Raw genomic sequence first — 57272 nt, 5'->3', positions numbered from 1 at the left:
ATCGGACTCGGAATCTTCCTCATCGTCGTCGGCGCCATCCTCGCTTTCGCCGTGCGCGACAGCATCGAGGCGGTCGACCTGACGATGGTCGGCTACATCTGCCTCGCCGCCGGCGTCGTCGCGCTCATCGCGGCGATCATCATGAACGCCCAGCGCAACCGCACCTCGCACCACGAGGTCGTCGAGCGTCGCGACACGACCACGCCCGTCACGGTCGTCGAGAACCGCGAGACGTACCCGCCGGCCGGTCAGTGACGAAGCGGGTGGCGGACGGACGGTGACATGACCTACGGCGACGGCGGGCCAGCCCCTTTCCACGCGATGGACGAGTATGTCGCGCTCCCGCGGCTGAGCGGGCTGACGCTGTCCCCGGACGGCACCCGGCTCGTCACCACCGTCACCACCCTCGACGCGGCCGGCACCGGCTACGGCACGGCGCTGTGGGAGGTCGACCCGCACGGGCACCGTCCCGCCCAGCGGCTGACCCGCAGCGCCGCCGGCGAGCAGAACCCGGCCTTCACCGTCGACGGCGACCTCATCTTCGCCTCCGCCCGCCCTGACCCCCAGTCGGGGGAGGTGCAGGACCCGCCTCGCGCGCTGTGGCTGCTGCCTGCCGGCGGCGGCGAGGCGCGCGTGGTCGCCTCCCGCGGCGCGGGGATCAGTGCACCGCACGCAGCGGCCGGCGCACCAGTGGTGCTGCTGCGCTCGGACGTCCTGCCGTCCGCGACCGACCCCGCCCACGACGACGAGCTGCGCGCGGCGCGCGCGTCGACCAAGGTCTCCGCCATCCTGCACACCGGCTTCCCGGTACGGCACTGGGACCACGACCTGGGCCCCGCCGCGCCCCACCTGTTCCTGGGCGAGCTGCCCGGAGTCGGCGGCGCACCGCTGCACGGGGAGATCCCCGGCGTCGCGGCGACCCCCGAGGAGGTGGACCCCGCGATCACCCTGCGTGACCTCACGCCGGGGGCGGGCACCGCCCTGCGGGAGCAGTCAGCCGTCCTCTCCTTCGACGGAACCACCGCCGTGACCACCTGGATGGTCGCCGAGGCGCGGGGGAGCTACCGGGTCGTCCTGGCGGCGATCGACACCGCGAGCGGGGACACCCGGGTGCTCGTCGACGACGGCGAGTCGAGCTACGGCTGCCCCCAGATCTCCCCGGACGGCGCCTGGGTCGCGTACATCCGAGAGAGCCGCAGCTCCGCTGAGGTGGCGCCGACGGTGACCCTCGGCGTCGTCGACCTCCTCGGGGGTGCGGCCCGCCCGCTGGCCAGCACGTGGGACCGCTGGCCCACCTCGGTCACCTGGCTGCCGGACTCCGACGGGCTGCTGGTGACCGCCAACGACGACGGGCGCGGCCCGATCTTCCATCTCGCCCTCGACGCGGCCGCCACCGGCGCCGAGGTGACCCGCGTGACCAGCGACGACGCCGTCTTCACCGACCTCCAGGTCTCCCCGGACGGTGCGTCCGTCTACGCGCTGCGGAGCAGCTACCTCGAACCTCCGGTGCCGGTCGTTGTCGACCTGGCGACCGCGCTGGGGACCGGCAGCCCCGTCCCCGCCACAGCGCTGGCCGGCCCGACGACGTCGCCCACCCTGCCTGGGGTGCTCACCGAGGTGGAGACCACGGCGCCCGACGGCGCACGGGTCCGAGCCTTCCTCGCCCTGCCGCACGACGCCGGCCCCGAGGCTCCTGCCCCGCTGCTGCTCCTCATCCACGGTGGACCGCTGAACTCCTGGAACGCCTGGAGCTGGCGGTGGAACCCGTGGCTGCTCGTCGCTCAGGGCTACGCCGTGCTGCTGCCGGACCCGGCGCTGTCGACCGGGTACGGGCAGGCGTTCATCGAGCGCGGCTGGGGCGCGTGGGGGCAGACTCCCTATACCGACCTCATGGCCATCACCGACGCGGCCGAAGCCCTGCCGGAGATCGACGCGACCCGCACGGCCGCCCTCGGCGGATCCTTCGGCGGGTACATGGCCAACTGGGTGGCCGGGCACACGGACCGCTTCCAGGCGATCGTCAGCCATGCCGGCCTGTGGTCGCTCGAGCACTTCGGTCCCACGACCGACACTGCCACGCTCTGGGACCGCGAGATGACCCCGGAGATGGCCGCGGCCAGCTCGCCGAACGCCTTCGTGGCGAACATCGTCACGCCGATGCTCGTCATCCACGGTGACAAGGACTACCGCGTGCCGATCGGGGAGGGCATGAGCCTGTGGTCCGACCTGCTCGCCAAGTCCGGCCTGCCGGCCGACGCCCGCGGGGAGACCGTGCACCGCTTCCTCTACTTCCCCGACGAGAACCACTGGGTGCTCAAGCCCCAGAACGTCATCGTCTGGAACGAGGTCATCCAGGCCTTCCTCGCCGAGCACGTCCTGGGCGAGACCCGCCCCCTCCCCACCACCCTCGGCTAACACCCACCCACCCGCCCACCCCCCCACGCACCCGCTGGGTGTACGAAAATGCGCGTGTCGCACCGGTGTGTCGCGCACAAAATCGTGCACTCAGCGGAGGGGGTGCGGGGCGGGGGTGGGTGGGATGTTTGACTGGGGGCGTGAGTACTCCGAACCGCCTGCCCCGTGTCCGTGCCAGTGAGCTCGTCGGGCGGGGGTGGCTCAACACCGGCGGCAAGGACGTGACGCTCGCCGACCTGCGCGGCTCGATCGTCGTCCTGGACTTCTGGACCTTCTGCTGCGTCAACTGCCTGCACGTCCTGGACGAGCTGCGCGAGCTTGAGGAGGCCCACCGCGACGAGCTGGTCATCATCGGCGTGCACTCCCCGAAGTTCGTCCACGAGGCCGACCCGGTCGCGCTCGCGGCCGCCGTCGACCGCTACGAGGTGCACCACCCCGTCCTGGACGACCCGGACCTGGTGACGTGGTCCGCCTACGCCGCCCGCGCCTGGCCCACCCTCGTCGTCATCGACCCCGAGGGCTACGTCGTGGCGCAGATGGCGGGGGAGGGGCATGCCCGCAACCTCGAGATCCTCGTCCGCGACCTCGCCGCGGAGCACCGCGCCAAGGGCACGCTGCGTCCCGCCGCCCAGGGCGAGGGGCCCTACGTGCCGCCCACGCCGTCGTCGGGCACGCTGCGGTTCCCAGCCAAGGCGATCACCTTGCCGAGCGGCAACCTCCTCGTGGCCGACGCGGGCCACCACTCCCTCGCCGAGCTCCTGCCCGACGGCGAGGCCCTCGTGCGGCGCATCGGCTCCGGTGAGCGCGGGCTCGTCGACGGCGGGCCCGACGACGCCCGGTTCAGCGAGCCGAACGGCCTGTGCCTGGTGCCCGAGGCCGAGCGGGAGACCTACGGCTTCGATGTGCTCGTGGCCGACACCGTCAACCATGCCCTGCGCGGGGTGCGCTTGGCTGACGGGCACGTGACCACCTACGCCGGGACCGGCGCGCAGTTCATGGTCGGCGGCGCGGAGAACGTCGTCAGCGCGGACGGCTGGGCGCCGTTCTCCCCGGAGGTCACCTACGACCCGGACGGGGTCAAGCTGTCCTCGCCGTGGGATGTCGAGTGGGTGCCTGGCCTCGGGTTCGTCGTCGCGATGGCGGGCCATCACACGCTGTGGGCGGTCGACGACGGGAAGCTCGGGCTGCTCGCCGGGACCATGAACGAGGGTCTTCAGGACGGGCCAGCCGCTGGGGCCTGGTTCGCGCAGCCCTCCGGCCTGGCGCTGGGCGGCGACGGCCGGTTGTGGGTCGCGGACTCTGAGACGTCCGCGCTGCGCTGGCTGGACGGGCCGGTCTCCGGGATCTCATCCCTGGGCGACGGCCTCGAGGTGCACACCGCCGTCGGCCAGGGTCTGTTCGACTTCGGCCACCGCGACGGCGCGGCCGGCCAGGCGCTGCTGCAGCACCCGCTCGGCGTCGTCGTGCTGCCAGACGGTTCCGTCGTCGTCGCCGACACGTACAACGGGGCGCTGCGCCGGTACGATCCGGCCACCGACGAGGTGACCACGCTGGCGACGGGGCTCGCCGAGCCGAGCGACGTCGTCGTGCAGGTCGAGGGGGACCGGGTGCTGCTGCTCGTGGTCGAGTCGGCCGCCCACCGCCTCACCCGGGTGGCGCTGCCGGCCACCCTCGCCGGCCAGGTGCTCGACGCCGGTGCGCACCGCACGCGACGTCCGGTCACCGAGGTGGGCCCCGGCGAGCTGGCGCTCGACGTCGTGTTCACCCCGGCCGCGGGGCAGAAGTACGACGACCGCTTCGGTCCTTCGACCCGCCTGCAGGTATCTGCCACCCCGCCGGAGCTGCTGCTCGAGGGCGCGGGGGACGCCGGGCCGCTCGAGCGCCGGCTGGTGCTCAACCCCGCGGTCAGCGAGGGCGTGCTGCACGTCACCGCGCAGGCTGCGAGCTGCGACGCGGACCCGGCGATCGAGTACCCGGCGTGCCACCTGGCCCAGCAAGACTGGGGTGTCCCGGTCCGCGTGGTCACCGGCGGACCGGCGAGCCTGACGCTCCCGCTGCACGGCTGAGGACGACGCCCGCACAGTCCGGGGTCGCCGGGCGTGATGAGAGGATCGAGCCATGACCACCTCCCTCGCGCTCGTCGACCTCGACGGGACCCTCACCGACTCCGCTCCCGGCATCGTCGCCTCGATCACCTCCGCCTTCGACGCACTGGGCATCGCGCGCCCGAGCGCCGAGGACCTGCGCCTGGTGGTCGGTCCGCCGATCCAAGAGAGCGCCGTGAGCAACGGGGTGCCCCCCGAGCGGGTCGAGGAGTTCGTGGCGGCCTACCGGGTGGCCTTCACCGGCGGCGGGATGCTCGACAACTCCGTGTACCCGGGCATCCGCGAGGCGCTGACCGCGCTGCGCGAGGCCGGTGTCCGGCTCGTCGTGGCGACGTCCAAGCCCGAGGTCTTCGCCCGTCAGATCCTCGAGCACTTCGAGCTCGACGGCTTCTTCGAGGCGATCTGCGGGGCGAGTCTGGACGGCACCCGCACCACCAAGGCCGACGTGATCGCCCACGCGCTCAAGACCGCGGCGACTGGCGAGGGCCTGCCGCCGATGTCGGAGACGGTCATGGTCGGCGACCGTGAGCACGACATCCTCGGGGCGCGCGCCCACGGCATCGACACCATCGCGGTGACCTGGGGCTACGCCGCCCCCGGCGAGCACGACGCAGCCGCCCCCCGCGCCGTGGTCTCCACCCCCGCCGAGCTGGTCACGGCCCTGCTCGGCTGACGCTACCTCCCGCCCCGCCCGCCTCCGCCCCTCCCGTTCCTCCCCGCCCCGCCTCCCGCCCCGCCGTCTCCCGCTCGCGCGCCCCGCGAGGTCGTCTATCAGGTGCGAGGTCGTCTGTTCAGATAGACGACCTCGCACCTGATAGACGACCTCGGTGGGACCATCGACTTCCGGAGCCGGGACGGCTTGGCTGCGTCAGTCAGCCAGCCAGTCAGCCAGCCGGTCGGTCTGGTCGGACGGGTCGGGACCCGGCTGGTCAGCGCAGGGCGGCGCGGAAGTCGGCGCGGTGGCGGGTGATGTAGTCGGCGGCCGGGCCCCAGTGGTCGGCGTGGCCGTCGGCGTGCAGCGTCGCCCACGGCTGCGTGCCGGTGCGGGCGCCGTCGACCAGGAGGTCGTACATGGCTCGGGTGTGGTCCGCGGTGAGCTGGACGAACCGGGGGCGCTGGTGGGCGCTCACCCCGTAGCCGTCGACCAGGGCCCGCAGGCGGGGGCCGTCGACGGCGGGGTCGCCACCGGCGTGCAGCGGGACGAACCCGTGCGCGGCGTAGGCCAGGTCCCACAGCCGTGAGCCCGGACCGGCACCGTCCCAGTCGATGATCACCCAGCGGTCGCCGTCGCGCACGAGGTTCCACGGGGCGATGTCGTGGTGGCAGACGAGGTCGTCGCGGTCCGCGGGGATCCCCACGTCCCACACCGCCCCGGGCGGCGGGACGAAGGACGTGGTCGCGTCGTGCAGGTCGCGCACCATCGCGCCGACCCGGGTGAGCTCGGTGCGGGTCATCGCCGGCATGGCGTTGGCCATGGTGCCGGGGATGTACTCGAGGACGTGCCGGTTCTGGGCGTCGATGCCGAAGGATCGGGGCGCTGCGTCGAAGCCCACGTCAGCGAGGTGGACAAGGAGCGCGTGGACGGCGGGCGTGGCGACGGTGGCGGGCTTGCGGACGGTGGCGCCGAGCAGGGGATCATGGACGAGAACCACGCTGGCAGCGACATTGCCCCCGGTCAGGGTCTCTTCAAAGAGGGACATAGGTGCCAGTCTGCACCACCGGACCGCGTCCTCCTAGCCGCCCGACGCCGCCCAGCGCGCCACCCGAGTACCCGGCTCGTCCCCTCCGCCGCTCGGCCTGCGTCGGTGTCCACGCCAGGGGGTTGACCTTGACGCAACGTCAACCTTTACGGTGAGTCTCATGACCGACCGCGACTGGTCCATCCAGCAGATCGCCCGTGCCACCGGCACGACGAGCCGCACGCTGCGCCACTACGACGACATCGGGCTGCTGCCACCGAGCCGGATCGGCAGCAACGGCTACCGCTACTACGACGCCGGGGCGCTCGTGCGCCTGCAACGGGTGCTCATGCTGCGTGACCTGGGCCTGAGCCTCGCTGCCATTGCCGACGCGCTCGCCTCTGACGAGGACGAGGTGCGAGCCCTGGGTGCGCACCTGCGGTGGCTGGAGTCGGAGAGGGCGCGGCTCGAGGACCAGGCCGCATCGGTCCGCAGCACGATCACGTCCCTGGAGAACGGAGAAGAGCTCATGATGACGAACATGTTCGACGGTTTTGACCGCGGCCGCTATCAGGGCGAGGTCGCCGAGCGGTGGGGCGAGCAGGCCTACCGGTCCGGCGACTCCTGGTGGTCCGCGCTCACCGCGTCGGAGAGGGCCGCCTTCCTCGACGAGCAGCGGGCCATCGCGCAGGGTTTCGCGGATGCGAAGGCCGCAGGCCAGGCGCCCGACGACGAGGCGCCGCAGGACCTCGCCCGCCGCCAGCACGCCTGGTTGAGCGTGTCGGTACGCGGCACGGGCCAACCGGAGGTGACCGCGGAGTACTTCACCGGGCTCGGCCAGATGTACGTCGAGGACGCGCGGTTCACTGCGGCGTACGACTGGGCGGGGGAGGGCACGGCCGTGTTCGTCCGCGACGCGATGGTGGTCTACGCCGAGAGGAACCTGTGACAGCACGTGTGACCCGGTGACCTCAGCGCGCCAGGTCGCAGGCGCTCAGCAGTGGATGGCGCCCAGGTCCGCGAAGAGAGCCTGGTTGAGGCGGAAGGCCCCCTGGGCCTCGGCGATCGCCAGGGCCATCTCGTCCTCGGTGAAGACCAGGGCGTCCAGGCGTTCGCGGTAGACGTCCTTGAACGGCTTGGCCTTGGGAATCTCGGCGAAGGTGTAGAACGCCAGCCCCTGCGGACCCACGCCGTAGTGACGCTCGAGCATCCGCTTGATGATCTGGCCTCCGGACAGGTCGCCGAGGTAGCGGGTGTAGGCGTGCGCGGCGTAGCGCGGCAGAGAGGTGGAGCAGGCCTCGAGGGCAGCGACGTACTGGACGGTCGCGGGCAGCGGAGAGATCTGCGCGCGCCAGTCCGGGCCGATGAGGAAGGCGAGGTCCTCGGCGATGGAGGCCGTGCGCTGGAGCTCGTCGAAGAGCAGCGACTCGCCCTGCGGCAGGGCGCGCACCGCGTCGTTGAGGGCTTCCAGCGCCTGGTAGACGAAGTACTGCTGGCTGGCCAGGGAGACGTAGGCGGCCGTGTCGAGCTCGCCGCCCATGAGCTTGCTGATGTAGCCGGAGTGCTCGGCGTCCTCGTGCTCGGAGCGGGTGCCCTCCCGCAGTCGCAGGGACAGGGTGGGCTGTTCCGTGGCGAGTGAGGTCACCGTGGGCTCCTTCGTCGAGGGTCGACGGGCTCCGGCGGGAGATGACACGGTGTCATGACGACCTGTCAGAAACGGTACCGCATCTATTTAGGGTCGCCTACATACCCGTCCCACAATGTCGCTCTGCGAGACGGAGGGCGGGAAGTCTGCGCGTTCTCCGGGCACGGCGCGAGGTTCCGCAGCGCCGAGATCGTCAGCTGCGGACGAGCTCCGCGCCCACGGCGCGCAGCACGAAGGCCTCGGTCGCCGCGATCGCGGCGTCGCGTGCGGGCTGCTCCTCGGGGAGCTGGCGCCCGGACAGGCAGGCGTTGACCAGGGCCACCGAGGTGGGGATGTCCTGGTCGGGGAACTCCCCGCGCGCGATGCCGGCAGCGAGGATCTCCCGCAGGATCTCCTCCACGACGACGGCGTGCTCGCGCAGCCGCTGCTGGGTCCCGCGGGAGAGCACCGTGCGCAGGTCCGGCCCGGGGGCGAGGTGGAAGACGCGCTTGAGCCGCGCTTGCGCCTGCACATAGGTGCGCAGCTGCTGGAGCGGGTCCTCGACTCCTTCGAGGGACCGCTTGAGGGTCTCGACGTACCGCTCGGTCTCGAAGGTGATGAAGCCCATGAGCAGGGCTTCTTTGTCGGAGAAGTGGTTGTAGACCGCCGTTCGACCCACCCCGGCTGCCGCGGCGATGTCAGCGAAGGAGATGGCATCGAAGCCGCGCTCGGCCATGAGCGTCGACAGTGCGGTGAAGAGTCGTTGGCGAGTCTGTTCGCGGTGCTCGTGGAGTGAACCACCAATGATCTTCGGCATTCTGACAGCATGCCACACCGTGTCAGAATGCGCATCGAAGGGTGACCTTCCTTGACCTCGCGCGGTCATCGTGACAGTGATGCGCGGCGCGTGCTTTTTTCGTCCTGGAAACGTCCCCGTATCAATCCCTGCGTAGCGTCAGGAAGATGACAGCACCCTCAGGTGTGACCCGTTCGGGCAGTGTGGCGAGTCATCTCCTCGCCGTGCCGGCGAGCGCCTCCGTCCAGGCGCTCGCTCTGGCCTGGTACCCGCAGGCCCGGTGGACCCGCGAACCGGTCACCGCCGCAGCCGCCACTGCCGGCCTGAGCCAGCCGCGGGGTGCGCGGTTCCGGGGGATGTCCGCGGTGGCCGACGCGCAGCCGGGCGAGCTCGAGCTCGAGCCCGGCGTCGTGCTGACCGGTCCGCACCCGCTGGAGGCGGAGCGGTGCCACGCCCTCGGGCTCACCGCCGCGAAGGTCGACGGCTACGAGGTGAGGGTGGACGGCGACCCTGTTGACCGTGGTGTGCGCCTGCGCCGATGGCTGGTCGCCGCTGCCCGCCATGCGCGCGGTGCGGTCCTGGAGGAGGGGTCCGTGGCGCCGTTGACCCTGGACCACCGGCGCTCGGTCAACCGGCACCTGTACAGCGCCCACGCGCTGTCTCCCGAGGTTGCGCTGGCCCTCGTGCGCACCGTCCTGGTGCAGGCCACCCTGGAGACCGTGGGCTCGGCGGCGCCCGGCCCGCAGGACTACGAGATCGTCACCCACACGCCCTACGACGGCTCGGTCGTGGTGCGCTGCGAGCACGCCGATCGGCTCCCTCCCGCACTGGGGACCGTCCCGTGGCGCGACAGCGGCCCGTTCCGCTACACGGTGCGCTGGCTGTCCGGGGACGCCTACCCCGCCGACTCCGAGGACGCGAGCAACCTCCACCACATCGCCCGCCGCCGGATGGCCCCCGTGGTGGTCGCCGTCGTCGCGGTGATGCGCACCTCGATCGCGGGGACCGTCCTCGATGATGACGGTTTCATCTGCCAGGACCCGGGGCAGGGGACGGGGTGAGGAACCAGCGCGCCGTGTCCGGTTTCTCCGTACTGTGCCGTTAGGCTGAGGCCATGCCGCGTACCACCGCCGTCCGGGACTGGGATGGCTGGAACGCGCCGCCGCCTGGCCGGTGCGCTCAGTGCGGGGTTGACGCCTCACTCACACCTGCGGGTGAGCTGGGGCCCGCCATCCTCGCGCTGCTGCCCCGGTGGGCGTCGGTTCTCATGCGTCCCGGAGTCGCCAGCGCGCCCGGCCCGCTGACCTGGTCGGTGCTCGACCATGCGGTCCATGTCCGCGACCTGGTCGAAGCTGTCGCCGCGCGGCTGGTGGGGGTGCCGCACGAGGATCCTCCAGTGCTCGGCGGCCTCTGCGATGGGGGCAGCCAGGCCGGTCAGGTGCACGACCCGCTCCAGGTAGCCGTCGACATCGAGGACGCCGGCCGCGCGGTCGCCGCCCGGCTGGGGGCTCTCGCTGCTCCTGACAGGCCGCGCACAGCGGGGCCGACTGAGGGGGCCGGGCCCTGCGCCGTGGCCCTGGCACGCCATCTCGTCCACGACGTCATCCACCACCTCCATGACGTGAACGCCTGGCAGACTCCCGGTGACGACGGGGTGGATCGGGGCCGCACGACGCCGAGTTATCCACAGAATCTGTCCACAGGGCTGTGAGTTTGTGGAGAAGTGCAGTGCACAGGCTGTGGACAACGCTGTGGGTATCCACAGAGACTCCCACGTACGAACGCCTGTTCGTGCCTCTTTGCACCTTTTCGGTCATCAGATCATGACGACTATCCACACGGCCGTCGGTCTGTGAGCCTCCGCGCCGTCCGGTCTGCCAGCACTGACGCCCGGTGCGCGGCACCGGGTGTGCCGGACGGCTAGCCTCGACAGATGAGCAACCTGGAGACTGCCCCGGACGAGAAGGTCTGCTCCGCGGGTGAGGCCAGCGGCATCCCGCGACGTCTGGAGATCCTGGAGCCTCGCGAGGTCCCGCTGGGCGGGCCGCGCGCCATGACGGTGCGCCGCACCCTGCCGCAACGTCAGCGCAGCATGGTCGGCGCCTGGTGCTTCCTCGACCACTATGGGCCCGACGACGTCTCGGCCGGCCCCGGCATGCAGGTCCCGCCCCACCCGCACACCGGTCTGCAGACGGTGAGCTGGCTCTTTGCCGGGGAGGTGCTGCACCGCGACTCCGTGGGCTCGGTCAGCACCGTGCGCCCCGGCGAGCTCAACCTCATGACCGCCGGGCGCGGGATCTCCCACTCCGAGCAGTCACCGGACCCGGTGTACTCCCGGCCCCCGGTCCTGCACGGTGTGCAGCTGTGGACCGCGCTGCCGTCCACCGCCGTGGGGACCGCGCCGACCTTCGAGCACCACGCCGACCTGCCGGCGCTCGAGGCGCCCGGAGCCCTCGCCCGCGTGTTCCTGGGGCAGCTGCCCGCCCAGCATCACCTCGGCGTGCTGAGCGCCCTGCGCTCGCCCGCGACGACCTTCACGCCGCTGGTCGGAGCCCAGATCGACCTGGCACCCGGCGCCGCGCTCACTCTCGTCCTCGACCCGACCTTCGAGCACGCAGTCCTCGTGGACACCCCCGGCGTCATCGACGTCGACGGCGACCCGGTCGGCTGGTCGGAGCTCGGCTTCATCGCAGCCGGCGCGCTGGAGACGACGGTACGGGCGGCACCGGACGCACCTGCCCGGCTCATCCTCATCGGCGGTGAGCCCTTCGCCGAAGAGATCGTCATGTGGTGGAACTTCGTGGGCCGCAGCCACGAGGACGTGGTGCAGGCTCGTGCTGACTGGGCGCGCCAGCTCGCCGGCCCCGGGGCGGCGGCGGGGGAGCCCGCAGCCCGCTTCGGGACCGTCACCGGCTACGACGGTCCTGCGCTGCCCGCCCCGCAGCTGCCTGGTGTGCGCCTGGCGCCCCGGCGCAACCGGGCCTGACCTCCCCGCGCGTCAGGCTGCGGTGACGTCCTCGCGCCGCACCCACGTGATGAGGAACCGGCGGTCGAAGGTCGGGCTGCAGCGCAGGCAGGACGCCTCGTGGCGGGGCAGGCGGAAGCGATCGATCTCGTGCCCGCCGCTGCACAACCCGATCCACGGCGCAGGCACCCGAGGCTCTTCTCGCCCGGCGAGGCGCCGTCCCGAGCACCCGATGCTGACAGCCAGCGAGCGCCAGCGCGGACCGTGCCCGGCGCGTGGCCCGGCAAGGGCGTGCGCGATCTCGTGCAGCAGGGTGTCGGTGACCATCGCCTCGTCGTAGAGGGCCATGAGGTGGCGCGAGACGGTGATCTTGCGGGCCGTGTAGTGGCAGGCGCCAGCGCGGCGTCGGGCATGGTCGAGGTCCAGGTCCCAGGCCTGCAGCCCGTGCTGGTCCATGAGCTGGCGGCCCAGCGTCCTCACCTCGACGAGGTCCATGCGCGTCTCCTCCGCCCGGCCGCCGTCCCTCGGGGCCTCGAGAGGACCCTATGCGCTCGCGATGGCGTCGTCACAGCCGCTGAGGGCGGTCTGTGGATTCCGCGTGGCTGGCACGCACCCCCCGGCACGGGCCAGCCACTGTCGGTGCGAGACGCTCACAGGCTGACGGTGAACGTCCCGGTCTTGGACTCGCCAGGCTCGAGCACGAACACCCCGGTGCCGGGCACCCCCTGCTCGGCGAGGGCGAAGCCGCCGTTGGCGTTGGTCACCGGCTCCACGGCGAAGTACGCCCGCTGCACCGGGACGTAGACCACCCAGTGGGAGTAGACGTCGTCGGCGGTGATGCGGACCTCGACGTCGGAGCCGTCGACCCGGGCGCCGGGGTAGACGATCCGCACCGGGCCAGGCTCGCGGCCGGTGAGGCAGTCGTCCACGAACCGGCTGCCCAGCGGGCGGAGGGTCGAGTAGTCGGCGCGGGCCGGCACAGGACCGGCCTCACCGACCGCCATCGCGGACTCGAGGGCGTACCCGGCGGTCACCGGGATCTCCAGCTGCGGCTCCCCGCAGTCCGGGGTCAGGCTTCGCACGAAGTACGGGTGATGACCGAAGCCCGCAGGGAACGCCTCGACGTCGACGTTGGTCACCGTGGTGGTCACGCTCAGTCCGTCGGCGGTCAGCGTGACGGCGAGCTCCGTGCTGAACGCCCACGGGAACCCCATGCCCACGACATCCCGGGAGTCCAGGCGCAGACGCACCGAGTCCCGGGTGCGCTCGAGGACCTCGAAGCCGAAGGGCAGCACCGACCCGTGCATCGCGGTGCCGTCCGGGGAGGTGCGCGGCAGCTGCCACGTGCGCCCGGCGAAGGTCAGCCTCGCCTCGGCGACCCGGTTGGACCAGGGGATGAGCGGGAAGCTCGAGCACGCCGTCGGGCTGTCCAGCTGCGTCCTCTTGGTGGGGCGCAGCAGGTCACGCCAGACGCCGTCGACCAGGACCTTCGCGTAGGCGATGGCCCCAGCGGAGCGGGGCAGGATCCCGACCCGCCAGGTGGCCGACTCGAGGTCGACCACCCGGGGGTCGCCGCCGACCGCCGAGGACGTGACGTCCTCGGCGACGGCGGTGCGGACGAGCGTGCTCACAGGACGACGGAGACCTGCACGGTCGCCCCGGCGGGGGCGTACGGCACGTGGTTGCCCTCGATGGCCACGCCGTCGACGGTCAGCGCGCCGCGCGCACCCTGGGTGCCCGAGTTCGTCACCGAGATCTCGTAGGTCGCCCCACGAGCGGTCCGGGTGACGGTGTAGGACGGGACGTCCGGGCCGATCTGCGGGTCGACGACGAGGCCGTCGTAGTCCGGGCGGACACCCAGCAGGTACTGCGAGACGGCGACGAAGTTCCACGCCGCAGTTCCGGTGAGCCAGGAGTTCTTGGCCTCACCGTGACGCACAGCCTCCTTGCCCGCGATCATCTGGGCGTAGACGTACGGCTCGAGGCGGTGCACGTCGGAGATGTCCTCGCGGTAGGCGGGGGTGATGCGCTTGTAGTAGTCGAAGGCGCGCTCGCCACGACCCAGCACCGTCTCGCCGATGATGACCCAGGGGTTGTTGTGGCAGAAGATGCCACCGTTCTCCTTGTAGCCCGGCGGGTAGGTGGAGACCTCACCCATCTCGATCTGGTAGCTCGTGTAGGCGGGGTACTGCAGGACCAGACCGTGGTCGGTGCCCAGCATCTCGCCCACGGAGTCGAGCGCACGCTCGGCGATGGACGGGCCGCCGTCGGCCGGCTTCTCCGTGCCGATGCCAGCCATGACCGCGAAGCCCTGCGGCTCGATCCAGATCTTGCCCTCGGCAGTCTCGTCGGTGCCGATCTTGTTGCCGTAGAAGTCGTAGGCGCGCAGGAACCACTCGCCGTCCCAGCCGTGGTCGAGGACGGCCTGCTTCATGTCGGCGATGGCCTGGCGAGCCTTGGCGGCGACGTCGTCGAGGCCGCGGCGCTCAGCGAGGGCGACGTACTCCGGGCCGATGAAGGCGAACATCGCCGCGATGAACACGGACTCAGCGACCCCGCCGGACTGGTTCTCCGTCGTCTGGAATGACTCCCCAGGCGTGGTGGAGAAGCAGTTGAGGTTGAGGCAGTCGTTCCAGTCCGCGCGCCCGATGAGCGGCAGACCGTGCGGGCCACGGTTGTTGACGGTGAAGTCGAAGGACCGCGTGAGGTGCTCGAACAACGACTCCGAGAGGCTCTCGTCGTTGTCGAAGGGGACCTGCTCGTCGAGGATCGAGAAGTCGCCGGTCTCCTTGATGTAACCCGCGACGCCGAGGATCAGCCAGAGCGGGTCGTCGTTGAAGCCGGAGCCGATGTCGTTGTTCCCACGCTTGGTGAGCGGCTGGTACTGGTGGTACGCGGAGCCGTCCGGGAACTGGGTCGAGGCGATGTCGATGATGCGCTCGCGGGCACGCTCGGGGATGAGGTGCACAAAACCCAGGAGGTCCTGGTTGGAGTCACGGAAGCCCATCCCGCGGCCGATGCCGGTCTCGAAGTAGGAGGCCGAGCGGGACATGTTGAAGGTGACCATGCACTGGTACTGGTTCCACACGTTGACCATGCGGTCGAGCTTGTCGTCACCCGAGGTCACGGCGTAGCCGGAGAGCAGCGTGGTCCAGTGCACGCGCAGCGCCTCGAAGGCAGCGTCGGTCTGCTCGGTCGTGGCGAAGCGGGAGAGCAGGGCGTGCGCGCGGTCCTTGTTGATGACCTGGAGGGCGGCGATGCCAGCGGCCTCGTCGGCCGGGGCCCACTTCTCCTCGTCGGGGTTCTCGACGTAGCCGAGCACGAAGACGAAGGTCTTCGACTCACCCGGCTCGAGGGTGACCTCGAGATTGTGCGAGGCGATCGGGTACCAGCCGGAGGCCACCGAGTTGCTGGACTCGCCGGCGAACGGCACGGCCGCCTCGGCGAGAGAGTTGTAGGCACCGACAAAGCTGTCGCGGTCGGTGTCGAAGCCGGCGGCGGTCGCGTTGACGCCGTAGACGGCGTAGTGGTTGCGACGCTCGCGGTACTCGGTCTTGTGGTAGATCGCGGTCCCGTGTGGGCCGGACTCCTCGATCTCGACCTCACCGATGTTGAGGTTGCGCTGGTAGTTCGTCTGGTCGTCCTGGGCATTCCACAGGCAGAACTCGGCGAAGCTGAAGAGCTTGACGGACTTGGCGGCGTCGGAGGTGTTGGTCAGCGTGACCTTCTGGATCTCCGCGGTCTCGCCGAGCGGGACGAAGAACAGCGTCTGCACGGACAGGCCGCCGCGCTCGCCGGTGATCTGGGTGTAGCCCATGCCGTGGCGGGTCTCGAAGTGGTCGAGGTCCGCCTTGATCGGCATCCACGACGGGGTCCACACGTCGCCGCCGTCGTTGATGTAGAAGTACCGGCCGCCGGCGTCGGTGGGGATGTTGTTGTAGCGGTAGCGCGTGAGGCGACGCATCTTCGCGTCACGGTAGAACGAGTAGCCACCCGCCTGGTGGGAGATGAGCGAGAAGAACTCTTCTGAACCGAGGTAGTTGATCCACGGGTACGGGGTGTGGGGGGTGGTGATGACGTACTCGCGGGCTTCGTCGTCGAAGTGTCCGTAACGCATGGGAGCGCCTCTCAGCAGGAGTTCGGGGGAGGCGTTCTCTCGACTGAGTGGGAGCGCTTCCACGATGATGTGTGACGATCATAACGGTCGTCGCCCCCAATGCGAAGCGTTGCGTCGCAGAATCGTCGTCGCCCCCGCCGTAGCCCCGGATTCCCGGGCCTGCCGACCCGCCGTATGTGTTCCCGGACCCAGGGTCCCTGCTCCTGAGCGTCGAGGTCGTCTCTTATGTGCGAGGTCGTCTGTTCGGATGGACGACCTCGCACATAAGAGACGACCTCGACGGAGATTTGGCCGGGTAGATCCGGGAAAGACGGCCAAGGCACCGAGGGTGGACTGGCGAGGTGTCTGTAGTGGAAGCGGGCAGGCCCATTGGGTGCGTGCCGCTAGGATGCGGGGCATCACAGAGGCGCCGCACGACGCGAGCAGCTGGGCTTGTCCGCCTGGTCCGAAGACGGTCGGAGGGGGAGACATGACTGTCGACACTGAGCAAGGGGGCCTGCTCGCTTCGATACAGACGCGATATCCCCAAGGATACGCCGTCGTCGACGTCGAGACGTCGGGTCTCTCACCCTCGTCGCACCGTGTGCTTCAGGTTGCCATCAGCCAGGTAGCGCCCGACGGCACGACCGAGCGGAACTGGTCCACACTGCTCGATCCTGGATGTGATCCTGGTCCGGTCCACGTCCACGGCCTCACCCGGCAACGGTTGGCGGGTTCACCGCAGTTCGTCGATGTCGCCGCACAGGTGTCGGAACTCGTCGGGGGACGGATCCTCGTCGCCCACAATGCTCAGTTCGACTGGAGGTTCCTGGCCGCAGAGGCGAGGCGCAGCAATGCTCCGCTCGCCGTCGACTCACGACTGTGCACCATGGCTCTGACCCGACTTCTCGACTTGCCCTTGCCCAACCTCAAACTCGAGTCGGTGGCCGCCTACTGGAGCGTGCGCCAGCTCGCCGCCCATGACGCCGTCGATGACACTCGGGTGCTTGTTGAGGTCCTTCGCCACTCGCTGGCCTCGGCCGATCGGCTCGGTCTCGCGCTGCCGCTGAGTCCGTGTGACGGACCGCCGCCGACGGTCTACCCAGCCACCTCCACGCGGATACCTTGCCGGTGGGCCTACCCCGGTCGATGGACACCGCCGGGCCCGCTTGTCCAAGGGATGAAGGTCGTTTTTACAGGCGCAACCCGGCTTCCGCGCGAGACGTTGGCCGCTCGAGCCACTTCTGCGGGGCTCGACGTCATGAACTCCGCCAGCTCGAAGACCTCGGTCGTCGTCTGTCCGGACCCGTCGTACCGCACCCGCAAGCTCGACACCGCGCGCAGCCACGGGACGCCGATCGTCTCGGAGGAGCAGTTCCTGCGGCTCGTGGCCGACGTCGCACCAGGACGGGACAAGACGACGTCGGCAGCTTCAGTGGAACCGCGCGCGGCGTCGACTGTCCCGTCTGCGCCTAGCGGTTTGCCTGCTTCAGTGCTGACGCCCCCAGGTCGGCTGGCTGGCCGCCGGGTGCTCGTCCTTGGTGGCCCCCACCCCGAGGCTGCCGCAGTGCGCACCCGAATCGCGATGGCTGGCGGTCAGGTGGCAGTGAACTTCACAGCCTCGGTGACCGACGTCGTCGTGCTGGACGGAGGTGAAGCTGACCCGCGCTGGCACCGCGGCCAGACCGCCGGCCTGTCGGTCCTCGACCCGGTCACGCTTGATCACGTGACCGTCCTCATGCCTGGACCGGCCGGAACAGCGACGGTGCTCGGCGATGGCACACCGCGCACCGTCTCTGCTCCACTCGAGACATCACCCGTGGTGATGCCACGAGGCGCCGTGATGGATCTTCCACCCTGCGTCGAGTGGTCACTGAGCGTGCGCTGGGCAGACGGCGGCGAGGCGACAGCGGAGGTCGACGTCGTGGCCTTCGTCACCGACGACGAGGAGGAGGTCGGTGATGACGGAGACTTCGTCTTCTTCAACGCTCCGACTCACCACTCAGCCGCCGTCGAGCTCCAATTCGACCTTGCCAGCGAGGTGCTCGTGAGCGTGCGGCTTGACTGCCTGCCTCCGCGCACGAGGAGGGTCATCCTGGCGGCGGCCATCCCTGATGGACTGACATTCAGTGACGTCGGGCCGATCGAGCTCACGCTGCGTGACGAGGATGGCGCCACAGTCGCCCATGCCACGCTGGACGCTGCAACCGAGGAGCAGAGCCTTGTCCTCGCCGTGGTCTATCAGCGTGGAGATGCGTGGCGGTTCCGAGTCGTCGGCCAAGGATATGCGTGTGGCCTTGGCGCGCTCGCGGTACGGCATGGTGTGGACGTCGACGAGTAATGCAGAAGGCCAGGTCCGAGTGGGATTCTCGAGACCTGGCCTGGGTCGTGCGGGGAAGTCTGGAGCGGATGACGGGAATCGAACCCGCGCTACGACCTTGGGAAGGTCGAGTTCTACCATTGAACTACATCCGCATGTCACAGGGACTGCGTAACCTGTGTGCGTAGATGATCATACCCATAGGACGGGAGCGTGCGAAGTGAGTTCGACGTCAGGTTACGGCGAGACTCCGACGGGCTCCAGCCCGGAGCAGCCGGAGTGGCTGCGCAAGGCCCCTGCGACGCCGTCGTCGGACACCCCGCACGGCGCGCCTGCGGTGGAGACAGCTCCCACGGCTCACGGCTTCGACGACTACGCCAACCCGACGGGTCCCGGCTCTTCCCCACGGTCACCGCAGCAGGGGTCCTACCCCGGCGCGCCGTACGCCGGCCAGTCCTCGTACACCCAGCAGCCGCAGCAGCCCCAGCAGCCGCAGCACCCGCAGTACCCGTACCCCCAGCCCGCGCAGCACCCCCAGGCCTACCCTGCGCAGTACCCCAACCAGCACCCCGCCCAGTACCCCGGGAACCAGCCGGGCGCCTACCCGCCGCCCGGCTCGCCGTGGGCACCGGTCGACCCGCACGCGAAGTCGCGGCTGGCCGCCGGCCTCCTCGGGATCTTCCTCGGCGCCCTGGGCATCCACCGCTTCTACCTCGGGTACACCGGCGTGGGTATCGCGATGCTGCTGCTGACGGTGCTGTCCTTCGGGTTCCTAGGCATCATCACCTCGATCTGGGGACTCGTCGAGGGGATCCTCTACCTCACCGACAAGACCGGTCGGTACTCCCGCGACGCGACCGGCCGGCGTCTGCGCGACTGACTCCGGTCGCATCTCACCCGGTCCCCTCGTGATCGGCTACCGTTGGCAGGTGCTGCTCTCCGACCGCGACATCCGCGAAGAACTCAACCTCGGCCGCGTCCGCCTCGAGCCCTACGCACCCGAGATGGTGCAGCCCTCGAGCATCGATGTCCGGCTGGACAAGTTCTTCCGGCTCTTCGACAACCACCGGTACCCCTTCATCGACCCCGCGGCCGAGCAGCCGGACCTCACCCGCAGCGTCGAGGCCGACCCGGGAGAGCCGTTCATCCTGCACCCCGGTGAGTTCGTGCTCGGCTCCACCTACGAGGCCGTCACCCTGCCCGACGACGTCGCCGCGCGTCTGGAGGGCAAGTCCTCGCTCGGTCGCCTGGGCCTGCTCACCCACTCCACCGCCGGCTTCATCGACCCCGGGTTCTCCGGCCACGTCACCCTCGAGCTGAGCAACGTGGCAACCCTGCCGATCCTGCTGTGGCCAGGGATGAAGATCGGCCAGCTGTGCTTCTTCCGGCTGTCCTCCCCGGCGGAGCACCCCTACGGCTCCGAGCGCTACGGCTCGCGCTACCAGGGGCAGCGCGGCCCGACGGCCTCCCGGTCGTGGCAGAACTTCCACCGCACCGACATCTGAGCACCATGCCCACCCTTCCCGACGCGCTCGAGCTGATGCCGCTGCCGAGCGCCTCCGCGCTCCCGGCCGCCGGCCACGCATCCCGCCATCTGCTCGGGGTGGGCGACGACGTGGACCCCTCCGAGGTGGAGACGCTCGCTCTGGCCAGGTTCCCGTCCACCGCCTGGGAGGCCCTGCCCAGCGAGCAGCGCACCGCCCGCGGCGGGCGGCTGCTGCCCGGGATCCTGCGCATCTCCCGCCACACCCTCATCGCCGGTCCGTATGCCCCGGTCGCCGAGGACGGCGCCCCGCTCGGCTTCACCCCGGACGTGCAGATGGTGTTCGACGTCATGTGCCCCCGAGAGCGCGGTGCGGCGCCCTACCCCGGCGGCGACCGCGACGGGCTGGCCCGGGTGTTCGCGAGCGGGCTGCCGGTCCGCGAGGAGTGGCGGGTGGCCTGCTGGCTCGTCGCCGTCGGGCGCAGGCTCGGCGGCTCGGTGTCCTTCGAGGTGGCGCCGGGGGACCGGACGCGTGTCTCCCCGGACCCGGCGGTCTCGGTCGACCTCACGGTGTACTCCGGCGTCTGGCTCGACCCGTCCGCAGCCGAGCAGGTCTGCCGCACCGCCCACGCCGGTGCGCACCTGGCCACCGCCGGGACGCAGTGGGGCGGTCCGCCGGAGACGGCCGGGAAGGTCCCCGCGATCGAGTCCTCCTCGCTGACGCCGGAGGAGCTCTACGACCTCCACGCGCGCGCCGACGCCTTCGACATCGAGGCCCTCAGCGGCCCGCAGACCCTGACCAGCTATGGCGTCGAGGTCGACCTCGGCAAGGACGGGATCGTCTCGGTCGAGGTGGGCGGCGTGGACGAGTCGCCGCTCGTGCTGCGCGGGCTGGACTGGGCCGCGCAGGGCGCGGTGACCTACGAGGTGCGCTGGTCCCCGCCCGACCTCGTGGACTGGCAGCGGGAGATCCCCTCCTTCGAGCACCGCGTCTCACGGACCCGGGCGACCGGTGTGGTGGCGCAGCTCGCACGCGCGGTGTTCGCCGCCGTGGGCGGCGAGATCGCCGACCAGGACGACTTCCTCGTCGACCCTGAAGACGTCTAGGTCCATCGGCGCCCCCTCGACGCCCCGGGAGCTCCACCGCGCCACCGCGGCGTCGCCTCTATTCCCGGAGGGGGAGTGACGTTTCCCATGTCCTGACCCAGCATTGACTGTTGATAAACTTCCGACCAGACAACTTCACACGCTAGACAGCCATGCGCGAGCGCCTCGCCGGCGCTCCCGTGGCCAGAACTGACCGACCACCGCCCCCAATCAGGACGGAGCGGACGTGCTTCTCTTGCTCGTTGCCCATGCTGTCTTGGCACTAGCCGCGCCCGCACTGGTCTCCTGGATAGGCCGTCGCGCCTTCCTCGTCCTCGCACTCGCGCCGGCCTCTGCCGCCGTCTATGCGCTGAGCTGGACCAGTCGCGTGATGAACGGAGAGCACCCGACCGAGGTGGTCGAGTGGATCCCCGCCATCGGCGTGAGCCTCTCCTTCCGCATGGACACCCTCACCTGGCTCATGCTGCTGCTCGTCGGCGGCGTCGGAGCCCTGGTCCTCGTGTACTGCTCGGCCTACTTCGCCGCGTCCGCCTCCGGGCTGCGCAAGTTCGGCGGCGTGCTGACCGCCTTCGCCGGCGCCATGGTCGGCCTGGTCACCGCGGACGACATGCTGTTGATGTTCATGTTCTGGGAGCTGACCACGGTCTTCTCCTACCTGCTCATCGGGCACTATCACGAGCGCAAAGCCAGCCGCCGGGCCGCCATGCAGGCCATCATCGTCACGACCGCCGGCGGCCTGGCGATGCTCGTCGGCGTCGTCATCCTCGGCCAGGCCTCCCCGACCGGCTACAGCCTGTCCGGGCTGCTCGCGAACCCACCGGAAGGCACCGCGGTCACCGCAGCGGTCGTCTGCCTGCTGGTGGGCGCCGCGACCAAGTCCGCGCTCATCCCCACGCACTTCTGGCTGCCTGCGGCGATGGCCGCACCGACCCCGGTCAGCGCGTACCTGCACGCCGCCGCGATGGTCAAGGCCGGCGTCTACCTCGTCGCCCGCTTCGCCCCCGCCTACTCCCACCTGTCGGTGTGGGTGACCATCGTCGTCGTGCTCGGCTGCGGGACGTTGCTGCTGGGCGGCTACCGGGCGCTGCGCCAGAACGACCTCAAGCTCATCCTCGCCTACGGCACCGTCTCCCAGCTCGGCCTCATCGTGCTCTTGGTCGGTCTCGGCACGCAGGCCGCAGCCCTGGCCGGCCTGGCGATGATCGGCGCGCACGCGATGTTCAAGGCGGCGCTCTTCCTCACCGTCGGGATCGTCGACGCCGCCACCGGCACGCGTGACATGCGCCGCCTCACCGGGGTGGGCCGCGCCCTGCCGTTCACCGCCGTGGCCGGCGTGCTCGCGACCGCGTCCATGATCGGCTTCCCCCCGCTCGCCGGCTACGTCGCCAAGGAAGCCGCCCTGGAAGCCCTCGTGCACGACGGCGTGCCGGTCGGCCCCGCGTGGATCGGACCCGTGGTCGTGGCGGCCGTGGCGGTCGGCTCCCTGCTCACCGTCGCCTACGGGCTCCGCTTCGTCTGGGGTGCCTTCGCCACCAAGAAGCAGGCACCGGCCATCCCGATCGTCCCGTGGACCGTGGAAGGACACGAGGTCGAGACGGCGATGATCGACCCGGCGCACATCAAGCGCCAGCCGCCGTTGCTCGTCGGCCCCGCCCTGGTGCTGGCTGTGCTCGGGCTCGTCACCGCACTGGCTCCGGCCGTCGGTGACCGGCTGCTCGCCCCGCAGGCCGAGACCTACCCCGCGGGCGAGCCCGGGCACCTGACCCTGTGGGGCGGCGTCGGACCGGCGCTGCTGCTCACCATCGCGATCCTGGGCCTGGGCGCGGTGGCCTTCTGGAAGCGACGCGCCATCGAGCGGTTCCAGGCCTCGCTGCCGCACCCGGTCGAGGCAGACCGCGTCTACCGCCGGTCCATGCGCGTGCTCGACGACTTCGCCGCCGACGTCACCGCCATGACCCAGCGTGGTTCGCTGCCCTTCTACCTCGGTGCGATCCTCGTCGTCCTGGTCATCGGCCCCGGTGGGGTGCTGCTCACCCAGAACATGCTGCCCGACGACGTCCGGCTGTGGGACACCGCCGCCCAGGTGGCGCCGGTGCTCATCATCATCGTGGCGTCGATCCTGGCCGCCCGGTCGCGCCGACGCCTCAAGGCCGTCCTCATCATGGGCTTCGCCGGTTACTCCGTCGCCTTCCTCTTCCTCCTGCACGGTGCCCCCGACCTGGCGCTCACCCAGGTGCTCGTGGAGACCGTGACCCTCGTGGTCATGGTGCTGGTGCTGCGCCGCCTCCCGCCGTACTTCTCCGACCGTCCGCTGGCGATGAGCCGGTGGGTCCGGCTCGCCGTCGCCGTGGCGGTGGGCTTGGTGGTCATGGCGCTGGCGCTGATCATCCCCGGCGCCCGGATGCACCAGGCCGTCTCCGCGCAGTTCCCGGAGGAGGCCTACGAGTTCGGTGGTGGGAAGAACATCGTCAACGTGACCCTCGTCGACATCCGCGCGTGGGACACGATGGGGGAGATCTCGGTGCTGCTCGTGGCAGCCACCGGCGTCGCCTCCCTGGTCTTCCTCAGCCGCCGCGGCGGGGAGATCTTCCGCGCGCAGAACGCGATCGACGACACCCAGAACACCTACCGGGTGTGGGCCGCGCAGACCGAGGCCGACTCCCCGGCCGGGGTCCCCGCCTTCTTCAAGGACCGCGCCGCCGCGGCCGGCCTGAACAGCACCGCGGCGCTCTCGACCGCCGCCGCCAAGGCGGCATCGACCGCTCAGCAGGTCACGCCGCAGCGTCAGCGCGTGTGGCTGCCTGGCGGGCGGACGCTGTCCCCGCTGCGACGGTCGGTGATCTTCGAGGTCGTCACCCGGCTGCTCTTCCACTCGATGATCGTCTTCGCCTTCTTCCTGCTCTTCTCCGGTCACAACGCGCCCGGTGGTGGCTTCGCGGCGGGGATCGTCGTGGGCATCGCGCTCATCGTGCGGTACCTCGCGGGCGGACGGTACGAGCTCGGAGAGGCCTTGCCGATCCAACCGGGTGTGCTGCTCGGCACGGGCTTGTTCTTGTCCGCCGGGGTGGGCCTCGGTGCGCTGATGCTCGGTGGTGAGGTGCTCCAGAGCGTCATCGTGGAGTTCACCCTGCCGGCCTTCGGCCACGTCAAGCTCGTCACGTCGCTGTTCTTCGACCTCGGTGTGTTCCTCGTGGTGATCGGCCTGATCCTCGACATCCTGCGCTCGCTGGGGTCGGAGATCGACCGGCAGATCGACGTGGCGCTCCCCGAGAGCTCGCAGTTCGCCTCGATGGCTCACCAGACGGGTACGGCGCGGGCGGTGCAGGCCTCGAGCGAGGACGGACCGCCGCCCTCCATGCCCACCACGCTCAACCCCGATGAAGGGAGCCAACCATGATCGACATGAGCCCCAACATCCTGCTCGTGCTGGCCATCGGCGCGCTCGTGATCACCGGGGTCTACCTGCTCCTGGAACGCAGCCTCACCCGGGTGCTCATCGGCTTCATCCTCATCGGCAACGGCGTGAACCTGCTCTTCCTCGTCGCCGGGGGAGCGGCCGGTGGCCCGCCGATCATCGGGCAGACCCCGGTGGAGGACATGAGCGACCCGTTGCCACAGGCCATGGTGCTCACGGCCATCGTCATCACGTTGGCCCTGACGGCCTTCGTGCTGGCCATGGCGTACCGCTCGTGGCAGCTCAACGGCCACGACGAGGTCCAGGACGACCTCGAGGACCGCCGCATCGTGCGCCTGGCGGCGAAGAACGCCCCGACGTACAACGACACCGACTCGATCGAGGACACAGAGACCATTGACGAACAGGCCGCCGAGGCGCGCGACGAGACCGGGAACGCTGACGCATGAGCATGAGTGAGTTCACCTGGCTCGTGCCGCTGCCCGTCGTCATGCCGTTGTTCGCTGCGGGGCTGACCCTGGCGCTGTACCGCCGTCCGCGTGCCCAACGGATCATCTCCGTCGTCGCGCTCTCGCTCATGGTCGCCGCGGGTGTCGGTCTGCTGTTCCTGGCGGACTCCGGACCGGTGGTCGTCGACATCGGCGGCTGGGCCGCTCCGGTGGGGATCAACCTCGTCGCGGACCGGCTCTCCGCCCTCATGCTCACCGTCTCCAGCACGGTGCTGCTGTGCGTGCTCCTGTACTCCTTGGGTCAGGGCATCACCGACGGGGACGAGGCGGCACCGGTCTCCATCTACCACCCGACCTACCTGGTGCTGGCGGCGGGGGTCTCCAACGCCTTCCTCGCCGGTGACCTGTTCAACCTCTACGTCGGCTTCGAGATCCTGCTCGCGGCGAGCTATGTGCTCCTGACGCTGGGCGGCACCGGCGAGCGGATCCGCGCGGGGTCCATCTACGTCGTGGTGGCACTGCTCTCGTCGTTGATCTTCCTCGTCGCGATCGCGATGACCTACGCGGCCACGGGCACGGTCAACCTGGCCCAGCTCGCCCAGCGCCTGCCCGAGATCGACCCGGGCGTCACGCTCGTGCTGCAGCTGCTCCTGCTGCTGGCCTTCGGGATCAAGGCGGCCATCTTCCCGCTCTCGGCCTGGCTGCCGGACTCCTACCCGACCGCCCCGGCCCCTGTCACGGCGGTCTTCGCGGGCTTGCTGACCAAGGTCGGCGTGTACGCGATCATGCGGACCCAGACGCTGCTGTTCACCGACGGTCGCCTGGACACCTTGCTCATGTGGCTCGCGCTGGCCACGATGGTCATCGGAATCCTCGGTGCGGTCGCTCAGAACGACATCAAGCGTCTGCTGTCCTTCACGCTGGTCAGCCACATCGGCTACATGCTCTTCGGCATCGCGCTGGCCTCGACGGCTGGGCTCGGCGCGTCGATCTTCTACGTCGCCCACCACATCACCGTCCAGACGACGTTGTTCCTCGTCGTCGGGCTCATCGAGCGTCGCGGCGGCACGACGTCGCTCGAGCGCCTGGGCGGTTTGGCCAAGCTCGCACCCGGGCTGGCGATCTTGTTCTTCATCCCTGCGATGAACCTCGCAGGCATCCCGCCGCTGTCGGGCTTCCTGGGCAAGGTCGGGCTGCTCGAGGCAGGTGTTGCCCAGGGCACCGCGCTGGCCTACGCCCTGGTCATCGGGAGCGTCGTGACCTCGCTGCTCACGCTGTACGCGATCGTCAAGGCGTGGAACAAGGCCTTCTGGCAGACGCCGCCCGAGGCTCTCCCCGAGGCGCGCCTGCCCGCCACGATGGTCGGCCCGACGGCGGCCCTGGTCGGTCTGGGCCTGCTGCTCACCGTGCTCGCGGGTCCCCTCTACGCCTACGCCGACCGGGCGGCCGGGACGATGATGGAACCGTCGAACTACATCGACGCCGTCCTGGACTCCACCGGACGGGGGCAGGGGGACTCGACGTCCGCCACCGACGCCACGACCGCCGACCTGACCCAGGGAGGGGACTCATGACGCTGCACCGCCGCCGGGCGAACCTCGCCGCGCAGTGGCCCACCATCATCTGGCTCGCCATCGTCTGGGTGCTGCTGTGGGGCGAGGTGAGCTGGGGGAACATCGTCGCCGGGCTGATCATCGCGCTGATCATCACCCTCGTCATGCCGTTGCCCGCCATCGCCTTCCACGGGAAGGTGCGTCCGCTGGCCCTGCTGGCCCTGCTCGTGCGGTTCGCCTCCGACCTGGTCATCGCCTCGGTCCAGGTGAGCCTGCAGGCCTTCCGCTTCGGTCACACCCCGCGCGGGGCCGTGGTGGGAGTCCGCCTCCGCAGCTCCTCCGACCTGTACCTCACCCTCGTCGCCGAGCTCAGCACCCTGGTCCCGGGGTCGCTTGTCATCGAGGCGCACCGGCTGACCGGGATGCTCTACCTGCACGTCCTGGACCTGGACAGCTACGGCGGCGTGGACAAGGTCCGCGACGACGTCCACGCCCTGGAGGCCCGGCTGCTGCGGGCCCTCGCCTCGGACGAGGAGCTGGAAGCGGCAGGCGTGGCCAAGACGCGCCGTGGCCAGCGGATCCTCGACGCTCAGCGCGACGAGCAGCGTGCCCTGGAGGCCCGTACCGACGAGACCGGTGGGTCCCAGCCCCATGACACCATCACGAAGGAGCAGCCATGACTGTCGTCGCGATCGTCTGCGCGGCCCTGCTGCTCGGTGCCGCGGTCCTCGCGCTGATCCGTGCCGAGCGTGGACCGAGCATGCTCGACCGCACCGTCGCCCTCGACGTCTTCGTCACCGCGCTGGTGGGTGGGATCGTCGTGGAGGCCGCGCTGACCGGACGCACGGACACGTTGCCGCTGCTGGTGGTGCTGTCCATGGTCGGGTTCGTCGGGTCGGTCACCATCGCGCGCTTCGCTGCGGCCGAGCCCAAGGGTGAGGGCCGGGTGCGCACCGCGGAGGAGATCGCCCAAGAAGAGGCGGCCCGCGCGGGCAAGGAGATCGACCACGCGCTCGTCAACGGCGAGCCGCGCGATCTCCACGAGCCCAAGTACCCCCGTTCCCTGCCTGAGAACCCGGAGAAGGGAGGCGACCGATGACCTGGACCGCCGTCGCTGATGTGCTGGCAGGGATCTGCCTCGTCTCGGGCGCGTTCTTGGCCTTCGCCGCCGGGGTGGGCGTGCTCCGTTTCCCCGACCTGCTGGCCCGGATGCACGCAGGCACCAAGCCTCAGGTGCTCGGACTCATCCTCCTGCTCACGGGGGAGGCGCTGCGGGTGCGCAACCTGCAGGTGCTCGGGATTCTCGTGCTCATCGTGATCTTCCAGCTGCTCACCGCCCCGGTGGCCGCGCACATGGTCGGTCGCGCCGGGTACCGGACCGGCAAGGTGCGCAGCGAGCTGCTCGTGGTCGACGAGCTCACGGCCGACCACTTTCAGTCCGCGGTGCCCGCGCCGCGCTCTGAGCCCGACCACGGGCTGGACAACCCGGCCCCGCGCAAGGACTGACGCCCTCACGCAGGACTGAGCTGGCTCAGCGCGTCTTAGCGCCTCTCGACGCGCTGAGCCAGCCACCGGAAGACCTCGGCGAAGAAGGTCGACCGGGCAGGCTCGGGGGACAGGCTGAGGTCGTGCGCGCCGCCGTGCACGGGCACGACGGTCACGTCGTCACCGAGGCGGCGGGCCCTCTCGCGGATCTGGGCGACGTCGAGCACGCTGTCGGTGCTCAGGATCTCCTCGTGCCAGTTCTTCGCGTCTCCGGAGGTGTCTGAGGTGAGCACGAGCACCGGGCAGCGGATGTCCAGCCCGCGAGCGACCTGGGCGTGACCACGCCGGATCGCCCGGAACCAGCCGGCCCGCACCGGGAACCCCTCGTGCGGCTTGAGGTGGAGGTCGTACTCCCACTCGCCGCCGGACCCGGCGTGCAGCGCCCGCCCGTAGTGCGGGGCGAGCGAGCCGATCTGGACGTGCGGAGCCAACGGCGCGAGCAGGTCGATGACCGGCGTGGCCACCACCCGGGTGAACCACGGCTCGTTGAGGTCGAACCACGGGCTGTTGAGCACGAGGGCGTCGATGACCACCGGCCTGCCTGGCTGCGTCCGCGCGTCGGCCCACAGGCTCGTGATGAGCCCGCCTGTGGAGTGCCCGACGACGACGAGCTCGTCGTGACCCTCCTCGAGCCGGATGATGCGGGCGGCCGCGTCGAGCTCCTCGGCGTAGTCGGACAGCCGGGAGATGTCGTTCGGGGTCTGGTAGGAGCGCAGCGAACGCCCGTACTTGCGCAGGTCGAGGGCGTAGAAGTCGTAGCCGTGCTCGGCGAAGGCGTCAGCCATGTGCGTCTGGAAGAAGTAGTCCACGAAGCCGTGCACGTACAGGACGGCCTTGCCGGTGGCCGGCCCGGTGGCGCGGCGCACGAGGGTGGCCACCACCTCGCCCTCGGCGTCGGGCGCCAGGTGGAGGGTCCGGGCGACCCACCCGTCGCCGAGGATGTCCGGCTGCCAGAGGGCGTCGGAAGCGGGGTGCGGGGTGTCCATGGCGGGGCTCCAGACGGCGAGGGCGCGAGCACGCGTGAGCGGCGTGCGACTCCAGTCTGCCGGGTGCGGGGGAGGTGGTGCTATCTGCTCACGGTTGGGGCGAGCCGGGTCCGCCCTGTGCGCCGGCCGTGCGGTTGCGCAGGACGAGCCAGGTGCCCAGACCGGCGACGGCCAGGACACCGAGCCCGAGGGCGAGCGGCAGGGCCCATGCAGACGCGCCGGCGCCGTCGTCCTCGGCGGTGATCGCCTCGTCGGCGCTCCCGCCCGTGGGCGTGGCGCCCGCCTCGTCGGGGGCGGGCGGGGCACCGGCACCCGTCACCGCGGACGAGGCGGTGTAGTCGAGGTCGGTCGAGCCGGTGCCCGTCCACTCCACGGTGACGTCGTCGACGAGGGTGCCGTTGTGATCGGTCACCGGGCCGGGGAAGGAGACCGTCGTGCGGATCTCGACCGCCTCGGTCTGCTCAGGGGGCAGGGAGCCGGTGATGATCGAGATCGGGTACTGCAGGGCGAAGCGGACGCCGTCGGCGTCCGTGGTGACCACGCTGCGCCCGAACACCCCGACGTCGTCGCCCGGGACGTCCTCTCCGGTGACCTGGACGCCGGCGTAGCCGTCCTGCCGGTAGTCGGAGACGACGAAGTCCTCGATGCCCGGCTGGGAGGCGAGCTCGTCGGTCAGCAGCGTGCTGAACGCCTCGGGTGTGTAGCCCGCGGTGGCCAGCTCGGTCTCGTCCCCGGCCAGGATCATGGACAGGTCGTAGGTGCCGTCCTCGTGCACAGCGATGTCTGTGGTGACCCGGCCGCAGCCGGTCAGGGCGAGCATGACCAGGACCGCGGTGACGGCCCAGGCCAAGGGTGTCCGGCGCATCCGTGTCTCCTTCCGTGTGCGGGGCCTCGCCCGGGTGGGGCGAGGCTCCGCGTGCACTCTGCCACGACGGCCGCGCCGGCGGCATCACCAGGCAGTGGTGAGGTGGCGTCTGCCCACCCTGACGGCCGCCGCGTGCGGCGGGAGGACCTTAGGCCCACGTGAAAAATACCCACCATATGTAGTGTTGCAATCCCGATATGAGCACTACATAGGGGTGCTGGACGTCGGGACGGCGATCTGGCATCGCCGTCAAGGAGCCACGCCCGTGCTGAAGACCCCGCACTCCACCACCCCGGCCCCCGTGGCAGGCGCCGCCCTGCCCGGCATGATGGTCGCCAAGCGCGACGGACGCCGGTTGGAGTTCGACGACTCCCGGATCTACGCGGCGCTGGCCAAGGCCTTCGCCGACGTGCACGGCGAGCTCGACCCCCTCATCCACCGGAAGCTGGAGGGCCTGGTCGCGCGGATCACCAAGGAGATCGGGGAGCGCTTCAGCGTCGACGTGAAGATCTACGAGATCCAGAACGTCGTCGAGCACGTGCTGCTCGACAGCAAGGAGTACGACGTCGCCGAGGCGTACATCAGCTACCGGACCCAGCGGGACTTCGCCCGGAGCAAGGCCACCGACATCGATCACTCGATCCTCAAGCTCATCGGCAAGGACCAGTCGGTCGTCAACGAGAACGCCAACAAGGACAGCGACGTCTTCAACACCCAGCGTGACCTCACGGCTGGCGCCGTCGGCAAGGCCATCGGGCTGAAGATGCTCCCACCGCACGTGGCCAACGCGCACCAGAAGGGAGACATCCACTACCACGACCTCGACTACCACCCCTATGCGCCCATGACGAACTGCTGCCTCATCGACTTCACGTCGATGCTCAGCCAGGGCTTCCGGATCGGCAACGCCGAGGTGGAGCCGCCGCGCTCGATCCAGACGGCGACCGCTCAGATCGCCCAGATCATCGCCAACGTCGCCTCGAGCCAGTACGGCGGCGCCTCGGTCAACCGGGCCGACGAGCTGCTGGCTCCCTATGCGCGCAAGAACTTCGACAAGCACCTGGCCGAGGCTCAGACGTGGATCGCCGACGAGTCGGTGCACCAGGTCTACGCCGAGGAGAAGACCCGCAAAGACATCTACGACGCGATGCAGAGCCTCGAGTACGAGATCAACACCCTGTTCACCTCCAACGGCCAGACCCCCTTCACGTCCCTCGGCTTCGGTCTGGGCACCGACTGGTTCGAGCGGGAGATCCAGAAGGCGATCCTGGCGATCCGCATCGGCGGGCTGGGCAGCGAACGGCGAACGGCGATCTTCCCCAAGCTCATCTTCACGCTGCGCCGCGGGCTCAACCTCGACCCCACCGACCCCAACTACGACATCAAAGAGCTCGCGTTGGAGTGCGCGACGAAGCGGATGTACCCCGACGTCCTCAACTACGACAAGCTCGTCGAGCTCACAGGAAGCTTCAAGACGCCCATGGGGTGCCGATCCTTCCTCCAGGGATGGCAGGACGCCGACGGCAACGACGTCTCCGAAGGTCGGATGAACCTCGGAGTGGTGACGCTCAACCTGCCCCGGATCGCCCTCGAGGCCGCCGGGAACGTGGAGAAGTTCTGGTCGATCCTCGCCGAGCGGCTCGCTATCGCCCGGGACGCGCTGATCTACCGGATCGAGCGGTGCTGTGAGGCCACCGCGGCGAACGCGCCGATCCTCTACGTCTACGGGGCCTTCGGGCAGCGCCTGGCCCTGAACGACCCGGTGAGCTCCCTGTTCAAGGGCGGGCGCGCGACGGTGTCGCTCGGCTACATCGGCCTGTACGAGGTGGCTGCGGCCTTCTACGGCGGCGCGTGGGAGTCCAACCCTGAGGCCAAGGAGCTGACCCTGGAGGTGCTGCGCGAGCTGCAGCGCAACACGGCGTCCTGGACGCGAGAGCACGGCTACCAGTTCTCGGTCTACGCCACACCGAGCGAGTCCCTCACCGACCGGTTCGCGCGGATGGACAAGGCGAAGTTCGGGTCGGTGCCTGACATCACTGACAAGGACTACTACACGAACTCCTACCACTACGACGTGCGCAAGAGCCCGACGCCCTTCGACAAGCTGGACTTCGAGAAGGACTACCCGCAGTACTCCTCGGGTGGGTTCATCCACTACTGCGAGTACCCGATCCTCCAGCAGAACCCCGCCGCTCTCGGTGCGGTGTGGGACTACGCCTACGACCGGGTCGGCTACCTGGGCACCAACACCCCGATCGACCGCTGCTACGAATGCGGCTACTCCGGGGACTTCGACGCGACCGCACGCGGCTTCCAGTGCCCGGAGTGCGGCAACGCCAACCCCGCGACCTGCGACGTCGTCAAGCGCACCTGCGGCTACCTGGGCAACCCCCAGGCGCGCCCCATGGTGCACGGCCGCCACAGCGAGATCGCAGCCCGGGTCAAGCACATGCCCGGGGCGGTGGGGGTCTCCGGGGCCGAGCCTGCGGGTAGGGCTGAGCCTGCGGGTGGGGTCGATGCCTGATCCGCGCCCGGGGCAGTGGCTCTCCGCGAAGCTCAGCCAGCACCGGATCGCTGACTACAAGCCCTTCGGCTTCGTCGACGGCGAGGGGGTGCGCTGCAGCCTGTACGTGAGCGGTTGCCCCTTCGCCTGCGTGGGCTGCTTCAACGAGGCGGCCTGGAGCTTTCGGTACGGCGAGGTCTACACCCGCGAGCTCGAGGACCAGATCGTGGCGGACCTGTCCCAGAGCTACGTCCAGGGCCTGACCTTGCTCGGCGGGGAGCCTTTCCTCAACACCGAGGTGTGCCTCTCCCTCATCGCGCGGATGCGCGCCGAGCTCGGCGACACCAAGGACGTGTGGTCCTGGACGGGGTACACCTTCGAGGAGCTCCTGCTCGAGAGCCCCGACAAGCTCGCCCTGCTCAGGGAGGTCGACGTGCTCGTCGACGGGCGCTTCGACCTCGCCCAGCGGGACCTGAAACTGCAGTTCCGCGGCAGCCGCAACCAGCGCGTGCTCGACGTGCCCCGGTCGCTGGCTGCCGGGGTCGCGATCCCGTGGGCCAGGGCCCTCGACGCGGACCGGACCTACGACCAGATCGAGAGGCGCGCCCTGATCTAGGCGGGTGGTTGCGTAGAAAGTACGGTGGCGCAGCAGAGTTGAGTGGAATACGCTCAAGTTTGAGCATGTTGGTGGGAGTAGACACCAACACGTACGTCACTCGGAGGACTCATGGATCTGAACCTCACCACCCTCGCCCAGGAAGCCCTGGGCGGAGCCGTCCAAAGTGCCACCGCGGCGGGGAACCCCCAGGTGGAGCCCGTCCACCTGCTCGACACGCTGCTCGCCCAGCAGTCGGGGACCACGCCCGGTCTGCTCAAGGAAGCCGGCGTCGACGCCCAGGCCATCGGCGCTGCGACGCGCCGTGCCCTCGTCTCGCTGCCCACCGTCTCCGGCTCCGCCGTCGCGCAGCCCACGCTCTCCACCGCGATGTCCGCAGTGCTGCAGCGCGCGCGCAAGGAGCAGAGCGAGCTCGGAGACGACTACATCTCCACCGAGCACCTGCTGCTCGGCCTCGCCGCCTCCCCGTCCCCGGCTGCTGACATCCTCAAGAACGCCGGCGCGACCCACGACGTCCTGGCCGCCGCGGTCCCCGTCGTGCGCGGGGGCAAGCGCGTGACCAGCCCCAACCCCGAGGGCACCTACGAGGCCCTGAGCAAGTACGGCGTCGACCTCACCGAGGCCGCCCGCGAGGGCAAGCTCGACCCGGTCATCGGGCGCGACTCCGAGATCCGCCGCGTGGTCCAGGTGCTCAGCCGCCGCACCAAGAACAACCCGGTGCTCATCGGCGAGCCCGGCGTCGGCAAGACCGCCGTCGTGGAGGGCCTGGCCCAGCGCGTCGTGGCCGGCGACGTCCCGGACTCCCTCAAGGACAAGCGCCTCATCTCCCTGGATCTGTCCGCCATGGTCGCCGGCGCGAAGTACCGCGGTGAGTTCGAGGAGCGTCTCAAGGCGGTCCTGGAGGAGATCAAGGGGTCCGACGGCGAGATCATCACCTTCATCGACGAGCTGCACACCGTCGTGGGTGCCGGTGCTGGCGGCGAGGGCGCGATGGACGCGGGCAACATGCTCAAGCCCATGCTCGCCCGTGGCGAGCTGCGCCTGGTCGGCGCGACCACCCTCGACGAGTACCGCGAGTACATCGAGAAGGACCCCGCCCTGGAGCGCCGGTTCCAGCAGGTGTTCGTGGGCGAGCCGTCGGTCGAGGACACCGTGGCGATCCTGCGCGGGCTGAAGTCCCGCTACGAGGCGCACCACCGCGTGACCATCTCCGACGCCGCGCTCGTGGCCGCCGCCGCCCTGTCCGACCGCTACATCACCGGCCGCAACCTCCCGGACAAGGCCATCGACCTCGTCGACGAGGCCGCCTCCCGGCTGCGGATGGAGATGGACTCCTCCCCGGTCGAGATCGACGTGCTCCAGCGCGCCGTGACGCGCCTGGAGATGGAAGAGCTGGCCCTGGAGAAGTCCGACGACGAAGCCTCCAAGCAGCGCCTGGAGGCGCTGCGGGCCAACCTCGCCGACCGCAAGGAAGAGCTCGCCGCTCTCAACGCCCGCTGGGCTGCTGAGAAGGGCGGCTTCAACCGGGTGGGTGAGCTGCGCGAGAAGCTCGCTGACCTCGACGCCCGTGCCCAGCGCGCCGAGCGCGACGCCGACCTCGAGACCGCCTCGCGCATCCGCTACGGAGAGATCCCAGCCCTGGAGCGCGAGCTCGCCGACGCCGAGCGCGCCGAGAGCACCGAGAGCGACGAGGCCGGCGAGCGCCCGGCCCCGCTGGTGGGGGACAAGGTCGACGCGGACGAGATCGCCGAGGTCGTCTCGGCCTGGACCGGGATCCCGGCAGGCCGGATGCTCCAGGGCGAGAGCGAGAAGCTGCTGCACATGGAGCAGGTCATCGGCGAGCGTCTCATCGGCCAGAAGGCTGCAGTGGCCACCGTCGCCGACGCCGTCCGGCGCGCCCGCGCCGGGGTCTCTGACCCCAACCGCCCCACCGGCTCCTTCCTCTTCCTCGGCCCCACCGGGGTGGGGAAGACCGAGCTCGCCAAGGCGCTCGCGGACTTCCTGTTCGACGACGAGCGCGCCATGGTGCGCATCGACATGTCCGAGTACTCCGAGAAGCACTCGGTGGCCCGGCTCGTCGGGGCGCCCCCGGGCTACGTCGGCTACGAGGAGGGTGGCCAGCTGACCGAGGCGGTCCGCCGGCGTCCGTACTCCGTCGTGCTGCTCGACGAGGTGGAGAAGGCCCACCCGGAGGTCTTCGACATCCTGCTCCAGGTGCTCGACGACGGCCGCCTCACCGACGGCCAGGGCCGCACGGTCGACTTCCGCAACGTCATCCTCGTGCTGACCTCGAACCTCGGCTCGCAGTTCCTCGTCGACCCGCTGCTCGACGCCGGCGCCAAGCGCGCCTCGGTCATGCAGGCGGTGCGTGAGGCCTTCAAGCCGGAGTTCCTCAACCGGCTCGACGACGTCGTGCTCTTCGACCCGCTCGACCTCGACGAGCTGGGCAGGATCGTCGACATCCAGGTGACCGAGCTCGGCAAGCGCCTGGCCGACCGCCGTCTGGACCTGAACGTCACCGACGCGGCGCGGGAGTGGCTGGCCATCGAAGGCTTCGATCCGGCCTACGGCGCGCGTCCGCTGCGCCGGCTGGTCCAGCGCGAGATCGGCGACCGGCTCGCCCGCAAGATCCTCGCGGGCGAGGTGGCCGACGGCGACCACGTGGTCGTCGACCGGCCGATGGAGACCGCGGACAGCGACGCTCCGGTCCAGGGGCTGACGCTGGAGGTCGTCGAATAGGTCGTCGAGTAGGTCGCCAGACGGCGTCCAGCTGGACATGACAGACGCAGAGAGGGAGGCCGCGACCAGCGGCCTCCCTCTCTGCGTGCCAGACGAGCCACGGCGCGCGGGGGGTAGCGCCGTGACCCGTCTGGGTCTGTGGAGCGGCGTCAGTAGGTGAACGCCGCCATGCGGGTGCGCAGGTCGCCGGAGAGGCGAGCCAGCTCGTCGACCGAGGCTCCCATCTGCCCCACCACCTCTGAGGAGGTGCTGGCTGCGCTGGCCACCCCGGTGATGTTGCTGGCGATCTCTCCCGAGCCGGTCGCGGCCTCGGTCACCGAGCGGGACATCTCGTTCGTCGTGGCGGTCTGCTCCTCCACGGCGGAGGCGATGGTCATCTGGTAGTCGTTGATCGAGGCGATGATCTCGGAGATCTCAGCGATGGCGTCGACCGCGCCGGAGGTCTCCTGCTGGATGGCCTCGACCCGGCGGGCGATGTCCTCCGTGGCCTTCGCTGTCTCCTGCGCCAGCTCCTTGACCTCACCGGCGACGACGGCGAAGCCCTTGCCGGCCTCACCGGCGCGGGCGGCCTCGATGGTGGCGTTGAGAGCGAGCAGGTTCGTCTGCTCGGCGATGTTCGTGATGACCTTGACGACGTTGCCGATCTCTTGGCTGGACGCGCCGAGCTTGGTGACGGTGTTGTTGGTCGAGGCTGCCATGACGGTCGCGCGGGAGGCGACCTTCGCGGCCTCGTTGGCGTTCTGGGCGATCTCGCGGATCGAGGCGCCCATCTCCTCCGCCCCGGCGGCGACGGTCTGCACGTTGCGAGAGACCTGCTCAGCGGCGGCGGCGACCACCCCGGCCTGCGCGCTGGTCTCCTCCGACCCGGCAGCCACCTGCGTGTTGGCCGCGGCCAGCTCTTCGGCTGCGGCGGCCACGGTGCCGGCGGTCTCGGTGACGCCGGAGAGGGTGGCCGTGAGCGTGTCCTGGGCGACGACCAGTGCCTGCGCCATCTGGCCGATCTCGTCCCGGTGGGTGTTGTGGGCGCGGACGGTGAGGTCGCCCTCGGCGAGGGCCTCCAGCGCGGTCTTGACGTCGGTGATGCTGCGTCGCATGGCGTTCGCGATGACGATGCCGATCGCGCCGGCCAGGAGAACTCCGGCAGCGGCCACGACCATCAGCATGAGGATCGCCGAGCTGGCTTGCGCCTTCGCGTCCTCGGCGATGCCGTCCAGGAGTGCAGCGACGTCGTCGGACACGGCGGTCACCCCGGCGATCATCGAGTTGCCGGTGGGTGCCCCCTTGGTCACCCGCAGCTTGCTGTACAGCTCGAAGTCGCCGGCCATCGCCGCAGGGACCAGCTCGTCGCGCTGGAGGGCGGCGTACTCGTCCCAGGTGCTCGACAGCTCGTCCCACGAGGCGGGCAGCTCGCCGGTGGCCTCTTGGAACGCGGCACCGAAGGCCTCCGCGGCCGGCGTGACTGCGTTGAGGGCGTCCTCGACGATGAGCGCCTGGCCCGCGCGTGTCGACTCTTCGATCGTGCCGCCCATGTTGGCTGCCGCGACGCGGGCGGTCCAGATGGAGTCCTTGAGCGTGGTCAGCGCACCGTTGACGCTCGTCTGGGTGCGTGACATCTGCGCCGCGGTGTTGCTGAGGGTGTGCATCGAGCTCGTCGCGAAGGCGGTCAGGGCGACGGAGACCACAGCGGAGATGACGACGAGGGCGATGATCTTCGTCCGGATCGACAGGTCACCGAACCGGATCCGCGATCGTGCACCGGCGGCTGTGGTGGTGCGGCCAGATGGCGGCAGAGCGCTCATATGAGATGTACTCCTGGGAGATGGGTCGTCTATGACCCCTCTCTCATCGAGCGCAGCGCCTCCAGTGTGATGGTTCGGGCGGAAGTTCACCCGGTCGCGCGGTCAAGTCCTCCCGGGCGGGACCGAGGGGGACAGAGCCTTCCTACCGGACGAGGCTGCCGGTCAGGGGGGCGTCCGGGCTGGACGCGATGCACAGTCCTTGACGGTCGCCCTCCTCCCAGGACGCCTCGCTCGGGGTCCACACCAGGAGCTCCAGAGTCTCGGGGTCCACGTCGGCGACGATCGAGCGGCCAGGGCACACGGCGGTGGTCTGCTCGATCACCGCGGCGTCGCCCGGGAAGGTGTCACCGGAGAGTTTCTTTCCGGCGATGACCTGAGCCGCGTGGTCGTCGTCGCACGGGACCACGGTCACCTCACCCACAGCAGACCCGGCGGGCGCGGACTCCAGGCAGTTGCCCACGGTGAGCGCGCGGACGTGGGCCGTGGTGGCGGTCTCCACGTCCTTGGGGAGCGCGTCGACGTCAGGGGAGGACAGCGCGAAGAAGGCCGCGACCGCCAGACCGATGACGACGACGCCGCTGACCACCGCGATGAGGAGCGCGGGCTTCTTCGAGCGTCCGGGGGAGGCGGGCTGCGGGGGACCCCACGGGAGCTGCTGGCCGGGCGGGGTGTACGGACCCTGAGGGGGCTGGCCCGGCTGACCCGGCTGGCCCGGCTGGCCCGGCTGGCCCGGCTGACCGGACGGGGGCTGCTGCCACTGCTGGGGTGCGCCCCACGGCTGCCCGGGGGGCGCGTACTGACCCTGCGCGCCCTGCTGACCCTGGTGCGGGTACTGGCCGGGTTGGCCCGGAGCGGCGTACTGTCCCTGCCCGGGGTGCCCGGGCTGGGCGTACTGGCCGGGTTGCCCCGGAGGTGCGTAGTGCCCCTGGGGGCCGGGCTGGGGCTGCTGCCACTGCTGGGCGGGAGCGCCCCACGGCTGCGCGGGAGCATCCCACGACTGGGCCGGTGGAGCGTACTGACCGGCGTACGGGGGTGCGCCCGGGGGAGCGAACTGCGCATCCTGCGGTGGGCTAGGCGGCCCCGGCTGCGCGGGGGTGCCCTCCGATTCGGGCGGACCGGGCGGAGGAGGGACTGAGGTCACGAGGTGCTACCGCCTTCGATCGGCGTCCGCGGAGGACGGGTGGAGTGTGGTGAGTGAAGACTAACGCTGCCGGTCACACCCGTGACCCCGTGGCGCCGCTGGCACGGGGGCTGGCGAACCGCTCGGCCTCAGTCGGCGATGTCCACGATCACCGGGACGTGGTCGGAGGCGCCCTTGCCCTTGCGCTCGTTGCGGTCGATCTCCACAGCCGTCACCTCGGCGGTGAGGGCGGGGGAGGTGTAGGCGAAGTCGATCCGCATGCCCTCGTTCTTGGGGAAGCGCAGCTGCTGGTAGTCCCAGTAGGTGTACTTGCGGTCCTCGGGCACGAACTGCCGGCTGACCTCGGTGAAGCCCACGCCCTCGAACGCCGCGAAGGCGTCCCGCTCGGGCTGGCTGACGTGGGTCTGGCCCTCGAAGACGGACAGGTCCCACACGTCGGTGTCCCGGGGGGCGACGTTCCAGTCCCCGACGAGGGCGATCTTGGCGGCCGGGTCGGCCTCGACCCAGCCGCGGGCGTTCTCCCGCAGGGTCTGCAACCAGTTGAGCTTGTAGGCGTAGTGGGGGTTGTCCAGCGCCCGTCCGTGCGGGACGTAGAGGCTCCACACCCGCACCCCGCCGCAGGTCGCGCCGATCGCGCGGGCCTCCAGGGCGGGCTCCTCACCGAAGTGCGGCTGCCCCGGGAAGCCGAGCTCGACGTCGTCCAGGCCGACGCGGCTGATGATCGCGACGCCGTTCCACTGGGACAGGCCGAAGTGCGCCACCTGGTACCCCGCGGCCTCGAAGGCCTCGAAGGGGAACTGGGAGTCCTTGCACTTGGTCTCCTGCAGGGCCAGCACGTCGGTGCCGCTGCGGTCGAGGAAGGCGACCGCACGGTCGACGCGGGCACGGATCGAGTTGATGTTCCAGGTGGCGAGGCGCATGAGTACCAGGCTAGCGCCGGACCTTCCCGAGCGGGGCAGGTGAGCGGCAGGAGCTGGACGCAGCCCTCGGTAGGCTGGCGACATGGCTACTGCACTCATCACCGGCGCGAGCGCCGGCCTCGGACTCGAGTTCGCCTGGCAGCTCGCGGCGGCCCAGCACGACCTCGTCCTCGTCGCGCGTGACACCGAGCGGCTGGAGCGCCTGGCCAACCACCTGCGCGCGGCAGCCGGCATCGCCGTCGAGGTGCTCCCGGCCGACCTCGCCGACCGCGCACAGACCGAGCGTGTCGCCGAGCGTCTGCGCACCCTGGACAACCCGGTCAGCCTGCTGGTCAACAACGCGGGCTACGCCGTCGACGAGCCGTTCCTCGGGGGCGACCTGGCCAAGCAGGAGGCCTCCCTCGACGTCATGGTGCGCGCGGTCATGGTCCTCTCCCACGCAGCCGCCGAGCAGATGGTCGTCCGGGAACGGGGCGCCATCCTCAACGTGTCCTCGATCGCCGCGCTCACGGCGTCGGGCACGTACTCCGCGAACAAGGCCTGGGTGCGGGCCTTCACCGAAGGCCTCGCGGTCGAGCTGCGCGGCAGCGGCGTCACGGCCACGGCGCTGTGCCCGGGGCTGGTGCGCACCGAGTTCCACGAGCGGGCGGGCCTGGACTACTCCAACCTCCCCGGTGTGGTCTGGCTCAACGCGGCCGACGTGGCCAGCGCGGCGCTCGCGGACGTGCGTCGCGGTGTCGTGATCTCCACGCCCAGCCTGCGCTACCGGGCGGCCTCCGGTCTGCTGCGGGTGCTGCCGCGCTCGGCGGTGCGCGCGATCCAGGGGTCGGGCAGCGTGAGCGGGGCGCCGCGCTCCCGCTAGCCTTGGACCGTGACCACGAACTCCACCACCGACGCCGTCCTGTCCCCGACCCCGCGCGAGCAGCTCCGTGACCTCATCACCGAGCTCGCCGTCGTGCACGGGAAGGTGACGCTGTCCTCGGGCAAAGAAGCTGACTACTACGTCGACCTGCGCCGCGTGACGCTGCACCACCGCGCCGCGCCGCTCATCGGGCACGTGCTGCTCGACGCCCTCGAGGAGGCCGGGCTCGGCACCGCCGAGGTCGACGCCGTCGGCGGGCTCACGCTCGGCGCCGACCCGATCGCCACCGCGCTGCTGCACGCCGCAGCCTCGCGCGGGCAGGACCTGGACGCCTTCGTCGTGCGCAAGGCAGCCAAGGCGCACGGCATGCAGCGCCAGATCGAAGGCCCCGACATCGCCGGGCGCCGCGTCGTCGTCGTGGAAGACACCACGACCACCGGCGGGTCGCCGATCGCGGCCATCGAGGCCGCTCGCGCGGCCGGCGCGGAGGTCGTCGGGGTCGCCACGATCGTGGACCGGGCCACCGGCGCGCAGGAGAAGATCGAGGCGCTCGGGGTCCCGTACCTCTCCCTCTTCGGCCTGGCCGACCTCGGCCTGGCCTGACCCCCGGCCGGGACCGAGGCTGACTGGTGGGCGGCACCGTGGGCATCGGGGTCGTCGCAGTCCTCGTGGTGGCCTTGATGGTCACCGCCGCGGTCGTCTCCTGGCGACGGCGGCGCGAGGCCATCGCCGGCTGGGCGACGGCGCACGGGTGGCAGGTGCTCGACGCCGACCGGTCCCTCGCCCGACGCTGGGCCGGGCCGCCGTTCAACGCCGGGAGCTCGCGGCGGACCTCTGAGATCCTCAGCGGGGAGATGGGCGGGCGGCGGGCGCTGTCCTTCCGGTACACCTACACCACCACGAGCGGGTCCGGGGAGACGCGACGGTCCCAGGATCACGAGCATCACGTCGTGGCGGTGTTCCTGCCGATGGCGCTGCCGGAGCTGGCCCTCACGCCCGAGAGCCTGGGGACCAAGATCGCCACGGCCTTCGGCGGGCAGGACATCCGCATGGAGTCCGCGCAGTTCAACTCGCTGTGGCGGGTCACCTCCCCGGACCTGCGCTTCGCGCACGACGTCCTGCACCCGCGCGCCATGGAGCAGCTGCTGCGCCCGGACATGACTGGCCGCCCGCTCCGCTTCGCCGGCGACGCCGTGCTGACGTGGACCAACGGCGTCCCGCGGCTCGATGTCATCGAGTCGCGGGTGGCCGGGCTCAACGAGCTGATCGACGCCGTCCCCGCCTACGTGTGGCAGGACCGCGCGCGCCCGACCGCGTAGGCGCGCCGGGCCGGGCCAACCCCGGTGACCTGGGACGCGATCCCGGTAGTCTTCTGAGACGCCCGCCCGTGAACCCCGAAGGAGACAGCAGATGAGCCCCGCAGCCGTCGTCGCTCTCGTCATCGTCGTTGTCCTGCTCGGTGTGCTCATCTGGGCGGTGAGCACGTACAACGGCTTCGTCCGGCTGCGGAACCTCGTGCAAGAGGCCTGGCGCCAGATCGACGTCGAGCTGCACCGCCGCCACGACCTCATCCCCAACCTCATCGAGACCGTCAAGGGATACGCCGCGCACGAGCGTGGCGTGTTCGAGGCCGTCACGACGGCGCGAGCAGCGGCTGCCCAGCCCGGAGCCACGCCCGGTGAGCAGGCAGCGCAGGAGAACGACCTGACGCAGGCCCTCGGCCGGCTGTTCGCGGTCGCGGAGGCGTACCCGCAGCTGCGGGCGTCGGAGAACTTCCTCGCGCTGCAGCAGGAGCTCACCAACACCGAGGACCGCATCGCTGCAGGGCGGCGCTTCTACAACGCCAACGTCCGCGAGCTCAACACGAAGGTGGAGAGCTTCCCGTCCAACGTCATCGCGGGGATGTTCCACTTTGTGCGGGCGGAGTACTTCGAAGTCACGGACGCCGGGGTGCGCGCCGCACCGGCTGTCAACTTCGGTCAAGGGCGCGTCTGAGCTCTTGGCGCGAGCGTCGACGCGCTGCCCGTCCGGCTCAGGAGCGGGTGGGATGGCCGTGTCGATGGGGAGTTCTTCCGATGGGGAGTTCTCCCCATCGCCTTGAGGGCGGGCCGATCCTAGGGTGCGGTTCATGACCATCACAGCCGACCCGTCGTCGCGACGCTCGGCGCCCGCGTCCTTCGGGATGCCTGGGCAGGCCACCGGTACGTCGCACTACAGCCTCGCAGCGAACTTCTTCGACTCTGCCCGTTCCGTGCAGGCCGCCCCGGAGGGTGACCCCAGGTTGCCGGAACCGCGCTCAAGCCTGCAGCACGCCCTGCAGGCGCCGGTGTCGTACTCGATGGCTCTGGGCACCGTGTGCGCCACGGTCTGCGCCATCGCGGTGGCCATCGCCACCCTCGGCGCCTAGACGCCGCACGCCCGGCTCTGCGGCAAGCTGAGGCCCTCGCGACCTCCGACGGTGGGAGTGATCTGCACCACACCAAGTCCCCAGGTTCCGTGAGGATGCGGCGCATATGGGGAGTTCTCGACACTCGTGACGTACCGAGGGGCGAGACTTAGGGGACCCTTATCTTGCTTTGGTAAGGCATACCTCATAAAGTGCGGATCACTCATGGCGCGTCGGTCGACTCGCCCCACAGCCGCGCCGACCAGCGCTGACCTTCAGGAGCCCTCACGGTGTTCACCTTCCTCGAGGAGCGCACGCGGCGCTTGCTCGCCACGCTCACGGCTGCAGCGTTGCTGGCCGGGTTGTCCGTGATCGGCGTGCTCGCACCGGCGCGGGCAGCTGACTCACCGACGAGCGGTTCCACTATCGCCGGTGGTTCGCTCACGTGGGGAGTGGCCCAGGACTATCGAGACGCACTGCCTGCATCCCCGGCGACTCGCGCTGCGTCTGAGGGCGCATCTTTCGTCGACGACGTGGCGGTCTTCCCAGCGGCTTCGACGAGCACCTGGGACGGCACCGCAGGCCTGCTCCAGTTCAGCGGCACTGCGCGCATCGGCTACGTCGCCGGGCCCTCGGGGAACTATGTCTCCCTCTCGTCACCGACAATCTCCATCGATGGCGCACGCGGCACGCTCTCCGCAACATCCTCCAGCAAGTCGCACGGGGCCGGGCCCGAGGCAGCCGCCTCGGTCCGGGATCTCGTCTCCCTCGATCTGTCGGTGGCGACCAAGAACGAGACTGCCACCACCATCACCTGGACGGGCGTCGCCGCGACGCTTCTGGCGGACGGCGTCACCACGTTCCCCAAGCTTGTCGCTCCGTCGAGCTTCTCGTCGCGCGCCGCAGGAGATCGTCTCGACGACCTGTCCATCACCCTGAACAAGAAGACGGCAACGGAGACGACGGTTGCTTCCTCCCGCGCGTCGAGCACGGTCGGCGAGCCGGTCACCTTCACGGCCACCGTCGCCCCGGCTTCTGCAGGGACGGTGCACTACTCCAGCGGATCGACCGTGCTCGGCACCAGCCCCGCCGTCGCGGGCACAAGCACCTTCACCGTGTCGACGTTGACGGAAGGGGCGCACTCGATCACAGCGGAGTTTGTGCCCGGTGACGCGACCACCGTCCTGGCGTCCACCTCGACGGCCATCAGCCACACTGTCACCGCCGCACCTGTGACACCGGTCTGGACCCCGCAGATCACTGTGTTCGCCGCTGACGGTGTGACCCCGCTCGGCGCCACCCAGGTATCCATCGGCGACACGATCGTGATCAAGGGTTCCGGCTTCGACCCCGCAGCGAATGTCGGTGGACGCGGCGCGCCCATCCCGTCGACCCTCCCACAGGGCACCTATGTCGTCTTCGGCAGCTTCGCTGAGGCGTGGTATCCATCCACGGGTGCTGCGCCTGCGACGCGCAAGGGCGGTCCGCAGGCGTGGGCGCTCACCGAAGCAACAGTCGACCAGGTGCCGGACGCCTACAAGGCCGGGGTCAAGAAGGACTGGGTAGCGCTGTCCGCAACGGGAACCTTCACCGCGACGCTCAAGCTCACCGAGCTCGCGCCCCTCGCGGGCGGCTCGTACGGCGTGTACACCTTCGCCGGAGGAGGGGTCAAGAACCCCGCTCAGGAGCTTGCTGTCCCTGTCAACTTCCTCAACGAGGTCGTCGTTCCTCCGACGTCGCCTGCGACCGGGACGCAGACGGCCATCTCGGCCGCTCCGACGACCGTGACTGCGGGCAGCACGTCGTCGCTCATCGCGACGGTCACGCCGGCAGAAGCTGCTGGGACTGTGGAGTTCTACTCGGGTGACGCTCTCGTCGGCTCCGCACCGCTGACCCAGGGTGTCGCCAACCTGAAGACCGGCGCTCTGCCTGCAGGTGAGCACGCCTTCACGGCGCGCTTCGTGCCTGCCGACGCCGCGCTCTACACCGCGTCTGCAACGGCGACCGGGGTGACCGTGACGGCCAAGGCCGCCGTGGACGGTGGGACCGTCACGCCGCCCGCGAGTGCTGCGGGACAGCTTGTCTGGGGCGTCAAGGCTTCCTTCACCAACTACATCACCGGCAGTGGTGCCGCAGGTACCGTCTCGGTCTCGGATGGTGCCGCTGTCTCGGGTTCCTCCTTCACCTTCAGCCAGGCGACCAAGGACTTCAACGGCTCGACCGGGATGGTCGGCTACGCAGGGGCGGTCCGCTTCACCGGCCACCACGGAGCGCTCGATCTCAAGCTGAGCAACCCGAAGATCAAGGTCACTGGGCCCGGCTCCGGTGTGCTCATCGTCGACGTGGTCGGCAAGGGCCTCACCGGCGGTTCGGTCGACAAGGCCGGCGTCGAGTTCGCCACCCTGAACCTCGCCGCCCCGACCACCGTCAACGGCGCGACCACCTGGTCCAACGCTGCGGCGACCCTCACGGCAGCCGGCTCCGAGGCGTTCTCCGGGTTCTACCCGGCGGGCACGGCCCTCGACCCGGTCTCCTTCACCGTGGGAGCGGACAAGGCACCCGGCGAGACGCCGGCCGAGACGCCGCCCGCAGCCCTCGCCCCGCTGGCGCCCGGGACCTACCCCAACGCCACCGCTAGCGTGGCGACCGTCCTTCCCGGTGGTGAGGTCACCGTCACCGGGACCGGCTTCGGAGCCAACACCACGGGCATCGAGCTCGCGGTCTACTCCGTGCGTCACGTCCTGGCGACCGGTCTCACCGCCGACGCCAACGGCACGGTCACCGCGACCGTGAAGCTCCCCGCGAACCTCGCGGCCGGTGTGCACACGCTGTCCTTCGAGGCCCCCAACGGTGTGAAGTCGCAGATCACCATCACCGTGGAGGCTCCGGCCGCCGCGGCCAAGCAGTGCGTGGCCAACGCGGTCTCCGGCGCCAGCCTGAGCTGGGGAGTCAAGAGCGCCTTCCGCACCTACATCACGGGCCCCATCGCCAACGGCACCGTCTCCGCCAACGGCGTGACCGACACCGGATCGACCTTCCGGTGGACCGGCGGAACGGGCAAGTTCAACACCGAGGCCAACCAGGGCCGCGTCGCCTTCGGCGGCTCGGTGAACTTCTCCGGTCACGGCGGGATCCTCGACCTCACGCTCTCGAACGTGCGGGTCCAGGTGACCAGCGCATCGACCGGGTCGCTCATCGCCGACGTGTCCAGCACGGACATGGCGGGCACCAAGTCGAGCCAGTCCGGGGTGACCGTCGCCTCGCTCAGCCTGGCCGGTACGAAGTCGACCTCGGGCAGCACCGTGACGTGGACCAACGCGTCGGCGTCCTTGACTGCCGCCGGGGCCAAGGCCTTCGCTGGCTCCTACGTCGCCGGCGAGGCGCTCGACTCGGTCACGTTCTCCTTCCCGCTCGGCGGAACTGTGGAGTGCGACTCGACCTCGGGGGCCCTGGCATCCACCGGCGCTGACGGTCTGGGCGACGCGGTGCTCCTCGCGCTGGCTGCCATGACCTTCGGTCTGAGCCTCGTGATGGTCGCGCGCCGCCGCCGGACCCCGGTCCGGATCGGCTGACCTGCCACCTGCTCCACACCGAAGCGCCCCTGTCCGATCCCCGGACAGGGGCGCTTCGTCGTCCCGCCAGCCCTCCGCCAGCCGCCCCACCGCGCCGCGACGCGCCGCGCTCCCGCCCGCCAGCGTCAGTGGTGAGGTCGTCTATCAGGTGCGAGGTCGTCTGTTCAGATAGACGACCTCGCACCTGATAGACGACCTCGACGGCGGGGCAGGGCGGGGCAGGGCGGGGACGACGGGCAGGGCGGGGAGGGACGAGCGGAGCGGGGGAGAGGTGCAGGTGGATGGGACGCCGAGGCCACCCGAGCCCCCCTCCCGGGAACGCCGCAGGGCCGGGTCGGGGAATCACCCCGGCCCGGCCCTGCTGTCAGACCGTCTCGCTCAGATGCGTTCGATGAGGTTCGCGATCGAGTCCACCACCGTGCTCGGGCGGAAGGGGTACTTGTCCACGTCCTTGAGCTTGGTCGAGCCGGTGAGCACGAGGAAGGTGTGCAGACCTGCCTCGATGCCGGCCACCACGTCGGTGTCCATCCGGTCGCCGATCATCGCGGTGGACTCGGAGTGGGCGTCGATGCGGTTGAGGGCTGAGCGGAACATCATCGGGTTCGGCTTGCCCACGAAGTACGGCTCGCGCCCGGTCGCGCGGGTGATCATCGCGGCCACCGCGCCGGCGGCGGGCAGCGGGCCCTCGGCGGACGGCCCGGTCGCGTCGGGGTTGGTGCAGATGAACCGGGCGCCACCGAGGATGAGGCGGACCGCCTTGGTGATCGCCTCGAAGGAGTACGTGCGCGTCTCGCCGAGCACCACGTAGTCCGGGTCGGACTCGGTGAGGGTGTAGCCCGCTTCGTAGAGCGCGGTGGTCAGCCCGGCCTCGCCGATCACGTAGGCGCTGCCGCCGGGGACCTGGTCGGACAGGAACTGCGCGGTGGCCAGCGCGGACGTCCAGATGGACGCCTCGGGCACGTCGATCCCGGAGGTGTAGAGACGGGCCCGCAGGTCACGCGCGGTGAAGATGGAGTTGTTCGTGAGGATGAGGAACGGCCGCTCGGAGTCCCGCAGCGTCCTGATGAACTCCGCAGCACCCGGGATCGCGTGGCCCTCGTGGACGAGCACCCCGTCCATGTCGGTGAGCCACGACTCGATGGTCCGGGTCATCAGCGGATCTCCTTCGGGTCGGTCGGGGACTGCGCGGCGGTCTGTGTCGCGTCGCCAGCCGGGGCGGCCTTGCGCTTGGCGAGCCAGCCGCGGCTCACCTCGATGATGATCGGCAGCACGGAGACGAACACGATGAGGACGAGGATGGCCTCGATGTTGTCGTGCACGAAGGTGATCTGACCGAGGAAGTACCCGAGCACCGTGATCCCCACGCCCCACAGCAGCGCACCGATGACGTTGTACGAGACGAAGTGGCGGTAGGGCATCTTCCCGACGCCGGCCGCGACCGGGGCGTAGGTCCGCACGAAGGGCGCGAAGCGCGCCAGGATGATCGCCCGGCCGCCGTACTTGTCGAAGAACGCGTTCGTCTGGTCGATGTAGGACTGCTTGAAGAACCGCGAGTCCGGCTTGTTGAAGATCCTCGGACCCGCCTTGTGACCGATGAAGTACGCCACCTGGTCACCGGCGAAGGCTGCCACGAACAGCAGCACGCACAGCAGCCACAGCGGGAAGTCGAGCTGTTCTTGCGCGACGAGCATCCCCGCGGTGAACAGCAACGAGTCCCCGGGCAGGAACGGGAACAGCAGCCCCGTCTCGATGAACACCACCAGGACGATCCCGATCAGCGCGTATGCGCCGAAGGACTCGATCAAGGAGTCGGCATTGAGCCAGCTGGGACCCAAGGCCATGACCTGGTCGCTTGCGGAGATGAGTGCGTCGGTGATCACGTGCCCCAGCCTACGGGGTCGCCGCAGCGCCTCCCGGTGTGTCCACGCGGTGCCGTGCACCTGACACACGATGCCCACATACCGCTTGCCGGCGCGCCACAATAGAGCCATGACCAGCCACACCCCTCCCGCTCCTTTCGTGCGCCCGCCCGCCTTCGCTGCCCCCGGCAGCCCCGGCGCTCCCCGTGTCCTGCTGCTCGGTGCCGGTGAGCTCGGCAAAGAGGTCGCCATCGAGCTGCAGCGTCTGGGCGTGGAGGTCATCGCCGCCGACCGCTACGCCGGCGCCCCGGCCATGCAGGTCGCCCACGACTCGCGCGTGGTGGACATGCTCGACGCCGATGCGCTGCGCACCCTCCTCGCCGAGGTTGCCCCCGACGTCGTCGTGCCGGAGATCGAGGCGATCGCCACCCAGGTGCTCGCCGAGGTGGAGGCCGCCGGCCGGGTGACCGTCATCCCGACCGCGCGTGCGACGGCGCTGACCATGGACCGGGAGGGCATCCGCCGCCTGGCCGCCGAGACCCTCGCCCTGCCCACCTCGCCCTACCGCTTCGTCGACACCCTGGCGGACCTGCGCGCGGCGACGGCAGCCGTCGGCCTGCCCTGCGTGGTCAAGCCGGTCATGAGCTCCTCGGGGAAGGGGCAGTCGGTGATCCGCACGGCCGACGACGTCGACGCCGCCTGGGACTACGCCCAGACCGGCGGCCGGGTCGTCTCCACGGGCCCGGACGCTCCCGGGGTGCGGGTCATCGTGGAGGGCTTCGTCGACTTCGACTACGAGCTCACCCTGCTCACCGTGCGCCACGCCGGCGGCACCACCTTCCTCGACCCCATCGGCCACACGCAGGTGGACGGCGACTACCGCGAGTCCTGGCAGGGCCAGCACGTGCCCGACGTCGTGCTGCAGCGCGCGCAGGAGATGGCGGCGGCGGTCACCGGTGACCTGGGCGGCTACGGCGTGTTCGGCGTCGAGCTGTTCGTGGTGGGGGAGGACGTGCTGTTCTCCGAGGTCTCCCCGCGGCCGCACGACACCGGCCTGGTCACCCTCGTCTCCCAGGACCTCAGCGAGTTCGCCCTGCACGCCCGCGCGATCCTGGGGCTGCCTGCCGGGGACGTCACCCGGATCGGTGGTCCCGGGCAGCAGGCCGCGGCGTCGTGCGCGGTGCTGGCCGAAGGCGACGGGGTGCCCGTGGTCACCGGCGTCGAGCAGGCGCTGTCGGTGCCGACGGCGCAGGTGCGGATCTTCGGCAAGCCGTCGGTCTCCGGTCGCCGGCGGGTCGCGGTGGCCCTCGCTCGCGGAGCGGACGTGGACGAGGCCCGCGCACGGGCCCGGGCGGCGGCGGCCGCGCTGCGGATCGAGCTGGTCTAATGGCGCAGCCGCTCGCAGACCAGAGGACGACCGAGGCGACCGAGGCAGGGGGTGGCGAGCCGGTCCGTCCCGAGGAGACCGAGCCGCAGCTCGAGGTGGGCGTCGGACCGTGGCCCGGCGGTGAGGCGGCCTGGCCGCGCACCGAGACGGGCGAGCTCGACCCGCGCTACGACGTCGAGCTGCTGGCGGCGGGGGACCGGCGCAACGTCGTCGACGAGTTCCGCTACCTGACGATGGAGGCGATCGTCGCCGAGCTCGACACCCGCCGCCACCCGCTGCACGTGGCGATCGAGAACTGGGGGCACGACCTCAACATCGGGTCCGTGGTGCGCACCGCGAACGCCTTCGCCGCCGCCGAGATCCACATCGTCGGACGACGCCGGTGGAATCGCCGGGGAGCCATGGTCACCGACCGCTACCAGCACATCCGCCACCACCCCGACGTCGCGGCCTTCCTCGAGTGGGCGCGCGAGGCCGGGGTGCCGGTCATCGGGATCGACAACGTCCCCGGCTCGATCCCGATCGAGGGCTACGTCTTCCCGCGCGAGTGCGCGCTGCTCTTCGGTCAGGAGAGCACCGGGCTCACCGAGGAGGCTCGGCTGGCCAGCACGGACATCCTCCACATCACCCAGTTCGGCTCCACGCGGTCCATCAACGCCGGGGCTGCCGCGGCGATCGCGATGCACGCCTGGGTGGTCCAGCACGGCCAGATCTGACCGCTCGCGCTGACCACGGGCCGAACGGCCTAGGACCTTCGCCGCGGTTTCATGACAAACTTGGTGGGAAAGCGTTCTGCCCCCTCTCTCACAGGAGTTTTTGATGGCCATCGCAACCCCAGAGGTCTACGCCGAGATGATCGACCGCGCGAAGGCAGGCAAGTTTGCCTACCCGGCCGTGAACATCACCTCCTCTTCCACCGTCACCGCAGCCCTGCAGGGCTTCGCTGAGGCGGAGAGCGACGGCATCATCCAGGTGTCGGTCGGTGGCGCTGAGTACGCCTCCGGTTCCACCATCAAGGACCGCGTCACCGGTTCGCTCGCGCTCGCCGCGTACGCGACCGAGGTTGCCAAGAACTACGGCATCACCGTCGCGATCCACACCGACCACTGCGCCAAGCAGAACCTCGACTCCTGGGTCCGCCCGCTGCTCGCCCTCGAGGCTGAGCAGGTCAAGGCCGGCAAGCTCCCCACCTTCCAGTCGCACATGTGGGACGGCTCGACCGTGCCGCTAGAGGAGAACCTCATCATCGCCGAGGAGCTCCTGGAGCTCTCGGTCGCCGCACGCACCATCCTCGAGATCGAGGTTGGCGTCGTCGGTGGCGAGGAAGACGGCCACGAGGCCGAGATCAACGAGAAGCTCTACACCACGGTCGAGGACGGCCTGGCAACGGTCCGCGCCCTCGGCACCGGCGAGAAGGGTCGCTACCTCACGGCACTGACCTTCGGCAACGTGCACGGTGTGTACAAGCCTGGTGCCGTCAAGCTGCGCCCGTCGCTGCTCAAGGAGATCCAGGAGGGTGTTGGCTCGGTCATCGGCAAGGACAACCCCTTCGACCTCGTCTTCCACGGCGGCTCCGGCTCCACGGCCGAGGAGATCTCCGAGGCTGTCGACAACGGTGTCATCAAGATGAACATCGACACCGACACCCAGTACGCCTACACGCGTCCGGTCGTCGGCCACATGTTCACCAACTACGACGGCGTCCTCAAGGTCGACGGCGAGGTGGGCAACAAGAAGGCCTACGACCCGCGCGCCTGGGGCAAGGCGGCTGAGGCCGGCATGGCTCAGCGCATCGTCGAGGCTGCACAGCAGCTGCGTTCGGCCGGCCAGAAGATCGGCTGAGCTGATCTCATCTGATCATCTCTGAGTGCACGAAGGCCCCGGTGGATTCCACCGGGGCCTTCGTGCGTCTGGTCGTGCATGGGGTCAGGAGTCCAGTCGTGCCGCCTGCGGAACCGTCAGTCGGTGAGCCGCAGGTGACCGAGCATGTGCGGTGGCGCGCCGGTCGCGCCGGGGGTGTCCTCGACGATCTCGAGCATGCTCCCGATGCTCGTCACCTCGAGCAGGAAGCGTACGGTCGGGGGTGTGTTGAAGATCCGGACCGGTTCCTGGGTGACCGCGGACAGGCGTGCGAGGAACGCCACACCGGTGGAGTCCATGAACGTCACGTGGTGCGCATCGATCTCGACCGCGAGCTTCGAGTCCTGCACGTCTCGTGTCGCCTCTGCGAGATCAGCCGCGAGGTCCGCGTCGATCTCTCCGGACAGCACGACTCGCGCGTGCGTGGTACCCACGATGACGTGCACACTTCCGGGCTCGATAGCCCCGGTGGTGGCAGGCTTGGACTCACCGCCTGACACTGAGAGTGACGGCGGGCGTACGGACTGGAGAGGCTGACCAGCGGCAGGGGTGTTAGCGTCGCCCACGAATGCTCCCTTCGGCAGATGACCATTGTGTCCGGTCGGCGAGCAATTGGCTAGCGCACAGTGATGGACAATTGGCTAGCGCACGGAGAAGGAAGGGAGGATGGAGTTCTCGATGCGGAGCGCTCAAGCACATCTACCGGTCTCGGGACCGGACGCAGGCGACGAACCGACCGATCTGCCGGTCGTCCGTGACCGCGCCCTCCAGGCTGCTGGTATCGCCACGCTCATCCTCGACCCTGCCCCCGACGTCCCCACCATCGTCTGGGCCAACGAGGCGTTCTCCCGCGCCACCGGGTACCCCGCGCGCGACGTCGTCGGGCTGGCGCTGACCATCTTGGAGGCGCCTGGGAGCGCAGGTTTCGACTTCGCGGCGCTGCGCGCCGACCTCGTCGGCGACGAGGACGACCTGCCCCAGACCTGGCGGATGCTCAGCGCGCGCGCCGACGGCGGCATGGCGTGGTTCGAGTACTCCGTGGCGCAGGTGCGTGACAGAGACAACACCGTGCGGCACTGGGTGGCGATGATCACCGACGTGTCCCAGGAGGTCCTCGAGCGCGAGGAACAGGCGCGGTCCATCGCGGTTGAGCGTGCCGCCCGGACCACCCTCGACCTGGTCTCCCTCGTCTCCGACCTGCTCACCGACCTGGACTATCCCTATGTGCTGCGTGAGGTCGCCCAGCACCTGCAGCACGGCGTCGTGGGGTGGGCGGGGTTCTTCCTCAACGACAACGGGCTGGTCTTCTCCGAGGGGATCAACGTCTCAGTGACCACCCAGGGCGGCTCGAACCGGCCGGCCCGGGAGGCGGGGGTGAGCGTGGACGCGCTCGGCGACTCCCGCACGCCCGGCGTCAGCGTCGAGCACACCCTGTCGATCGCTCCGGCGATCGACCCGCTGCAAGACCTCCTCGACGGGCAGGTCGCCGGCCCGATCACCTTCCCGCTGCGCACCGACTACCCGATGGGCACCGCCGCTCGGGTCCTGGCCCACGAGATGCGCGAGCGGCTGGGCATCCCCGACGCCACCGAGACCGGCGGCGAGGCCGCGGCAGACCGCGACGACTGGCCGATGGTCGTCGTCCACGCGGTCCCAGGCCGCCGTCGCGTGCTGGGCCTGCTGGTCACCACCCCCACGGACTCTTCGGTCGCGGCGCTCAGCGACGTCGACGCGACCACCATGACGCTGCTGCACGTCGTCGCGCGCCGCGTGGGCATGGCGATCGACAACGTGCGCCTGTACGCCCGTGAGCACCAGCTCGCCGAGACGCTGCAGCGGGCGATGCTCCCTGAGCAGGCGGACATCGCGGGCCTGGACGTGTGGACGTACTACGCCCCGACCTCCGACCATGCCCAGGTCGGCGGTGACTGGTACGACGTCCTGCACATCGACGACGAGGTCGCCGGGCTGGTCATCGGGGACGTCGTCGGGCACGACATCGAGGCTGCGGCCACGATGGGTCAGCTCCGGTCGGTCGTGCGGTCCTACGCCTTCGAGCTGACGACGCCCGAGCTGGTGCTCGAACGCGTCGACCAGCTCATGGTGGGGATGCGGGTGCCGCGCTCAGCGAGCCTGGTCTACGCCACTCTGCGCCAGATCAAGGCGGAGACGGCGACTCCCACCGAGCCGGCCGGACGGTGGCGGCTGGAGTACTCCCGCGCCGGTCACCTGCCCCCGCTCCTGCTCCGAGGAGGCAAGGTCTCCCAGCTCAGCGGCGCCGGCGGCGCGCTGATCGGCTTCGGGTCCCGCGCCCGCGGGACCGCGGCGGAGACCCTGGAGCCTGGCGACGCGCTGATCTTCTACACCGACGGACTCATCGAACGACGCAACCGTGCGCTGCGCGCAGGGCTGGCAGCGCTGGTCGACGCGGCCGAGCGCAGCGCCGCGACCGACGCGGCCGGGATCGGGGAAGAGCTCCTCGCCCGCCTCGCCGACGCCCCCGAGGACGACGTGGCCGTCGTCGTCGTGCGGGTGCCGGACCCGGTGGCCGACGGCGCGCCGCCAGCGATGAGCCCGCGGTCGCGGCGCTGGCTGCTGCCGAGCGAGCCGGCCTCGATCGGGCGCGCCCGCCACGCGGTGCTGCGCACCTGTCAGGCCTGGGAGCTCGACGACGTCGCGAACGCTGAGCTCGTGGTCTCCGAGATCGTGGCCAACGGCGTCCTGCACGGCTGGGGGCACATCTCGCTGCGGCTCTTCGACACCGGGGACGGCCTGCGCATCGAGGTCGAGGACTCCAACCCGGCACCGCCGGTCACCACCGACGGGCACGCCAACCGGCTGGGCGGCTACGGCATGCAGATCGTCGAGCGGCTCGCCGACTGGGGCTGGCGCCCGAGCGGCTCGGGCAAGCTCGTGTGGGCGAAGATCCGCCCCTCAGCGCGCTAGAGGGCGCGCTCCGTCCTCACGCAGGTGAGATCGGGGTGCCCGACGCCGGGGTCGCGGGAGCACAGCTGTGGTCGGCGTCGATGCGGAACAGCTCGAGCGCACCGCAGACCTCGAGCACGAACATGTCGCGGTCGTCACAGCCGCGCAGCACCGTCGCGCCGCCGCGCTTGCGGCCGGAGTCGGCCAGCGAGATGAGGAAGGCCGCGCCGGTGGAGTCCATGAAGGTGACCCGGCACATGTCGATCACGAGGAGCTGGCGGCGGAGTCCGACGACCCGCGCGGCGATCTCAGGGAACTGGTCGCGTTCAGCAAGGTCCAGATCCCCTGCTATCACCAGAGTGGTGGTGGCGGGCGACGTTGCTATCTGGATCATGCCTACGACTCTAGTCACGCCTGTGGGGCCCTGCACCTTTCATAGGTTGACTCTGTGAGTGATCTCTCCATGGTGCAGGGGGCACAATGGCAGCTATGAGCCACGCCCCGCACCCCTCCGGTCCCGCCCACACCAACCTGCTCGGCGGCATCGCCCCGACCCTCCTCGGCGCCGACCACCCCGACCTGGCAGCCCGCGCCGAGATCGCGGCCGGACGCTCCGTGGCCGACGTCGCACGGGACTACCCGTCGTCGTCGTACGTGTGGGCGCTGCTCGCCGAGGAGGCCCTGGACCGCGGTGACGAGGTCACCGCCTACGCCTTCGCCCGGACCGGCTACCACCGCGGCCTGGACTCCCTGCGCCGGGCCGGCTGGCGCGGCCAGGGCCCGATCCCCGTCGACCACGAGGCCAACCAGGGCTTCCTGCGGGCGCTGCTCGCGCTCGCCGAGGCCGCCGAGATCATCGGCGAAGAGGACGAGGCCGCCCGCTGCCAGACCTTCCTGGCCGACTCCGGTGTCTCGGCCGACGCCGTGGCGCGGCTGCGTTAGTCACGATCGACGGTAAACTCATCGGGGAAATCGGGTCACTGCCGCCCGGCTGTCCGGTGCACCAGCGCGATGTTGACGCGCGGTGTCATCCACACACAGGCAGGTCGAAAGTGGGGATTCCATGCCAGCCGTGGTAGTCGTCGGCGCCCAATGGGGAGACGAAGGCAAGGGCAAGGCAACCGACCAGCTCGGTTCTCGGGTCGACTACGTCGTGAAGTTCAACGGCGGGAACAACGCCGGGCACACGGTGGTCGTGGGAGGTGAGAAGTACGCGCTGCACCTGCTGCCGTCCGGGATCCTGTCTCCCGGCGTGACCCCGGTCATCGGCAACGGCGTGGTCATCGACATCGAGGTCCTCTACGAAGAGCTCGACGCGCTGATCGCCCGCGGGGTGGACGTCTCCCGCCTGCTCGTCTCCGGTAGCGCGCACGTCATCGCCCCGTACAACCGGACGATGGACAAGATCACCGAGCGGTTCCTGGGCAAGCGCCGGATCGGCACGACCGGTCGCGGCATCGGCCCGACCTACTCCGACAAGATCAACCGCGTGGGCATCCGCGTGTGGGACCTCTTCGATGAGAAGATCCTGCGCGCCAAGGTCGAGGGCGCCCTCGAGCAGAAGAACCAGCTGCTGGTGAAGGTCTTCAACCGCCGCGCCATCACGGTCGACGAGACGGTCGAGGAGCTGCTGCAGTACACCGAGCGGCTGCGCGCGATGGTCGCGGACACCTCGCTCGTCCTGAACAACGCGCTCGACGAGGGCAAGACCGTCCTCTTCGAGGGCGGCCAGGCGACCATGCTCGACGTCGACCACGGCACGTACCCCTTCGTCACGTCCTCGAACGCGACCGCAGGCGGGGTGTGCACCGGGTCCGGGATCGGCCCCACCCGCATCGACCGCGTGGTCGGCGTCATCAAGGCGTACACGACCCGCGTCGGCGAGGGCCCGTTCCCGACCGAGCTCTTCGACGAGTGGGGCGAGTTCCTGCGCACCACCGGTGGTGAGTTCGGCGTGACCACCGGCCGCGCCCGTCGCTGCGGCTGGTACGACGCCGTCATCGCGCGGTACTCCTCCCGCATCAACGGCCTGACCGACTTCGTGCTGACCAAGCTGGACGTGCTCACCGGGATCGAGAAGATCCCCGTGTGCGTGGCCTACGACGTCGACGGTGTGCGCTACGACGAGATGCCTCTCGACCAGAGCGCCTACCACCACGCGAAGCCGATCTACGAGGAGTTCGACGGCTGGACCGAGGACATCACCGGGGTCCGGACCTTCGAGGACCTGCCGGAGAACGCTCAGAAGTACGTCCTCGCCCTGGAGAAGATGTCCGGCACCCGGATGTCCTCGATCGGCGTGGGCCCGGACCGCGAGGCGACCATCCAGCGCTTCGACCTCCTGGACTGACCCGCACCCCTCGCGCCACCCAGCGCCACCCGCACCACCCCCGCGCACCCTCCCCTCACGATCTCGTGAGCGGGTCCGCGAACTCGTGAGCCAGGGCCGTTCTCCCACCGGAGAGCGGCCCTGGCTCACGAGTTCGTGGGGTGATTCACGAGTTCGGGGATCGGGGCGGGATCGGGGGTGGGGGGTGGGGAAGGCGGGGGTGGACGGTCGGGGGTGGGGTGGGGCTTCGCCGTTAGACTCGGCGGCGTGAAGATTCTTGTCGTCGGTTCCGGTGCCCGCGAGCACGCCATCATTCATTCCCTCGCTCAGGAGACGCCCGCCGTGGGCGCGCACGAGCTGCACGCGGCGCCCGGGAACCCGGGCATCGCCGAGCTGGCCACCGTGCACGCGGTGGACGCGCTCGACGGCGCTGCGGTGACCGCGCTGGCGCAGCAGCTGGGCGCCGAGCTCGTCGTCGTGGGCCCCGAGGCCCCGCTGGTGGCCGGGGTGGCCGACGCCGTCAAGGCCGCCGGGATCGCGGTCTTCGGCCCGAGCGCCGACGCGGCCCGCCTGGAAGGGTCCAAGGCCTTCGCAAAGGACGTCATGGCCGCCGCCGAGGTCCCCACCGCGATGGCCCACGTCTGCTCGACCGTCGACCAGGTCGCCGAGGCGATCGACGCCTTCGGCCCGCCCTACGTGGTCAAGGACGACGGCCTGGCCGCGGGCAAGGGCGTCGTCGTGACGAGCGACCGCGTCGAGGCCCTCGAGCACGCTCAGGCCTGCTTCGCCAACCCCGACCGTGGCGGCGACCCCCGCGTGGTCATCGAGGAGTTCCTCGACGGCCCCGAGGTGTCGCTGTTCTGCATCAGCGACGGCGACACCGTCGTCCCGCTCGCCCCGGCCCAGGACTTCAAGCGCGCCTTCGACGCCGACGCCGGCCCCAACACCGGTGGGATGGGCGCCTACAGCCC

Annotated in this window: 49 protein-coding genes and 1 tRNA gene (2 of these 50 only partly in view); 34 read left to right on the top strand and 16 right to left on the bottom strand. The window is 70.3% G+C overall.

The window, feature by feature from the left end; genetic code table 11:
- The 4 genes from SS2_RS01025 to SS2_RS01010 form a co-directional block, all read left to right on the top strand.
- Nucleotides 1-255, top strand: the 3' portion of a protein-coding gene (locus tag SS2_RS01025) for a DUF6458 family protein (protein WP_066460453.1). It extends 6 nt beyond the left edge of the window; the window shows 255 of its 261 coding nt (coding positions 7-261); its start codon lies beyond the left edge, outside the window; its stop codon occupies nucleotides 253-255.
- A gap of 27 nt (nucleotides 256-282) precedes the next feature.
- Nucleotides 283-2415, top strand: coding sequence for a S9 family peptidase (locus tag SS2_RS01020; protein WP_066460451.1), 2133 nt, complete (start codon nucleotides 283-285; stop codon nucleotides 2413-2415).
- A 140-nt stretch (nucleotides 2416-2555) separates the two neighbouring features.
- The gene (locus SS2_RS01015) at nucleotides 2556-4481 is read left to right on the top strand and encodes an NHL domain-containing thioredoxin family protein (RefSeq protein WP_066460450.1); all 1926 of its coding nucleotides are present in this window, start codon (nucleotides 2556-2558) and stop codon (nucleotides 4479-4481) included.
- A 52-nt stretch (nucleotides 4482-4533) separates the two neighbouring features.
- Entirely contained in the window at nucleotides 4534-5193 is a 660-nt protein-coding gene (locus tag SS2_RS01010; protein ID WP_066460448.1) for an HAD hydrolase-like protein, read from the top strand.
- A 256-nt stretch (nucleotides 5194-5449) separates the two neighbouring features.
- Here the strand turns inward: SS2_RS01010 and SS2_RS01005 are convergent, their stop codons facing one another.
- Nucleotides 5450-6220 (bottom strand): phosphotransferase, encoded by a 771-nt coding sequence (locus SS2_RS01005; RefSeq protein WP_066460446.1) that lies wholly within the window; start codon nucleotides 6218-6220, stop codon nucleotides 5450-5452.
- Nucleotides 6221-6380: 160 nt separating this feature from the next.
- Here SS2_RS01005 and SS2_RS01000 point away from each other — a divergent pair, with 160 nt between their 5' ends.
- On the top strand, nucleotides 6381-7148 hold the full coding sequence (locus tag SS2_RS01000) for a MerR family transcriptional regulator (RefSeq protein WP_066460445.1): 768 nt from the start codon (nucleotides 6381-6383) through the stop codon (nucleotides 7146-7148).
- A 45-nt stretch (nucleotides 7149-7193) separates the two neighbouring features.
- On the opposite strand, the gene SS2_RS00995 is transcribed toward SS2_RS01000, so the two are convergent.
- Nucleotides 7194-7844 carry a biliverdin-producing heme oxygenase gene (locus SS2_RS00995; protein WP_066460444.1) on the bottom strand — a complete coding sequence of 217 codons (651 nt, stop codon included), beginning with the start codon at nucleotides 7842-7844 and terminating at the stop codon, nucleotides 7194-7196.
- A 193-nt stretch (nucleotides 7845-8037) separates the two neighbouring features.
- Entirely contained in the window at nucleotides 8038-8640 is a 603-nt protein-coding gene (locus SS2_RS00990; protein WP_066460442.1) for a TetR/AcrR family transcriptional regulator, read from the bottom strand.
- A gap of 146 nt (nucleotides 8641-8786) precedes the next feature.
- On the opposite strand from SS2_RS00990, the gene SS2_RS00985 reads away from it, so the two are divergent.
- The 3 genes from SS2_RS00985 (at nucleotide 8787) to SS2_RS00975 (ending at nucleotide 11605) form a co-directional block, all read left to right on the top strand.
- Complete coding sequence (locus SS2_RS00985; protein ID WP_157607141.1) at nucleotides 8787-9680, top strand: hypothetical protein; 894 nt, start codon at nucleotides 8787-8789, stop codon at nucleotides 9678-9680.
- Nucleotides 9681-9733: 53 nt separating this feature from the next.
- Complete coding sequence (locus tag SS2_RS17270; protein ID WP_157607140.1) at nucleotides 9734-10330, top strand: hypothetical protein; 597 nt, start codon at nucleotides 9734-9736, stop codon at nucleotides 10328-10330.
- Between the two features lie 222 nt (nucleotides 10331-10552).
- Nucleotides 10553-11605 carry a pirin family protein gene (locus SS2_RS00975; protein WP_066460436.1) on the top strand — a complete coding sequence of 351 codons (1053 nt, stop codon included), beginning with the start codon at nucleotides 10553-10555 and terminating at the stop codon, nucleotides 11603-11605.
- A 12-nt stretch (nucleotides 11606-11617) separates the two neighbouring features.
- On the opposite strand, the gene SS2_RS00970 is transcribed toward SS2_RS00975, so the two are convergent.
- From SS2_RS00970 to SS2_RS00960, 3 genes are all read right to left on the bottom strand, one after another.
- Nucleotides 11618-12079, bottom strand: coding sequence for a SprT-like domain-containing protein (locus tag SS2_RS00970; protein WP_066460433.1), 462 nt, complete (start codon nucleotides 12077-12079; stop codon nucleotides 11618-11620).
- Between the two features lie 155 nt (nucleotides 12080-12234).
- A complete protein-coding gene (locus tag SS2_RS00965; RefSeq protein ID WP_066460432.1) occupies nucleotides 12235-13215 on the bottom strand; it encodes an aldose epimerase family protein in 981 nt (326 codons plus the stop codon).
- On the bottom strand, nucleotides 13212-15701 hold the full coding sequence (locus SS2_RS00960; RefSeq protein ID WP_066460431.1) for a glycoside hydrolase family 94 protein: 2490 nt from the start codon (nucleotides 15699-15701) through the stop codon (nucleotides 13212-13214). Before SS2_RS00960 ends, SS2_RS00965 begins: the two co-directional genes overlap by 4 nt.
- A gap of 469 nt (nucleotides 15702-16170) precedes the next feature.
- Between SS2_RS00960 and SS2_RS16900 the strand changes: the two genes are divergently transcribed.
- Nucleotides 16171-18021 carry a TerD family protein gene (locus SS2_RS16900; protein ID WP_169796234.1) on the top strand — a complete coding sequence of 617 codons (1851 nt, stop codon included), beginning with the start codon at nucleotides 16171-16173 and terminating at the stop codon, nucleotides 18019-18021.
- Nucleotides 18022-18081: 60 nt separating this feature from the next.
- On the opposite strand, the gene SS2_RS00950 is transcribed toward SS2_RS16900, so the two are convergent.
- Nucleotides 18082-18155, bottom strand: a tRNA-Gly gene (locus SS2_RS00950).
- A 65-nt stretch (nucleotides 18156-18220) separates the two neighbouring features.
- Between SS2_RS00950 and SS2_RS17820 the strand changes: the two genes are divergently transcribed.
- The 9 genes from SS2_RS17820 (at nucleotide 18221) to mnhG (ending at nucleotide 27513) form a co-directional block, all read left to right on the top strand.
- Nucleotides 18221-18880, top strand: a complete 660-nt coding sequence (locus tag SS2_RS17820) for a TM2 domain-containing protein (RefSeq protein WP_066460427.1) — start codon at nucleotides 18221-18223, stop codon at nucleotides 18878-18880.
- A 49-nt stretch (nucleotides 18881-18929) separates the two neighbouring features.
- Nucleotides 18930-19505 carry a dCTP deaminase gene (gene dcd / locus SS2_RS00940; protein ID WP_066460529.1) on the top strand — a complete coding sequence of 192 codons (576 nt, stop codon included), beginning with the start codon at nucleotides 18930-18932 and terminating at the stop codon, nucleotides 19503-19505.
- A gap of 5 nt (nucleotides 19506-19510) precedes the next feature.
- Complete coding sequence (locus tag SS2_RS00935; RefSeq protein WP_245643253.1) at nucleotides 19511-20590, top strand: hypothetical protein; 1080 nt, start codon at nucleotides 19511-19513, stop codon at nucleotides 20588-20590.
- A gap of 226 nt (nucleotides 20591-20816) precedes the next feature.
- Nucleotides 20817-23987: a Na+/H+ antiporter subunit A gene (locus SS2_RS00930; RefSeq protein WP_083941464.1), complete on the top strand. Its 3171-nt coding sequence runs from the start codon at nucleotides 20817-20819 to the stop codon at nucleotides 23985-23987.
- Nucleotides 23984-24454, top strand: a complete 471-nt coding sequence (locus SS2_RS00925; protein ID WP_066460423.1) for a Na(+)/H(+) antiporter subunit C — start codon at nucleotides 23984-23986, stop codon at nucleotides 24452-24454. Before SS2_RS00930 ends, SS2_RS00925 begins: the two co-directional genes overlap by 4 nt.
- 2 nt (nucleotides 24455-24456) lie before the next feature.
- A complete protein-coding gene (locus tag SS2_RS00920) occupies nucleotides 24457-26028 on the top strand; it encodes a Na+/H+ antiporter subunit D (protein WP_066460421.1) in 1572 nt (523 codons plus the stop codon).
- Complete coding sequence (locus SS2_RS00915) at nucleotides 26025-26687, top strand: Na+/H+ antiporter subunit E (protein ID WP_083941461.1); 663 nt, start codon at nucleotides 26025-26027, stop codon at nucleotides 26685-26687. Before SS2_RS00920 ends, SS2_RS00915 begins: the two co-directional genes overlap by 4 nt.
- The gene (locus tag SS2_RS16895) at nucleotides 26684-27106 is read left to right on the top strand and encodes an MrpF/PhaF family protein (protein ID WP_083941459.1); all 423 of its coding nucleotides are present in this window, start codon (nucleotides 26684-26686) and stop codon (nucleotides 27104-27106) included. Before SS2_RS00915 ends, SS2_RS16895 begins: the two co-directional genes overlap by 4 nt.
- Nucleotides 27103-27513, top strand: coding sequence for a monovalent cation/H(+) antiporter subunit G (gene mnhG / locus SS2_RS00905; protein ID WP_066460419.1), 411 nt, complete (start codon nucleotides 27103-27105; stop codon nucleotides 27511-27513). The genes SS2_RS16895 and mnhG overlap by 4 nt, the downstream gene beginning before the upstream one ends.
- A 35-nt stretch (nucleotides 27514-27548) precedes the next feature.
- Here the strand turns inward: mnhG and SS2_RS00900 are convergent, their stop codons facing one another.
- Together SS2_RS00900 and SS2_RS00895 are read right to left on the bottom strand one after the other, a co-directional pair.
- Nucleotides 27549-28538, bottom strand: coding sequence for an alpha/beta hydrolase (locus SS2_RS00900; protein WP_066460417.1), 990 nt, complete (start codon nucleotides 28536-28538; stop codon nucleotides 27549-27551).
- Nucleotides 28539-28626: 88 nt separating this feature from the next.
- Nucleotides 28627-29403 (bottom strand): LppM family (lipo)protein, encoded by a 777-nt coding sequence (locus tag SS2_RS00895; RefSeq protein ID WP_066460415.1) that lies wholly within the window; start codon nucleotides 29401-29403, stop codon nucleotides 28627-28629.
- Between the two features lie 265 nt (nucleotides 29404-29668).
- Between SS2_RS00895 and nrdD the strand changes: the two genes are divergently transcribed.
- The 3 genes from nrdD (at nucleotide 29669) to clpB (ending at nucleotide 35261) form a co-directional block, all read left to right on the top strand.
- Nucleotides 29669-31927, top strand: a complete 2259-nt coding sequence (gene nrdD / locus SS2_RS00890; protein WP_245643251.1) for an anaerobic ribonucleoside-triphosphate reductase — start codon at nucleotides 29669-29671, stop codon at nucleotides 31925-31927.
- Nucleotides 31920-32522, top strand: coding sequence for an anaerobic ribonucleoside-triphosphate reductase activating protein (gene nrdG / locus SS2_RS00885; RefSeq protein WP_066460525.1), 603 nt, complete (start codon nucleotides 31920-31922; stop codon nucleotides 32520-32522). The genes nrdD and nrdG overlap by 8 nt, the downstream gene beginning before the upstream one ends.
- Nucleotides 32523-32633: 111 nt before the next feature.
- On the top strand, nucleotides 32634-35261 hold the full coding sequence (gene clpB / locus SS2_RS00880) for an ATP-dependent chaperone ClpB (protein ID WP_066460413.1): 2628 nt from the start codon (nucleotides 32634-32636) through the stop codon (nucleotides 35259-35261).
- Between the two features lie 149 nt (nucleotides 35262-35410).
- Here clpB and SS2_RS00875 read toward each other — a convergent pair whose 3' ends face one another.
- From SS2_RS00875 to SS2_RS00865, 3 genes are all read right to left on the bottom strand, one after another.
- Nucleotides 35411-37060, bottom strand: coding sequence for a methyl-accepting chemotaxis protein (locus SS2_RS00875; protein WP_083941456.1), 1650 nt, complete (start codon nucleotides 37058-37060; stop codon nucleotides 35411-35413).
- A 142-nt stretch (nucleotides 37061-37202) separates the two neighbouring features.
- The gene (locus tag SS2_RS17265) at nucleotides 37203-38201 is read right to left on the bottom strand and encodes a septum formation family protein (RefSeq protein ID WP_157607139.1); all 999 of its coding nucleotides are present in this window, start codon (nucleotides 38199-38201) and stop codon (nucleotides 37203-37205) included.
- Between the two features lie 128 nt (nucleotides 38202-38329).
- A complete protein-coding gene (locus tag SS2_RS00865) occupies nucleotides 38330-39121 on the bottom strand; it encodes an exodeoxyribonuclease III (RefSeq protein WP_066460409.1) in 792 nt (263 codons plus the stop codon).
- An 82-nt stretch (nucleotides 39122-39203) separates the two neighbouring features.
- Between SS2_RS00865 and SS2_RS00860 the strand changes: the two genes are divergently transcribed.
- From SS2_RS00860 to SS2_RS00835, 6 genes are all read left to right on the top strand, one after another.
- Nucleotides 39204-39983, top strand: coding sequence for an SDR family NAD(P)-dependent oxidoreductase (locus SS2_RS00860; protein ID WP_066460407.1), 780 nt, complete (start codon nucleotides 39204-39206; stop codon nucleotides 39981-39983).
- A 9-nt stretch (nucleotides 39984-39992) separates the two neighbouring features.
- Entirely contained in the window at nucleotides 39993-40586 is a 594-nt protein-coding gene (pyrE, locus tag SS2_RS00855; RefSeq protein ID WP_066460403.1) for an orotate phosphoribosyltransferase, read from the top strand.
- Between the two features lie 26 nt (nucleotides 40587-40612).
- The gene (locus SS2_RS00850; protein WP_066460401.1) at nucleotides 40613-41302 is read left to right on the top strand and encodes a hypothetical protein; all 690 of its coding nucleotides are present in this window, start codon (nucleotides 40613-40615) and stop codon (nucleotides 41300-41302) included.
- 91 nt (nucleotides 41303-41393) lie between these two features.
- Complete coding sequence (locus SS2_RS00845; RefSeq protein ID WP_066460400.1) at nucleotides 41394-41978, top strand: LemA family protein; 585 nt, start codon at nucleotides 41394-41396, stop codon at nucleotides 41976-41978.
- A gap of 133 nt (nucleotides 41979-42111) precedes the next feature.
- Nucleotides 42112-42390, top strand: coding sequence for a hypothetical protein (locus SS2_RS00840; RefSeq protein WP_066460397.1), 279 nt, complete (start codon nucleotides 42112-42114; stop codon nucleotides 42388-42390).
- A gap of 269 nt (nucleotides 42391-42659) precedes the next feature.
- Nucleotides 42660-45941 (top strand): HtaA domain-containing protein, encoded by a 3282-nt coding sequence (locus tag SS2_RS00835; RefSeq protein WP_066460395.1) that lies wholly within the window; start codon nucleotides 42660-42662, stop codon nucleotides 45939-45941.
- A 378-nt stretch (nucleotides 45942-46319) separates the two neighbouring features.
- On the opposite strand, the gene SS2_RS00830 is transcribed toward SS2_RS00835, so the two are convergent.
- Nucleotides 46320-47093 carry an HAD-IIA family hydrolase gene (locus tag SS2_RS00830; RefSeq protein WP_066460394.1) on the bottom strand — a complete coding sequence of 258 codons (774 nt, stop codon included), beginning with the start codon at nucleotides 47091-47093 and terminating at the stop codon, nucleotides 46320-46322.
- A complete protein-coding gene (locus SS2_RS00825) occupies nucleotides 47093-47821 on the bottom strand; it encodes a VTT domain-containing protein (RefSeq protein WP_439646284.1) in 729 nt (242 codons plus the stop codon). The genes SS2_RS00830 and SS2_RS00825 overlap by 1 nt, the downstream gene beginning before the upstream one ends.
- 109 nt (nucleotides 47822-47930) lie before the next feature.
- On the opposite strand from SS2_RS00825, the gene purT reads away from it, so the two are divergent.
- The 3 genes from purT (at nucleotide 47931) to fbaA (ending at nucleotide 51029) form a co-directional block, all read left to right on the top strand.
- Entirely contained in the window at nucleotides 47931-49187 is a 1257-nt protein-coding gene (purT, locus tag SS2_RS00820) for a formate-dependent phosphoribosylglycinamide formyltransferase (RefSeq protein WP_066460392.1), read from the top strand.
- Nucleotides 49187-49903, top strand: coding sequence for a TrmH family RNA methyltransferase (locus tag SS2_RS00815; RefSeq protein WP_083941454.1), 717 nt, complete (start codon nucleotides 49187-49189; stop codon nucleotides 49901-49903). The genes purT and SS2_RS00815 overlap by 1 nt, the downstream gene beginning before the upstream one ends.
- A gap of 103 nt (nucleotides 49904-50006) precedes the next feature.
- Nucleotides 50007-51029 carry a class II fructose-bisphosphate aldolase gene (gene fbaA / locus SS2_RS00810; protein ID WP_066460391.1) on the top strand — a complete coding sequence of 341 codons (1023 nt, stop codon included), beginning with the start codon at nucleotides 50007-50009 and terminating at the stop codon, nucleotides 51027-51029.
- Nucleotides 51030-51145: 116 nt separating this feature from the next.
- Here the strand turns inward: fbaA and SS2_RS00805 are convergent, their stop codons facing one another.
- Nucleotides 51146-51481 carry an STAS domain-containing protein gene (locus SS2_RS00805; protein ID WP_245643249.1) on the bottom strand — a complete coding sequence of 112 codons (336 nt, stop codon included), beginning with the start codon at nucleotides 51479-51481 and terminating at the stop codon, nucleotides 51146-51148.
- A gap of 244 nt (nucleotides 51482-51725) precedes the next feature.
- Between SS2_RS00805 and SS2_RS00800 the strand changes: the two genes are divergently transcribed.
- Complete coding sequence (locus SS2_RS00800) at nucleotides 51726-53993, top strand: ATP-binding SpoIIE family protein phosphatase (RefSeq protein ID WP_066460519.1); 2268 nt, start codon at nucleotides 51726-51728, stop codon at nucleotides 53991-53993.
- 16 nt (nucleotides 53994-54009) lie between these two features.
- Here SS2_RS00800 and SS2_RS00795 read toward each other — a convergent pair whose 3' ends face one another.
- On the bottom strand, nucleotides 54010-54366 hold the full coding sequence (locus tag SS2_RS00795; RefSeq protein WP_066460387.1) for an STAS domain-containing protein: 357 nt from the start codon (nucleotides 54364-54366) through the stop codon (nucleotides 54010-54012).
- 86 nt (nucleotides 54367-54452) lie between these two features.
- Between SS2_RS00795 and SS2_RS00790 the strand changes: the two genes are divergently transcribed.
- From SS2_RS00790 to purD, 3 genes are all read left to right on the top strand, one after another.
- Nucleotides 54453-54914, top strand: coding sequence for a DUF3151 domain-containing protein (locus tag SS2_RS00790; RefSeq protein ID WP_083941451.1), 462 nt, complete (start codon nucleotides 54453-54455; stop codon nucleotides 54912-54914).
- A 121-nt stretch (nucleotides 54915-55035) separates the two neighbouring features.
- Nucleotides 55036-56322 (top strand): adenylosuccinate synthase, encoded by a 1287-nt coding sequence (locus tag SS2_RS00785; protein WP_066460381.1) that lies wholly within the window; start codon nucleotides 55036-55038, stop codon nucleotides 56320-56322.
- A 246-nt stretch (nucleotides 56323-56568) separates the two neighbouring features.
- Nucleotides 56569-57272, top strand: partial view of a phosphoribosylamine--glycine ligase gene (gene purD / locus SS2_RS00780; RefSeq protein WP_066460379.1) — the 5' portion only. It continues 601 nt past the right edge of the window; 704 of the gene's 1305 nt are visible here — the first part of the coding sequence; the start codon lies at nucleotides 56569-56571; its stop codon lies beyond the right edge, outside the window.

Origin of the sequence: Sanguibacter suarezii NBRC 16159 (assembly GCF_001552735.1) — a bacterium.
Classification (GTDB): domain Bacteria; phylum Actinomycetota; class Actinomycetes; order Actinomycetales; family Cellulomonadaceae; genus Sanguibacter; species Sanguibacter suarezii.
Note: the sequence above shows the minus strand (reverse complement) of the source record. Positions and strands in the feature narration are given on the sequence as shown.

What these genes read in the sequence shown, in the direction of transcription:
- SS2_RS01020 (WP_066460451.1), top strand. Translation starts at nt 283, where the DNA reads ATGACCTACGGCGACGGCGGGCCAGCCCCTTTCCACGCGATGGACGAG.
- SS2_RS01010 (WP_066460448.1), top strand. Translation starts at nt 4,534, where the DNA reads ATGACCACCTCCCTCGCGCTCGTCGACCTCGACGGGACCCTCACCGAC.
- SS2_RS01005 (WP_066460446.1), bottom strand. Translation starts at nt 6,220, where the DNA reads ATGTCCCTCTTTGAAGAGACCCTGACCGGGGGCAATGTCGCTGCCAGC.
- SS2_RS01000 (WP_066460445.1), top strand. Translation starts at nt 6,381, where the DNA reads ATGACCGACCGCGACTGGTCCATCCAGCAGATCGCCCGTGCCACCGGC.
- SS2_RS00990 (WP_066460442.1), bottom strand. Translation starts at nt 8,640, where the DNA reads ATGCCGAAGATCATTGGTGGTTCACTCCACGAGCACCGCGAACAGACT.
- SS2_RS00985 (WP_157607141.1), top strand. Translation starts at nt 8,787, where the DNA reads ATGACAGCACCCTCAGGTGTGACCCGTTCGGGCAGTGTGGCGAGTCAT.
- SS2_RS17270 (WP_157607140.1), top strand. Translation starts at nt 9,734, where the DNA reads ATGCCGCGTACCACCGCCGTCCGGGACTGGGATGGCTGGAACGCGCCG.
- SS2_RS00975 (WP_066460436.1), top strand. Translation starts at nt 10,553, where the DNA reads ATGAGCAACCTGGAGACTGCCCCGGACGAGAAGGTCTGCTCCGCGGGT.
- SS2_RS00970 (WP_066460433.1), bottom strand. Translation starts at nt 12,079, where the DNA reads ATGGACCTCGTCGAGGTGAGGACGCTGGGCCGCCAGCTCATGGACCAG.
- SS2_RS00960 (WP_066460431.1), bottom strand. Translation starts at nt 15,701, where the DNA reads ATGCGTTACGGACACTTCGACGACGAAGCCCGCGAGTACGTCATCACC.
- SS2_RS16900 (WP_169796234.1), top strand. Translation starts at nt 16,171, where the DNA reads ATGACTGTCGACACTGAGCAAGGGGGCCTGCTCGCTTCGATACAGACG.
- SS2_RS00935 (WP_245643253.1), top strand. Translation starts at nt 19,511, where the DNA reads ATGCCCACCCTTCCCGACGCGCTCGAGCTGATGCCGCTGCCGAGCGCC.
- SS2_RS00925 (WP_066460423.1), top strand. Translation starts at nt 23,984, where the DNA reads ATGATCGACATGAGCCCCAACATCCTGCTCGTGCTGGCCATCGGCGCG.
- SS2_RS00920 (WP_066460421.1), top strand. Translation starts at nt 24,457, where the DNA reads ATGAGTGAGTTCACCTGGCTCGTGCCGCTGCCCGTCGTCATGCCGTTG.
- SS2_RS00915 (WP_083941461.1), top strand. Translation starts at nt 26,025, where the DNA reads ATGACGCTGCACCGCCGCCGGGCGAACCTCGCCGCGCAGTGGCCCACC.
- SS2_RS16895 (WP_083941459.1), top strand. Translation starts at nt 26,684, where the DNA reads ATGACTGTCGTCGCGATCGTCTGCGCGGCCCTGCTGCTCGGTGCCGCG.
- mnhG (WP_066460419.1), top strand. Translation starts at nt 27,103, where the DNA reads ATGACCTGGACCGCCGTCGCTGATGTGCTGGCAGGGATCTGCCTCGTC.
- SS2_RS00900 (WP_066460417.1), bottom strand. Translation starts at nt 28,538, where the DNA reads ATGGACACCCCGCACCCCGCTTCCGACGCCCTCTGGCAGCCGGACATC.
- SS2_RS00895 (WP_066460415.1), bottom strand. Translation starts at nt 29,403, where the DNA reads ATGCGCCGGACACCCTTGGCCTGGGCCGTCACCGCGGTCCTGGTCATG.
- nrdG (WP_066460525.1), top strand. Translation starts at nt 31,920, where the DNA reads ATGCCTGATCCGCGCCCGGGGCAGTGGCTCTCCGCGAAGCTCAGCCAG.
- clpB (WP_066460413.1), top strand. Translation starts at nt 32,634, where the DNA reads ATGGATCTGAACCTCACCACCCTCGCCCAGGAAGCCCTGGGCGGAGCC.
- SS2_RS00875 (WP_083941456.1), bottom strand. Translation starts at nt 37,060, where the DNA reads ATGAGCGCTCTGCCGCCATCTGGCCGCACCACCACAGCCGCCGGTGCA.
- SS2_RS00865 (WP_066460409.1), bottom strand. Translation starts at nt 39,121, where the DNA reads ATGCGCCTCGCCACCTGGAACATCAACTCGATCCGTGCCCGCGTCGAC.
- SS2_RS00860 (WP_066460407.1), top strand. Translation starts at nt 39,204, where the DNA reads ATGGCTACTGCACTCATCACCGGCGCGAGCGCCGGCCTCGGACTCGAG.
- SS2_RS00845 (WP_066460400.1), top strand. Translation starts at nt 41,394, where the DNA reads ATGAGCCCCGCAGCCGTCGTCGCTCTCGTCATCGTCGTTGTCCTGCTC.
- SS2_RS00840 (WP_066460397.1), top strand. Translation starts at nt 42,112, where the DNA reads ATGACCATCACAGCCGACCCGTCGTCGCGACGCTCGGCGCCCGCGTCC.
- SS2_RS00830 (WP_066460394.1), bottom strand. Translation starts at nt 47,093, where the DNA reads ATGACCCGGACCATCGAGTCGTGGCTCACCGACATGGACGGGGTGCTC.
- purT (WP_066460392.1), top strand. Translation starts at nt 47,931, where the DNA reads ATGACCAGCCACACCCCTCCCGCTCCTTTCGTGCGCCCGCCCGCCTTC.
- SS2_RS00815 (WP_083941454.1), top strand. Translation starts at nt 49,187, where the DNA reads ATGGCGCAGCCGCTCGCAGACCAGAGGACGACCGAGGCGACCGAGGCA.
- fbaA (WP_066460391.1), top strand. Translation starts at nt 50,007, where the DNA reads ATGGCCATCGCAACCCCAGAGGTCTACGCCGAGATGATCGACCGCGCG.
- SS2_RS00800 (WP_066460519.1), top strand. Translation starts at nt 51,726, where the DNA reads ATGCGGAGCGCTCAAGCACATCTACCGGTCTCGGGACCGGACGCAGGC.
- SS2_RS00795 (WP_066460387.1), bottom strand. Translation starts at nt 54,366, where the DNA reads ATGATCCAGATAGCAACGTCGCCCGCCACCACCACTCTGGTGATAGCA.
- SS2_RS00790 (WP_083941451.1), top strand. Translation starts at nt 54,453, where the DNA reads ATGGCAGCTATGAGCCACGCCCCGCACCCCTCCGGTCCCGCCCACACC.
- SS2_RS00785 (WP_066460381.1), top strand. Translation starts at nt 55,036, where the DNA reads ATGCCAGCCGTGGTAGTCGTCGGCGCCCAATGGGGAGACGAAGGCAAG.